The following is a 57,671-nucleotide window of genomic DNA, read 5'->3' as shown; positions in this document are numbered from 1 at the left end:
AAGATAAAGAACAAGCGAAACAGCTGATATGCGCTGACGACTGACAAATCGGCTCGCGCGACAGCCGCGGTGACTCCCATTTCCGCGATTCCCCCGGGAGATGTGCTTAGAAAGGCTGTCGTCAGATCGATGGGAGTGACCCACCACAGCAGCAAAGCGCAGCCCAAACAGCATAAAACGACGATCACATTACTGGCCGCCGTATATATGCCCAGCCGGCGCATGTCTTTTAGAAAGTCCGGCTTCATCTGCAGCCCAAGGTGGATGCCGATGCTGAGCTGGGTAAGCAGCACCGCCGTATCCGGCACCCGGGGAGGCGTGGCGCCGCACAGCACAACAATGGAGGTGGCGAGCAAGGGCCCGGTCAATGAGCTTCCCGGGAGCCTGATCCTCTTGCCGACAAAGAAACCTGCGGCCGCCACCACGGCAAATAATAAAAACGAAAAAAGAGAAGCCGATCCCTCACCGGGAAAACTGTAATGGTTTCCGGATCCGCCTGAGCCGGTCAACGTATGCAGCGCAATAAACGGCACAATAAACGTTACGGTAAGAACACGGATCGTCTGCATCAGCACAACAGTGGTCAGGTCGATTTGCTTGGATTCGCCGCTGAGGGCGATAATATGGTTCAATCCGCCGGGCATGCAGCCAAATACCGCGTTCATCGGGCTTAAATTCAACTTGCGGTAGAGCAAATAGCCTGTCACAAAAGCAACCGATAAGATGAATACCGTTGAAGCGGCCATATAAGGGAGTTGGGCCGCCATTTGGCGCAAATTTACACTGTAAAATGAAGATCCCAGCATAAAACCGAGTATGGCGAGCGCAATGTGGCGAAAGGATGAAGGCCAGGCCAAAGTCCGGCGAATTCCAAGCCGCGAAACCATCACAGACGTAAGTGCACCGAGCATCCAAGGCAGAGGCATATGCAGCAAAGAAAACAATACCGCGCCAATGGCGCCAATCAGTCCGGTTTCCAAGACAGATATAAGGCCCTTTTGCATCTTTCTCATCGCAGTACCCTTTCGCCTTAGCAGTTTAGTCTATTAGTAGTTGATCAGGTAATCTTTTTGGCAGAAATCAATAATTCCGTGATCGGCCGAAGATCCTCAATGTCCTCCAAATGGTTAACCGCAGCGACGATGCCGTCAATTTGCGATGGCGGCAGAACGCCGTCCGCGCAGCCTCTGAATTTGCCGACCCGCTCAACATCACTGAGCGGAGACAGCGGATCTCCTTTGGCAATATCGACGCGATGCTTGTAGATTTCGCCCGCTGCGGTTTCCACCTCTACCTCGCAAGGCCACAATTTTGGAAACAGCGCGTCCATTTCTTCAGACCGTTCAACGGTCACCTTGCGGTGCAGCTCCAGTATTTCCGTGTCGCGAAACACTTGTTCGGAAAAATCAGCGGATACAATCGGCCGTTTCGACCGTAAAGCGACTGCAACAACATAAGCGAAGCTGAAAGCAGCCAGCCGCGGATTGAGCGGTTCGGAAAAACCGCATTGTTTGACGGCAACGTCATACGTGCGTATCACAACGCGCTTGATTTGCTCAACAGGGACATTCTGTTTCTGTTGAATATGAAGCGCGGCTTCAATCGCTCCATGTGTCGTGCGGCAGCATGGGTACGGCTTGTAGGCAACGTTCAGGATTTCATAAGCATCGGGAGATTCCAAACCGTGCAGAAGTTCTTGCTGCCAATCTGACGTTTTGTAAGGAGCAAAAGCTTTGAAAAATCCGCCGTCCTCCGCCTCCAGAATGTAGCGCGAGCCGGTAAAGCCGGTTTGCGCCAATACAGCGGAAATGAGCCCTCCCTGCGCGGCTTTTCCGGCATGGAGCGGTTTGCTCATCGACCCGTCCGATGTGAATGCCCATATTCCGGCAGCTTGGGTTCCCGCCGAACCGAGGGCGCTCATGATCCGTTCCGCATCCAGACCCAGAATCGAGGCTGCCGCCGCTGCGGCGCCAAAGATGCCGCATGTGGCTGTCGCATGCCATCCCTTAAGCCTGTGCTCGCCCGCCCCGAGCGCTTTCCCCAGCCGAAGGGTAACCTCATACCCGGCCGCAATGGAAGCGATAAGCTGTTTTCCGCTGATTTTTCCGTGAAGCCATGCGGCCCCAAGAGCAGCAGGAATAATCACTGCTCCGGGGTGGGTTTTGGACTGCTTGTGCGAATCGTCAAATTCCGTGGCATGAGCCATCAGGGCGTGCAGCAGCACACTGTTCTGCAGGGAAGTCCGCTCATCTGTTCCGAAAATCCTGGAGCTGCCTTCGCCAAGCAGGTTCATGGCCGTAAAAGCCTTTTGGAATTCTTCGCCCTTGCTTCCCTCCAGAATACAGCCGAGCGTATCCAGAAAACATTCTTTTACCTTCTTGACCACATCGTCGGGAAGCTCTTCATAACGGGTATTCCCGACGAACGCAGCCAGTCGTCCAGTGGGATGGTTCATGTAAAAATCCCTCCGGTCACAGGCCTAGTTCCCCGCCAGTTTTTTGCCGATCTCGGCAAATTCTTTTTCCACGAACGGATGACTTTCGCTGCTGGGCCGAAAATCGTTGGTCAATCCGTTGGCATCGAGGTAATTCACCCACTCTTTATCTTGCGATAAGGCCTTGAACAATTCATCATATTTGGCAATGATCTCTTTCGGCGTGCCCTTTTTCACATAGAAGCCGCGCCAATGAGACGATTCCAGTTCGGGAAATCCTAATTCGGTGAACGTAGGCGTGTCCGGAATTTCATCCATCTTTTCAGCGCTAGAAACAGCGATAATCTTCAATTGGCCGGCTTTTACATATTCGAGTACTTGGCCGACATTCGTAAGCGCTGCCTGGATATGTCCGCCGAGAAGCTGTGTCACCGCTTCAGAACCTCCGGCATAAGGTATCCATTCAAAGGAGTAGCCTGCGGCTTTCGCCAGATCCGAGGCAAAAATCTGGTGGGCCGAGTTGGCGCCGAATCCGCCAATGGCGAATTTTTCGCTGTTTTTAGCGGATTGGACGAAATTTTCAAACGTATCGAGACCGGTACCCGGACGGACGACCAAGGCGTAAGGATCCCCTTGGTTTATGGAAATGAAGTGGAAGTCATTCAGGTTAAAATCGTTTTTCAAGTCGGTGTTCAAACTGATCATTTGGCTCCGCGTGTTGACGCCGATCGTATATCCGTCAGCCGGTTTGGAAAGGATGGTCTGCATGGCGGAAGCTCCGTCGCCGCCCGTGATATTCTCGACGACAACCGATTTTCCCAGTTGATTTCCCAGGAATTTGGCGGCCTGACGCCCCATCACATCCACGCCGGAACCGGCTTTGGACCAGACGATAATCGAAATCGGCTTTTCCGGCCATTTATCCGCTTTTTCACCGGCGCCTGCGGCTCCCCCCTGAGTTGTATTACTGCTTCCCGCATCACTTGTGTTATTACCGCCGCCGGCGCAAGCCGCCGTAAACAGCGCAATGATTACAAAAATGAATGACCATTTTAACCACTTTGTCTTCATAGTATAGAAACTCCTTCCGTCGAAAAGTGAGTATTTTGGGGTTTTTCCATCGTCCGTATGCTGTGATTACCGAGCAGTCCAAAAACCTCCGATACAGCGGACAGCCCGATGAGCGGAGGGATAAATGGAATGCCGTTGAAAAGGGCTGCATGCTGTAGGTCATCCGCTGCATCCCAGGCAGTCAAATACTAAACGGCCGGATCGGGGCGCTCAAGGCCGAAGTGATCCCGCAGGGTGACGCCGGTATACTCCTTACGGAAGATACCTCTTCTTTGCAGTTCCGGCACGACCAATTCAACAAACTCGTTTAAACCGCCCGGCAAATAGGGGCACATGATGTTAAACCCGTCGCACGCTTCTTTTTCCAACCATTCTTCAAAGTTGTCGGCGATTTGTGCAGGCGTTCCGACGAGCACACGGTGTGAGCGGCTTGCTCCGAAGCGTTTACCCAGCTGCGCCAGCGTCAGCCCTTCTTCTTTTGCCAGCTGCGCAACAATTTTCTGGCGGCTTTGGTTACCCCGCATCGTATCCAGTTCCGGAAGCGGCTTGTCCAAATCAAATTGCGACAAGTCCTGATTCATACTGTCGGAAAGCAGGGAAAGCCCGGCAAGCGGATGAACCAATTCTCTCAGCAGCTCTTCTTTTCTTTTCGCTTCCGCCTCGGTTTCACCTATGATCGGCATAACGCCCGGCATGATTTTAACCGATCCCGGCTCCCGGTTGAATTTGGCCAGCCTCCCGTTAATGTCTTTATAAAATTCGCGCGCTCCTTCCAGCGCAGGCTGCGCCGTAAAGATAACTTCGGCCCAGCGGGCGGCAAAATCCCTGCCGCGTTCGGAAGAACCGGCCTGCACCAAAACCGGACGGCCTTGCGGAGCGCGAGGCACATTCAACGGACCTTTTACCTGGAAAAATTCCCCTTTATGATTCACATAACGCACTTTCTCCGGATTACCATAGACGCCCTCTTCCCTGTTGATCACCAAAGCGCCGTCTTCCCAGCTGTCCCACAGCTTGGTCACGACTTCGATAAATTCCTGGGCGCGTTCGTACCGGGTGGCATGGTCAAAATGAGCATCTCTTCCGAAATTCCTCGCTTCACCGTCATTGGTGGAGGTCACAACATTCCATGCCGCTCTTCCTTTGCTTAAATGATCAATCGTGGCATAAGCTCTGGCGACGGCAAACGGCTCGTTATAGCTGGTCGATGCCGTGGCGACGAGGCCGATGCGGCTGGTAACCGCAGAAAGCGCAGTGATCAGCGCAACAGGATCGAGCCGGAAAGAGGCAAAATAACGGATCGAATTATTGAAATTATTGCCGAAACGGTCAGGAATGGCCAATCTGTCCGCAAAAAAAATAAGATCAAATTTTCCTTTCTCGGCGATCCCGGCCACTTTTTTGTAATACTCCAAATCCAGCAGACTGCTAATTTCGTTGTCAGGGTACCGCCATCCTCCGGCATGATGGCCTACCGCATACAAAAACGCTCCCAAATGCAACGTTTTGTCACTTTTCTTCATCAATTTTCCACCTCTTTAGTTGTTGCCATATCTTTCGTTGTTTTGGGAAGAAAAAATGGATCAATGAGCTTCCCGTTGTCGAGTCAGCATTCTGAAAATATATATTAAACTCATTAATCCAATGTGTCAAGTTGGATTAATAGGAATAGTAGGAACATGCTTCGTGTCCAACCCAAAGCCCTTTTTCCAAGAGTGAAGTATGAAATACCCATTAAAAAAAATGCAAAAAGGGCTTCTTTTTAACTTTTTGGCTATGTTTAATTTTAATGTTGATTTTTCGACCAAAGGAAAACCGCCCCACTAAAAGGGCGGTAAATGACTGTATGAAATCGAGTGAAAATACGCCTCTATTTATCACTGACGAATTCTTTTCCGTTCCACACGAAGCTTTGTTTCACGTCTTTTCCGATGCTGTTGTCATAATACGAGCATGAGAAACCCAATTTGGTTTTCGTTAACTTTGTGGAGTAACGCCCAGTACCGCTCACGAATATGTCGGGATACCCTTTGATCGGCAAATCTTTTATTCGTCCAGTCTGATCAAGGGTAAACAGTTTAAATACATCTCCGTTACTCGAAGCATATTGACCAATCGTAAAATCGATATTCCCATCCCCATTGTAATCATCAAATTCGATGTTAAAGAATGAGTTAAACACAATATCGCCATTGCTAAAGCCGTTTAAATCGAAGGCACTTGTCACTTCGCCGCTTTCATTTGAAAGTTGAATTTGAAATTCACCCACCCAATTCCGACCCATAAACGGACTTGGAGTCCAATCTTCAAAATACTTTCCGCTTATAAGTACCACACTCAAGTATTCATGCTTATTTGTATACTGAAAAAGGTCGTTCCTGGATAATGTGAGTGGTCCCGTTATCTGAATTGTGTTAGATGTGGGTGTAGGCGAGGACAATTCAACTGTTGATTTATCTGTTGTGGTTGATCCTGTGGATTCGGTGATTATAGGAGTCGGGGGCTTCATACTGGTTGTTGACGCCTCTGAGCACGCACTCAATAGGAACATGGATACCATTGCAATAAATAACTTCTTCATACTTACAGTACGCTCCCTTAAACGAGTAATCTCTGAAATTTCTCAATAATTCAAGTACATATGAGTTAGACGTAAAAAAAAGAAATTTGTTCTTCTATCCTACAAGTTCAACAAGAAAAAGCTGTACGTCGAAGTTTGGTGTTGGTTTCCATCACAGTAAACAGGCAAGAATTGACCAACATTTGTTTTTTGTTTGACGCTGTATTTTCATATTCCTTACTGTCAAGGTAACGAAACCAAGCCAAATAATTCTGCAAATACTTTGTTGCAACGCCATTAAAGCGATCCATCCATCTTTTTAGACGGCTGTGGTAGCTGTTAACGTTTTGGATATGGTACACGCCTTTAACACGTTGTTTTCCATCCGACTTGAAACGGTAATGATCCAACCCTTTTGAATTCGCATAAGAGCTAAATGCCCTCCACGAGTCGGTACAAAGTACGTTTGAATCAGATAAGTAATCACCAATTGCCTCATCCAACTTGGTTGTCCGAATCCGCCCTCGCCCAAGAACCCCAGAATAAGTCATTTTCTGACGATCACGGGCAACCAGTACACAAATTTGGTCGTTACTGATGCCACGATATTTGGCTTTGCCACCACGTTTACGTGGCTTGCGTTCGGCGATGTTCCGTTTACCTTTTTCAGAGAACAAGAAATAAGTCTCGTCCATTTCGACGATACCCTGGAAAGCCTCGGTTGGAATTTGCTTCAAAGCGGAAAGGATTTTATGTCGCCAGTAGAACAAGGTAACATGCGTAACCTCTTCGTGCAGTATTTCAGCACACTTACGAAGGGGAAAGCCTTCAATCATGCATTCAATGAATCGAACCCAAAGATGAGGTCTGCGTGTGCGTTGGAGAGGTGTGTTCGTAAGGTCGTTAAAAGTTTGACGACAGGACTTACAACGGTAACGTTGACGTTTAACCTCTCCAGTGTGTTTTCACAACGTACTTCCCGAACCGCACTACAGAGTGATTTTTACAATGCGGACAAACAAGCCCATCTTTATGCTTCTGCTCTTGAATTTCGTCTATCGCCCGTATAGGAGTCGCTATCCTTTTGGTTCGGGACTGCAAAAAGTAGATAAGCTCTCGCTTTCCGCTATCGTCCAAGGCATCGGCAAGCCTTTTTAGTTCTTTCAAATCCATTTGGTAAATCATCTCCGAGACAATGATATTACCTTAATTATAGAACAAATGTTCGCAATTATCAAATATCAACAACATGATTTAACATAGCCAATTTTTTTAAAAAACACTTGAGAATTTGAAGATCCCAAGTGTTTTTCTCACATCAAAGGAGTAATTAACGGTCTATAAAGATTTAATCATGCCTCCGTCTTCCGCTTTTATCCGATCCAGCTCGGCTGTTCGATCCGTCATAATGCGTCCGGGAGCCACCGTATTGACTAAGATCCCATCCCCGGCAAGCTCTGTGGCCAAGCTTTTGGCAAGAGCATGGACCCCTGCACGAATCGTATGGACAGAATCATATTTGGAAGTACCAAAACCGATTTTTCCTTTTAATCCGAGATCCATAAGATCAACGTCCTCTCCTCTTCGTTTTAACCGATGATAAAACCTGCATCCTCTTGGCGCAATCCGGCTGCATGTCACCTCCCCGATTCCGAAAATGTGCCCGACAGCTGAGCTTCTTTATAATATTTCTCCGCGCCGGGGTGAACCGGAATCGGGAGGTTTTGCCTCGCCTTCCCAATATCAATGGAATGGGCCGCCTGATGAGCCCTTTGTAAATAAGTCAAGCTTTCAAACAACTCTCTGGTCAGCTTATACACGAGCTCTTCATCCAGCTCTTTTCTTACGAGCATCACATTCAGCGTGGCCGCCGTAGGAATGGAGACGTCGTTCCGGTATGTGCCCGCAGGAATTTCCGTCATCTGAAAGAACGGGTACGTTTCCTTCAGTTTCCTTACTTCCTCCATCGGGATAGGAACGATCGTGACCGGTTTCGATTTGGCCAGCTCGGTGACCGACGGATTAGGCAGCCCGGAAGTAAAGAAGGCGGCATCAATGGTTTGATTTTTTAATTGCTCCACCGCTTCGGTATAGGACAAATATTCGGGCTGAATATCCTGATACGTAATGCCGAGGGCCTCAAGCAGCATGCGCGCATTCACCTCCACCCCGCTCTCGGGAGCGCCCACGCCGACCCGTTTGCCTTTTAAATCGGAGACGGTATGAATGGGACTGCCATGCAGCGTAATGATTTGCACACAATTCAAATACAGCCCTGCCATGGCCTGTAAATCTTTCATTTCTTTGATTCCCCCGGTTCCGCTGTAAGCGAAAGTAACCGCGTCCGACATGGCAAAAGCCATATCCGCCTTTCCCGCTTCCATCAGTCCCATGTTCTCCACCGAGCCGCCCGTCGTTATGACAGACGCATTGATCCCGAGCTTCTCTTCATACCTTTTGGCTAAAGCGCTCCCAATCGTAAAGTAAGGGCCGGAAGCATTGCCTGTCGCAATGGTCACGATGGTTTCGTCAGAATGGCTCCGGTCCGGTTGATTGCCCGAAGACTGAATCGTATGATAGACAAATAGAGAAAGCCCCGTAACCATAAGCGCAAGAACCCATAAAAATCTTTGCCGCATAATGAATTCCCCGCTTTCTCCGGCTAATCCTTGGAGGGCAAAAACTTGGATAATTTATCCCTGAGCCCTCTTTCGCTGATATCCAAAGATTCAGCCGTTTTTTTGCGATGCCCGTTGCAAATTTGCAGCTTATGCAAAATAAACTCCCGTTCGGCCTGCTCTAACGTCAGTCTTGAGGGAATGAAGATCCCATCCCCTCCCTGCTGGCCGCCGTCTTTTCTCTCATAAGCCTTCTCCTGCAAATAAACAGGAAGATCGTGAATTTTAAGCAAGCTGTCATTGGCCAAGGCGACTGCATATTCAATGATATTGGACAGTTCCCTCACATTTCCCGGAAAAGAATGGCGGTACAGCACATCCATGGCCGAGGAATGAAAGCGGACATCGGTTTTGCCCATTTTCACACCGTAGATTTGAAGAAAATGATGGATCAGCAGCGGCAAATCTTCCATTCTTTCGCGCAGCGGCGGCACATGGACAGGGATGACATTCAAACGGTAATACAAGTCCTCGCGGAAGGCGCCTTTGCTGACCTCCTCGGCCAAGTTCCGATTGGTCGCCGCAATGATTCGGACATCAACGGGCTTGCGCCGGTGGGAACCGATCGGGACGACTTCCCGCTCCTGAATGACTCTGAGCAATTTGGCCTGCAGGTGAAGGGGCAGCTCTCCGATTTCATCGAGAAAAATCGTACCGCCATGCGTTTGCTCGAACACCCCCTCCTTTCGTTGAAACGCCCCTGTGAAGGCTCCCTTCTCATGCCCGAACAGTTCGCTTTCGAGCAGGGTTTCCGGTATAGCCGCGCAGTTCAAAGCGGAGAAAGGATATTTATGCCGCGCTCCTTCTGAATGGCATACTTTGGCCACCATCTCTTTGCCCGTCCCGCTTTCTCCTGTGATCAGCAGGTTCGAGTCAATGTTTTTCACTTTAGCGATGAGTTGAAACAAGCTTCTCATTGCGGAGCTTTTGCCGATAATGCCGCAATAGCTGTATTCCGGCCGCAATACCTCGCGAAGGCGCCTAACTTCTTGTTTCAAATCGTTGATGTGCAGCGATTTTTCAATTAAAATGCGGACCTCATCCAAATTAATCGGCTTGGTCAAATAATGGTAAGCGCCCAGCTTCATCGCTTTCACCGACGTTTCGATCGTTCCGAACGCCGTCATGACAATAATGGAAGTTTTCGGGGAAATTTCGAGCAGCTTAGGAATCAGCGACAAGCCGTCAACCCCTTCGATCCGCATATCGAGCAGCACGACATCGATATTTTCTTTTCCTATCATAACCAGGCCTTCATCGGGTGAAGTCGTCGTAAACACTTGATACTGGTCTTCCAACGCAAACATCAGGGAGGTACAAATGGCTGGTTCATCATCAATGATCAAGACGGAATTCATTAAAATTCACCCCCGGGAAATTTTAATGTAAAGGTCGTCCCCTTGCCGGGAACGGATTGAACATCGATATCACCGCCATGCTCGGACAGGATATTGTAGCAAATATATAAACCCAGACCTACTCCGTTCCTTTTGGTTGTATGAAAGGGCTGGAACAGCCTGGACATTTCATCGTCCGGGATCCCCGCTCCCGTATCGATAATCCGAATGCTCGTACAGCCATCCTCCGTTTCGGCTTCGAACGTAATCGCTTTCACATTGCTCTCCGATATGGCGTCGATGGCATTCGTAATCAGATTAATGAACACTTGCTTCATCTGCTGCTTATCAAAATAAAGCGATATGCCCGGAACCACCGCGTTGATCCATTGAATCGGCTGAGAGGCGTATTGAATTTCAAACGGCTTCATAACGGAAGACAGAAACTCATGCAAATCCACCCGCTCTTTCACGGGAACCTTACTTCGCGTATAATCCAGCAGATCCTCCACCACATGGTTCAACCGGCGGAGTTCGGCCGGTACATGCTTCATAAACTCCTGCCTGTAGCGAAGATCATCGATTTTATAAGGAAGCAGCTCGATAAACACCTTCATGGACGTCAAAGGATTTCGCAGCTCGTGAGCGATTCCGGCAATAAGTTGACCTAAAGACCGGAGCTTTTCCTGAAGGACCAGTTTATTTTGCAGGTTTTTTTCCTGCGTTCGATCCTGCATGCTGATGATCCATCCAAGCTTTCCGTCCAAATCGTTGCGGAGCACGGCCGCGTAATAATGGACCAGCTTCTCGTCCGAACCCTCCTGAATCAACACGAATTCCCCCTCGTGGCCCTTTTCGTCCAGAGGCAGATCGAGAATCCGCTCGATTTCCCTGAATAAAGAAGAACCGGAAATGCAGGTATTCACAGGATCGGTCTTCAAATTCCATATTTCCATCGCACGCTTGTTGGCCAGCCGGATGATTTTATCCTTATTGATGGAGAAAATGCCGTTATCGATGGTATCGAGAATTTGCTGTTGAAAGGTCAAATAGTTTCTGAGCCTTTTGGTATGTCGTCCGATTTCCCTTTTTAACCTTTTGTTCATCATATAAATAAACAACATGAACATGGATACCGCAATCGAAACCGATCCCAGGAGCCAGGCGATTTGTCTCCAAAGGGTATCCTGCGGGAATAAGGGCGGAAACCAATGATTATACATCCGGCGGTATTCCCCGTTTTGCTGCACCAGCTTGATTCCTTCATTTAACCGGCGGACCAGCTCGTAATTTCCTTTGCGTACGGCGAAAGCGTATTCATAAGAATGAATCGAATTGACTCTCACATCATAATCCGAATAGAGGTCATGCTTGGTAAAATAATGCCGAATCACTTCATAATTTCCGACAAACGCATCGGCCCTTTGATGTTTTAAAATTTCCAGCGCTTTCGTTTGACTGGAGGCGATATTCATTCTGACGTTGCGGATGTCCTCCAATATGTCATAGGCGCTGCTCCCGCGCTGGACGGCAACTGTTTTCCCTTTGAGTCCCGACAAATTGTAGATTTCCTTATTTTCTTTGGGCACGACCAACGCGTCGGATAACGAAAGGTAGGATTCTGAAAAATCGACTAACTCGTTATGAGCGGCGCTGTATTTCATGCCCAATACCAGATCGATGTTTCCCTGATCGAGCGGTTCGGGATTGCTCGTTTCGATGGCGACATATCTCAGTCCCAGGCCCGCATGCCTAGCAATTGTCCCTATTAGCTCAACACTAAATCCGGAAGGCCTTCCATTCTCGTCCAGGTAGGAGAACGGCGGATGATCACGCTCGAATCCGACCCTCAATACATGTTGCTGGAAAGGCAGATCCGTTTGCGCCGCCCATCCTGAAATCACAGGAAACCATACCAGAATCAGTGTACAAAGTATAATCTTTCTCATTTTCGGGCACCTTTTCCAAGAATACAACTCTTATATAAAAAGATAGCATTTTAAAAAGGCGCGGAAAAGAGCCATCTTTTCCCTTCAAATCAGAGGCTTCACTCCATTATAGGCAGAAACTGCCGCTTCTCGATAGGAAATACGGCAAAAAATGCCGCCCCCCCTGTGGGTAAACGGTGAATTCAGCAGAAAAATCATTGGCATGAAATTTGCTCATTTACCTTACTGAAAGAATAAAAAAATTTTTTATAAAGCTTTGTAAGGAGGGTCGGTCAAGATTTGCGAAAGCGCTTTTACAAGTGTCAAATCCAGAAAGTCATGTACCCAAATTGAAAAACCGGGAGGAACGTGTTATGAAAAAATGGCTTGGCATTGGACTCATTTTTGTTTTGACAGCGCTTGCAGGATGTGGTGTTCCTACTCCGAATTCCTCAAAAGATGCAAACCAGGCAAATCCGCCATCAGCGGCTCCTGCACCAGCTTCCAATAAAGAAATTACGGTTGCGGCCAACGGAGGAAAAATTGAAAAAGCGATCCGCGACGTCATTGCACCGAAATTCAGAGAAGAGACCGGTATTAAAGTCAATTTCCTCTCCGCCTTGTCGGGCGAGATTCTGTCCAAAGTGGAGCTGCAAAAAAATGCGCCGCAATTGGATGTGGCGGTGTATGTCCCCCTTGACGTGCAGCGTGCCGTAGAGAAAGATTTGGTCGAGACGCTTGACGAAGCGACCGTTCCCAACATGAAGCTGCTCGATTCCCGGTTCGTCGCGGTAGACAACAAGGGCGTCCCGGCTTTCGGCCTGGTGATTGCGCCCGCATACAATACGAAGACGTTCGAGCAAAACGGCATTGCTCCGATCACCTCCTGGAACGATTTAATACGCGCCGAATACAAGGGAAAAACCGCTTATTCCGATATCGCCAACGATTGGAGCTTCACCACACTGTATAATCTGGCCTTCGCCAACGGCGGCAGCCTGGATAATATGGAGCCGGGACTGGAAAAGGCGAAAGAACTGGCTCGCTATTCGGATACATTCTATAAAAACTCGACGCAGATGATGCCTGCCATGCAGCAGGGGGCTGCCGATGTCACCGTGATGGGCAGCTATGCCATTGCTGATCTAGCCGAATCCGGCGTGCCGTTAAAAATGGTCATTCCTAAAGAGGGGGCGCCTCTTCAGGCATTTAACGCGACGGTTGTCAAAAACGCGCCGCACAAGGCGGAAGCCATTCAATTTTTGAATTATCTGATATCCGAAGAATCGCAAAAGCTTATTTCCGAAAGCGGCTTTTACCCGGTATTGCAAGGAATGGAGATTCCTGAAAAATTCCAGGCATCGATCGGCATCAAAGGCACGGACAAAGTGTATCGTCCGGATGTCAAAAAGCTTTCCGAAATCCGCGCTGCCTGGATGGACAGATGGACGAAGGAAGTCACTCCCGAGCTCGGGAAAAGCGTAAAAAAATAAGCAATAACGGAGGTAAACTATGCAGCAAGTGATGAACGACGTTGAAATTCGCGGTGCCTATAAAAAATTCGGCACCAATGTGGTATTGGGCGGCGTCGATCTCGATGTCAAGCAGGGTGAATTGCTCACCCTGCTTGGCCCCTCGGGCTGCGGCAAAACAACAACGCTCAATTTGATCGCCGGCTTCATCGATGCCGATCAGGGCGAACTGTATATTAAAGGAAAGCGGATGAACGGCGTTCCGCCTTATAAGCGTGACCTGGGCATGGTGTTCCAGGGGTACTCCCTGTTTCCGCATATGACGGTTTACGAAAATTTGGAGTTTGGTCTGAAGCTGCATAAAGTAGACAAAACGGAAAGCGGCAGCCGCATTAAGAACGCACTGGAGATTGTGAAAATGACGGGGCTCGAGCAGCGTTATCCGAGGGAGCTTTCCGGAGGCCAGCGGCAGCGCGTAGCGATCGCGCGGGCGCTGGTTGTCCAGCCTAAGCTGCTGCTGCTTGACGAGCCGTTAAGCAATCTGGACGCGAAATTACGCCAGGAGCTGCGGATGGAAATCAAGCGTCTGCAGAAGGAGGTAGGCGTAACAACGATTTTCGTCACGCACGATCAGGAAGAAGCCTTGTCGATGTCGGACCGGATCGTCATCATGGATCGGGGAAAAGTCGAACAGGTGGGAACGCCCACTGAAATTTACGCGAACCCCAGAAGCGAATTCGTGTTCAATTTTATTGGTAAATCCAATAGTATGCACGGTTCTATTGTCCATATCGATGCGAATAACATTACGGTACAGCGGGAAAATGGAGAACAAATGCTTGTGGAAGCCGGGAATGTGATGGGAGCAGACCGTTTATGCTCCATCGGGGATCAAGTCAAGCTCTATATCCGGCCGGAGAAAGTAGCCATCGGTCCGGTCTCCGATGCCGATTACGATCTGCATACCGTGCGTATCACGCAAATGAATTATTTGGGGTCTTCCTGGGAAATATTCACATCATTTCAAGGAGATTCTTTACAGGTGCAATGCAGCGATATTGATCCCGCCTGGACGATTGGAAGCGAGGTGAAGATCGGATGGAAACCATCGGACGTCATGCTAATCAAGCAGTAGACGCCGGCGCTCAGCCTTCTTCCCCGCCCGATCTGCCGAAAAGACGCAGAAGACATGCAAGACTGGTGTCCGGATGGCTGATGCTGGCTCCGCTCTTGCTCTTCATCATTGGATTTTTCGTCGTACCTATGCTTTATATCTTTTATTTAAGTTTTATTGAGGTGGACGAAGCGTCAGGTCATGCAGCGTACGGCATTCAAAACTATATTAAATTTTTCACCGACCCGTATTATATGAATTCGCTTTGGCTTACGATCAAAGTCAGCGTATACACGGTGATCGTCTCGCTTGTTCTCGGTTATCCGGTAGCCTTAACGATGTCCAAATGCTCGCCGGGCGTAAGAGGATTGCTGGCTTTGCTCGTAGCCTCGCCGCTGCTAGTCAGTATTGTGGTGAGAAATTTCGGCTGGTTTTTGCTGCTTATGCCTAACGGAACGATAAACCAAATCCTGACCTCCCTGCGTATCGTTGATTCCCCTCTGAAGCTGTTGTTTTCAGAGATTGGGGTCGTCATCGGGATGTCCAACGCCTATTTGCCGTTCATGATTCTGGCCATTGCGACCAGCTTGTACAATATCGATCCGTCGCTGGAAAAAGCGAGCTCCATTCTGGGCGCCAATCCATTTCGCACCTTTCTGTCGGTCACGCTGCCGCTCAGCCTCCCGGGCATCGTTTCCGGAGTAGCGCTTGTATTCAGCATGTCGATGAGCTCTTATGTGACGCCGGCCCTCATGGGGGGGCCCAACGTGCCGATGATGCCTGTGGTGGTCTATGATCAGATTCTACATTTGCTGCGCTGGACTTACGGATCAGCCATCTCCTACGTGCTGCTTGGCATCACGCTGATCATGGTGACCGTGTTTACGCGGATGTTTGAAAAAGGACGATTCAGGGAGGCGTTCCGTTGATGAAAATAACCGGAAAAGTCCGTATGCTGATTACTGTGCTGGTCATCGTCTATATCCTTCTCCCGCTTCTGGTCATCATTCCGGCCTCCTTCACCCGCGCAAGCTTCCCAAGCTTTCCGCCGCAAGGATTTTCATTCCAGTGGTACGTGATGCTGCTCGACCGGCCCGAATTTATTGAGGCGTTCCTGAACAGCACCAAGTTCGCGCTCTTGGCCTCGCTGATCTCGGTCATGCTCGGTACGCTGGCCGCTCTCGCATTGGCGAAGTATGATATGCCCGGCAAAACGTATCTGGTATCGCTGCTGACGGCTCCTCTGACGGTCCCGCAGCTTGTTTTAGGCGTCGCGTTGTTAATTTATTTTACCCCGATGCTTCTCGCGGGTACGTCAACCGGCTTTTTGATCGCACACATCATTATTTGCGTGCCTTATGTCGTCCGCTTCGTCATCACCGGGCTGAGCGGATTCGACTATACACTGGAAAGAGCGGCCATGATCCTGGGCGCCAAGCCCATCACCGTATTCTGGAAGGTCACCCTGCCTTTGATTCGGCCGGCCATTTTATCGGGAGCGCTATTTTCTTTTCTCACTTCTTTTGATAATGTTACAGTATCCCTGTTTATGGTATCGCCGGGTATGCGAACACTTCCGCTGGAAGTCTTCTCCCAGATGCAGGATGCTTACAGCCCGCTTATCGCATCCGTGTCCGGTATTGTTATTTTTATCTCGGCAGCGCTGATCCTCGTCCTGGAGAAAATCCATGGGGTAGGGAGAATGATCGGAAAATCCCATTCATGAGGCGGAGGGGACTCATTCATGATTCCGATAAACACTTTGTTTATCGCAGGACACGCCAAGCTGCCCACAGGCATGGCCGCCAAAAATGTATATGACTCGCTCACCATCACAGCGGAGATCGACAAAAAATACGGCGTTATTCTGGAAGCCTCCTGCACGTTGGCCACAGAGCATGGACGAGATTATGTCAGTAGCCTGTTAAGAGGCTTCAGTCTTCAAGACGGCATAGAAGAACCGATCAGAGTCCTTCAGCATCATTATCACGGCAGGGCCGCCAACGCTCTGGCCGCCGCCTTGAAAGACCTGCATTTGCAGTACGAACATCTCAAGGGAAAAACCTAGCATGCTTCGTGTCCAACCCAAAGCCCTTTCTCCAATGGTGAAGTAAAGGAATTACCCATTGGAAAAAGGGCTTCTTTTAAGAATTATACTTCCGAGAAAATTCCGCGCTGACGCATCAGCTCCCGGTACAGCTCAGGATGCTTCTCGAAAGGCGCCCTTCCATGCATCCAAAATCCATTGTTCAGCATAATGAGCTGTCCTACAGGCAGAGGCATGGCAATGGTAGCGGGACTATTCTCCAAAGAGTCGGAAAACTCCTGCAGATAGACGGCTTGATCAATCGTTTCGGGATAAACGAATTGATCGATAAAGCAGACACAAATGCCGTTGTTTTGTTTGAAGAAGGTTTTTCGCTTCACCGTTATACTGGTATTTTTGCTTGGCGGCGATTTATAAGTGAAAGGATAAGACCCCAGCGGATGGCTGCTGAACTTCTCCAGCTCTTCCCAATCGTCCAGGTGCAGAATTCTGGATTCTCCTCCCACCGCATTGCGCTCCTCAAATTTCATCATCAGCAGCCAATCGGTGGCTTCTTCCACAAACGTCCCGTCGGTATGAAGAGTGAACAGACGGTAAGCCTGACGCAAATATGAATCGCTGTTGTCCGTATCCTTGACGGTGAACCGGGCGTAATAGGTGCCGGTCATGGCGTCAAAATTGGGGGTTCCAACCAAGTGGCTGACAGCGGTGCCGAATTTAACATAATCTTCCGGATCGACGGTTTGCCCCTGAACGCCGATGGTGAACCCGCCGGACTGGCGGTCATGCAGAATATGGCGTATAGCCTGCCCGAGCGATGCGCCGAACAATTCCTCCAGCCTTGCGGCCAATATAAACCGCTTATACGGCACGTACTCCAGCGCTTGCGTGCCCACATCCCGAAACGAGGAGAAAAACGTTTGCAAAAGTCCGTTATCCAATTCAATATGATACAGCCGCGAATGATCCGGATGGGGTACGATTTCAAACCCCGGATGTTTCTGTACAAAAGTCCTGTCCCGATGGCTTACCCACATACTCATAAAACCAAATCCCTCCTATAGGTTTGATATGATGCGGGCACCGCCTTATCGATGTGCTAAAAAACGCAAAAAGCCAGCAGATCATTCAACGACGAATGATCGTGCTGGCTTAAACCTGCTTCCATTCTCTGTGGATCAGAGTTCAACAAGTTTCTCAGCGTTTATATTCCATGATAAGGGTGGTGCTGCCGCTTTTCATTCACGGATCTTGCAAGGGCTGGCAAGCAAGACGCGAATGATCACATGTGATTATATTCATCATATGCTACAATGGCTTCCCGTGTCAATTCCTGGATTCAAAATAGATGCCGCCGCAAGCATGAGGGCTGTGGAATTCCCTCTTTTACCTGACCGCAGCGCTCATTTTTCTTCTTCCCCAGCTTAAAGACATGGCCAAGCTGATGATCAGAATGACTGCCCCGAACAAATAAGGGAAATTGACATGAACATCAAACAGGATGCCGGCCACGGCCGGACCGAAAATATTGCCGATGCTCATATACGCATTGTTCATGCCCGCAACATATCCCTGTTCGTCCCCCGCCATTTTGGAAAGCAGCGTATTGATCGCAGGACGCAGGATGGACGTGAAGGAAAAAAACAAAGTCGTAAGCACAAGGATGTACCAGAAGTTCCCGGACAGCAGCATCAGCACCATAGTCAACGCGGACAAAAAGAACGTCAAGTTGATCAATGTCTTTTCGCCGAAACGGTTAATCAGCCTTCCGATGAGCACCGCCTGCACCACTGCGCCGATCAAGGCTCCTACGGTAATGAGTACCGCGATATCGCGGGAGGTGTAGCTGTACTTATGATCCACGAACAGCGGGAAGACCGCTTCAAAATTGGCAAGGCCGAACGTCAGCGTGAAAATAAGCACCAGCAGGATCAAATACGGCGCTTTGAACGATTTGCCGAACTGCCGCCAGATGTTCTCTTTCCTTTCCGTCGAGAGTCTGGCCGCCTGCCGCTGCTCGACCGACCGGGTCTCCTTAAGCAGGCTCAAGGAAAGCAGCATCGCGAAGCCGCCTACCGCCGCAGATACATAGAATGGTGCGCGAATGCCAAGCTCGGCAAAAAAACCGCCGATCCCGGGACCGATGACAAAGCCCAGCGACATCGCGGCGCCCAGCATCCCAAGACCTTTGCCCCGGCTCTCTTCGCTGGTAATGTCGGCTACATACGCCAGCATAGCGGGAATCATGGCCGCGGCCCCAATGCCTCCGATCAAACGCGAAACGTACAGCTGCCACATCTCGTGAGCAACAGCGAATAAAAAATTGGAAAAACTGAAAAGCGCGAGTCCCGACACAATCATCAGCTTTCGGCCATACTTATCCGACCATTCCCCCGCAATGGGTGAAAACAAAAACTGGGTCAATCCCATGGCGGCAACCAGATAGCCCGCCGCCTTGCCTCCGGCGTCAAAGGCCTTCAAAAAATCCGGCAATACGGGAATGATTAATCCTATCCCAAGCATAGCGATAAACATGTTGATCATCAGCATGATCAAAGCTGCGTTATTATTTTGTTTCATTTTTACTCTCCTTACTACCTATCCAAATAACTGTAACAGCAGGTACGAATTCCATCCCATCCTACAGAATAATTGACGGATTAACTAAAAGTCAATTTGTAAGATTAAACATCTCCTGAACGCTTCGCCGCATGAAGCTGCCTTGACAGTTCAGCAAAGCTCCATCTATGATATAGAAAATTTCATGCGGCGCAAGGTCCGGCATTCTTTATACTGATAATAAAGGAGATACAACTCATGGCTCAACGAAGATTACTGACCGATCAAGACTTCCAGGAGGCGATGGATCGGCAGGTCGCTGTACGTGTTTTTCAGAATGACCATATTGTAGATTCGGGCGGAATCATCATTCGTTTTACCGATACGTCCATTGTGACCCAGTCCGGCGTCAGCGATGTAACCTATCATCAGCGGAATGCATGTGAATTTTTTGAGATGAAAAAGCGGTAAATAAAAAGCAGGTCACCCATGTCAGACGAACGGTGACCTGTTTTTGTTGCAATCTTTTGTAATTTGTTTTAATGATTATCCTTGCAAAGCTTGTTTCACGGTTTCTTTCAGAGGAGTCTCCGATCCGATCAGCTTCCGGAGATCGTCAGACGTTCTGGACGTTTCGCCCTGGGAAACCGCATGATAGATACCGGCAAACAGTGCGGCAACGGGTTCAGGAAAACCGGCACCCTGGAGTATATTTTTCTCCTCCTCAAAGGATACGGACTGATGCACGATTTTCTTACCGGCCACTTCGGAGACGATTTGAGCCAGCTCATCATAGCTCCACGTTTGATTCGACACCAGATTATACGTTTTGTTCTCATGACCTTCCCCTGCAAGAACCTCCGCCGCAGCCAGGGCCAAATCACCGCGGGTTACCGTATTCAGTCTTCCGCTTCCCGTATTCGTAACGATGGCCCCTTGCTCCAGGGATGCGCCCAAGCCCGGGTTCACGAACACTTCCGTATATAAAGAGTTGCGCAGGAATGTATAAGGAATTTTCGTCGTACGAATCATATACTCTGTAGCCAGGTGTACATGAGCCAGAGGGATATTGGATTCCTCGGCAAAAGCAAAACCGGTATAGGCGATATATTTTACGCCTGCATCTCTGGCCGCTTTTACGACATTCGCATGCTGAACGATGCGCAGCGTGTCATCCGAATCGGGGCTGGAAATAAAGAGCAGCTTATCGGCGCCGGCAAACGCTTTTTGAAGAGATTCCGGTTGCGAATAATCCCCATGGCGAACTTCTACTCCCAGATTAGCGAGAGCGGAGGCTTTCTCCACATTACGGACAACAGCAACAATTTGATTGGCAGGTACCTTTTTGAGCAGGTGCTGAATCACCAGACCTCCAAGCTCACCTGTAGCGCCGGTAATAAAAATAGACATGAGACATTCCTTCCCTTCTTTGGATTATAGTTTAAGGGTGAATTTATTATAACCGATTCGGTTACAACGAATGCAAAAAAATAGAGAACAAGATCGGTTACAGCACATATTAAAAACCCTCACATCGAGTCCTTTCAGACAGACAGTTAACGGCGGCAGTTGAACTTGTCAAAAGCCTTTTTTCTCGCTAAGTTCCGTCACCAGCTGCTTTAACGTCACTTGAGCCAATCGCTGTTCCATGGCATTCTGGGCCTCTATCATATTCTTTCGCAGAACCGATTCGATATTGGCTCCAACCGGACAAACCGGGTTAGGATGCTCGTGGAAATTGAACAGACCGCCCTTCTCGGCGACTTCAACCGCTTTATAGACATCAAGTAAAGTGATTTCATCCAGCTCTTTGCGCAGATAAGTTCCGCCGGTTCCGGCCTTTACGTAAACCAAGCCGGCATTCTTGAGCTGTCCGATGATTCTTCGGATAATGACCGGATTCGTATTTACGCTTGCGGCGATGAAATCCGACGTGCACGGCGATGAGCTCAGCGATACGAGCGACAAGATGTGGACCGCGATCGAAAAGCGGCTGCTGATTTTTTTCATATGTTTCACCCTCTTGTTGTAACCATTATAGTTCCAGCGCAAAAGAATGTCAACAGCCTACACCCTGCGTTTGCTTGTGTTCTACATTTTACGCCGCTCTTAGTTTAATTCCAATTCCATTTTGTCCGATAAATCATCGGGATTTATGCTTAATGGAGCATGCCGGTCTTCAAGGTTCAGCATGACTCTAACCTGGATGGTATAGCGTCCTTTGGGAACACGTTTCCCTTGGTTGTCTTTGAGATCCCATACTTCTGTGAATGAGAGCGTATCGGCTTTCTTCAATGAACTGACGATCAGCGCTTGAGTGAAGGCTTTATTGACGGACCATCTGTATATTTCCTCATTGGCCTCGTTATATACATAAATATCATACTTTTGGCCGGAGCTGTAAGATATTTGCAGGTCCTTACCGGAGGTGTTGCGGACAGAAAAGCTGAACTTCATGCGATCGCCTTCCTGTTTTGCTTCCAGTGTCGTATCAAAATAGCCTGTAACGGACTTGGCAGGTTCTTTTTCCTGTTTTTCCTCTTTTTCCAACTCCTCCGTTCCTCCCGGATGCACCTCTGCCGTTTTGGAGGGACTGGATTCAGCGGAAAAGTTGTTTTGCTGCCCAACATGGGAACAAGCCATAAGTACGGCCGGTATGACGATGAAACACAGTACAGATTTCATTCTGCCTTTTCGCATAAACCGTTCACCTCCATGTTTAGACGTAATGAGATTTATAATTGTTGCAATGGGGCGGAATCGAACGGGTTGAAATTGTAATCGAATTGAAATCTTATTATCATCATTCTTTAATATAAGTAGCCTATACTTATTAGTGACCCCCCTTTTTTTATATATAACCCTTAGACCCGTGGCCCGTAGCTTGCGGGTCTCTTTTTTTTGACCCCGGTGATCCGCTGTGCTTGATCCCTTTGTTATGCCCAGCTTCCCATATTCCACCGGCTTTTCTCCACCAGCATCTTGTTGTCCGAGACAATCTCTTTTAAATTCTTACCTTCGTTTATACTGGCCGTTCAAGCGAAAAAATGTCCCCCAGCTTGCTGTAGCTGCTGCCGGCAAGCCGGCTTACCGGCTTAAGCCCTTCCGGATCGATCTGCCCGTTCCGAACCAGCTCATCGGCAATGTGAAAAAATACGACGCGGCCAATCAACAAATCGCAGGCGGGCCTCTCTTCGGATCCGCCGAGAGGAATGGACCGTTCAAGCACGCACTCCATGCGGATTTTCGCTTCAGCTACACCAGGCACCGCTATTTTCTCACTTGGGACAGGTGAAAGCCCGGCTAATTGAACTTCACTCTCCTCCGGCCCCAAACTGGCGGCGGTTTGATTAATTTTTTCGATATAGGATTCGTCGCTGATATGAACGACAAAAGCGCCCGTATCCTGCGCATTCCTGGCCGTATCTTTAAGCAGACCCTGATTGCGCTGCACCGATACGGATACCATCGGAGGATTCGATGTAACGATATTAAAATAACTGAACGGGGCAGCGTTCAACACCCCCTTCTTGGAAAGGGTGGTCACAAACGCAACGGGTCTGGGTATAATGCTCCCGATCATTAACTTATAGTTATCCCTATCGCTCTGGCTGAGCGGATCGATCGATATCACGTTCATTCTCCTTTCGGCATCATGGTCCCGTTCATTATTGCTTTACTAAATATGGACTGAACCAATCCGCGGCCGCTTGCACTTCCGAGCTCGTCAGCTGATGGCCCCGGTTTTCCCAATGTACGGTAACGCTTGCACCGGCTCCTTCCAGCAGGTGCTGCAGCTCTTCGGTTTCCTGCGGAGCACAGATCGGATCGTTCCTGCCTGCCCCGATAAAGACCGGTGTGCCCGTCAGATCCGGCAGCTCTGCGCCGCGGCGCGGCACCATCGGATGATGCAGAACGGCTCCTTTTAAGGAATCCTTGTGATGAAACAAGAGGCTTCCCGCGATATTGGCCCCATTGGAATATCCGATGGCCACCATATTGCGGCGATCCAGCCCGTATTCATCCGCAGCCTGGTCCAGAAAATCATTCAGCTCCTTCGTCCTGAACAACAGATCCTCCTCGTCAAATACGCCCTCCGCAAGTCGTCTGAAAAACCTCGGCATGCCGTTTTCAAGCACATTGCCTCTTACGCTCAGTACGGATGCAGCCGGTGCAATGATCTGAGCCAGCGGCAGCAAATCGTTTTCGGTTCCGCCCGTTCCGTGTAAAAGGACAAGCGTCGGCAATGAGGGGTCCGTTCCTTTTTGAAAAATATGCTTCATGGTTTATCCTCCCCCAAAACACGAATTTGAATAGGCGGCAGCCCCTGTTCGATGGCGGCGCGATGCGGTTCATACCATTCGGGAAGCATCAGCTTTTCGCCTAAGGCGTCAACCGGCTCATCCAGCGCAAACCCTGGCGGATCCGTAGCGATTTCAAAGAGAATTCCCCCTTCTTCGCGGAAATAAATCGCATTGAAATACTGCCGGTCTACAACAGGAGTCGGCTGAAACCCGTTCTGAAGAAGCCGGTTTCTCCACAATTGGTGGTCCTCATCATCCTTCGCACGCCATGCAATATGATGAACGGTACCGGCCCCGCCAATACCTGAACCTACGGGCGCAGCATTGATGTCGATCACGTTGCCCAGATCGCCTATGGCTTTAAAGCGGACAAAGCCGTTTTCTTGACCTATCTTTTCAAGGCCCATCACCTGCTGCAGCACATTCATGGTTTTATCAGGCGCGTTACTGTAAAGCACGGCGCCTCCGAAGCCTTTGATGGCTTTGTCCGGCGTTACGCCTCCGAACGCCCACTGACTCCGGGGACCCTCCTCCCGCTCGACGATCTCCAGTTGCAGGCCGTCTTTATCCTTAAATTGGAGGTACTCTTCAGAAAACCTCTCTGTCCGGGTAAACGGGATGTTAAATTGCTGCAGTCGCTCTTCCCAGAAGGCGAGCGCGCCCTGCGGCACGACAAACGTGGTGAATCCGACCTGACCTCCTCCAATCCTCCCGCGCCGTGCACCAGCCCACGGGAAGAACGTGATCGCGGTGCCCGGGCTGCCTACCTCGTTGCCGAAATACAAATGATATACTTCCGGTGCGTCAAAGTTGATCGTCTTTTTGACGAGCCTAAGGCCAAGCACCCCGGCATAAAAGTCAACGTTGTCCTGTGCGTCTGTAACAAAAGCGGTAATGTGATGGATCCCCATGGTTTGTTGATGCATGTGATTTCACTCTCCTGTTTGGTTAATGGTGACTCTGTAGAACAAAAACGGCTATTCTATCTTCTGGGCTTCCAACCCCAGTTTTTTTAACAGCACAATGGCGTCTGCTTTTTCCTCCGGTGTGAGTCCCCCCATGATGGACTCGATCACGTCGGCATGGTCCGGAAAAATCGCACGAATAAAATCGGTTCCCGCATCGGTGATAACGGCATACGTCACTCTGCGATCCTCGGAACAAGGAACCCTTTTCAGGTATCCTTTCTTTTCCAGCTTATCGATATTGTAGGTAATGCTTCCGCTGGTCACCAAAATTTTATCACCGATCTGCTGAAGCGGGATTTTCCCCTTGTGATACAGCAGTTCCAGCACGGTAAATTCCGTCGCGGAGAGACCGTATTTTTTCATATCTCTCATTGCGCGATCCATAATCACTTTATACGCTTTGGAAAGCACAACCAGCAATTTTAGCGAAAGCTCCCGGTTATTCGCCAGTTTGGACTCGTTCCCATTTGTCATCTTTCTTCATCCTCAAAATATTAAATTTAAAAGTCTTTAATTTAAGATAAATATACGCTTCATTTAACGTATTGTCAACATGCATGGATTAAAAACGACAGCATTGCCTCACAGCGGAGGTTGTCCATGGCAAGGGATCATGTGAACATAGGCTGTAAACCTCTTTCGGACCATTTTCATCCTTCCCGGCTTAGGATATAATGAGGGAATTAGAGAAAACAGGGGTGGAGATCCATGTACAAAATGCTTGCCATTGATATCGACGATACGCTGATTAATGATAAGAAACAAATTACGGAGGGAACCAAACAAGCGCTGTCCGCCGCTGTATCCCAAGGGGTGATCGTCACGCTGGCCACCGGCCGCATGTATGCTTCCGCCAAGCAGCTGGCAGCTGAGCTCTCGCTGAATGTGCCGCTGATTACCTATATGGGATCGTTGGTCAAGAACGCGCTCGACGGCCAGGTATTGTACGAACGTACCGTGCCTTTGGACGCCGCCCGGGCCATCTTTGAGTTCTGCCGTGACCGCGGCCTGCACCTGCAAACTTATGTGGATGATGTGTTATACGTGCAAGAAAGCAACGAGAAAGCCGAGGCGTACGCGGCACTATCGAAAATTCCGTATACGGTATACCCTGATTTCGAAAAGCTTGTCCTCATGCCGTCGGCCAAACTTCTGATTATCGACGACTCGGAGGTACTGGACCGGATTGCCCCTTCATTGCGCGAGCTTGCAGGCGGCAGCGTGCACATGACGAAGTCAAAGCCGCATTTTCTGGAAATCGTCCATGCCGAAGGGACCAAGGGGCACGCGTTATCTCATTTGGCGCAGCATTTCGGCCTGGAGCTATCCCAGGTCATCGCGATCGGGGACAGCTGGAACGACCGCGAGATGCTGGAGGTAGCCGGGCTCGGCGTAGCGATGGGGAATGCCGTCGATGCTCTGAAGGAAATTGCCGATTACGTCACATTGAGCAATAATGATGACGGAATCAAGCATGTTGTGGAGAAGTTCATCCTGCAAACCGCGTAAAGGATAAACAGGGTATCCATATAGATTGCCATACCGCCGCAAAACGAGACGAAGCTCTTATGGAGGCTGAACGCCTATCCCATTACACGCTTCCCTCAGCCTGCAGAAATCACCGTGCCATCATCGGCCGCATGTTCAATAAGCGCATGTGCTTCCTGCATATGGCTTTGGCTTTTAGCGGCATAAACAAGGAAGGCCCGTATTTAAAAACAAGAAGCAGTTGTCATTGCGGCAATCTGCTTTTTTTGTATTTAGGGTTGTTTGAAACCGAACCGAACCATTTCATGTAACGGCCAGAGCCATCTCTACCCTGCTCTCCCGCGTCCGGCAGCGGTACTGTCACGCTGGACGCGCTCGGGCAAATTGCAGCGATCCAAGTTGGCGGTGACACGCTGATCCCGCGGACTCTGATCCCGTACGCCGAAATTCGCGGTATCCGTCCGTTCAAGTAATCCAGGCGCAGCCTGAAGCCGGTTGTACCGGAACTGCTGTTATGACGGCCGCAGCTAAGTCCATCCTGCGCCTCCTACAACACGGGAGCCTCCCGGTATAGGCCCGAGCGGATAAAAAGGTGCAAGCATCTCCCTTTTTCTTAGTCACCTTTAAGTAACAATAACATATATTGGTACTGTCAATAGGCATTCGTACATAACGTCTGCCTACTTCACTGAAAAGGAGATGTACAGATGGTTTATTTCGGTGCTTATTATGATCCGTATCGGAGCGCAACTCCCGGCGGGTTCCCGGGCGGACAGCCGGGCGGATTCCCCGGGGGACAGCCGGGTGGATTCCCGGGCGGATTCCCGGGCGGACAGCCGGGTGGATTCCCGGGCGGATTCCCGGGCGGACAGCCGGGTGGATTCCCGGGCGGATTCCCGGGCGGACAGCCGGGTGGATTCCCGGGCGGATTCCCAGGCGGACAGCCGGGCCGGATTCCCGGGCGGACAGCCGGGTGGATTCCCGGGCGGATTCCCGGGCGGACAGCCGGGTGGATTCCCGGGCGGATTCCCGGGCGGACAGCCGGGTGGATTCCCGGGCGGATTCCCCGGGGGACAGCCGGGTGGATTCCCGGGCGGATTCCCGGGCGGACAGCCGGGTGGATTCCCGGGCGGATTCCCGGGCGGACAGCCGGGTGGATTCCCGGGCGGATTCCCGGGCGGACAGCCGGGTGGATTCCCGGGCGGATTCCCAGGCGGACAGCCGGGCGGATTCCCGGGCGGACAGCCGGGTGGATTCCCGGGCGGATTCCCAGGCGGACAGCCGGGCGGATTCCCGGGCGGACAGCCGGGTGGATTCCCGGGCGGATTCCCAGGCGGACAGCCGGGCGGATTCCCGGGCGGACAGCCGGGTGGATTCCCGGGCGGATTCCCAGGCGGACAGCCGGGCGGATTCCCGGGCGGACAGCCGGGTGGATTCCCGGGCGGATTCCCAGGCGGACAGCCGGGCGGATTCCCGGGCGGACAGCCGGGTGGATTCCCGGGCGGATTCCCGGGCGGACAGCCGGGCGGATTCCCGGGCGGACAGCCGGGTGGATTCCCGGGCGGATTCCCAGGCGGACAGCCGGGCGGATTCCCGGGCGGACAGCCGGGTGGATTCCCGGGCGGATTCCCAGGCGGGTTCCCAGGCGGGTTCCCGGGCGGGGTCTCGCCTTACGGAGTCGGCCAACCGGGGGCCCCTCAAACGGGCGCGCCTCAAACGCCTCCGCCACCCTTCACTCCGCAAAAGCAGTCGGCACAATTGTTTGCCGTTGATCCGGGCGGTATCCGGAATTGCCTATTCCGGTTTGTGTATATCTGGCAAACCAACGGAGATCAGTACTGGATCTACCTTACGTTTGTCGGACGCAACTCCATAGCCGGATTCCGTTGGTTCGGCCGGGGAAATTTCGGACACTGGGTTTACTTCGGTCTCGATTTGCGCCGCATCGAATCATTCTTTTGCCACAGATAATCAGCAGGCCCTGTGTCGTACACGGGGCTCTTTTTTTGCAAAACTAGCCTCCCGTTTGCTCTGCCAAAGCTGCAATAATAAACAGAAACACCGACCGCAGCGATGACGCCGAACTGGGAAAGCAGGTTGCTGTATATCCAAGCGCCGGAATTTAAGCGGAATTAAGGGAAAACTAAACATTTGTTCGTCCAGTTCACGCGCCACGACAGCTATCCCGACGGCTCCGGAGATCATACCCACTAGATTGAATAGTCCCATGCCCGAGATTTCGCTGCTAATCAGAAGCGATTGTTAAATAAAGAAGAAGCCTTTTAAAAGTTTATCTGCAAATCCAAACGATAGTGAAAAGCATCGACAAGTTCTAATGCATCTCTACAAAAATCATAGGGGCGGACAGCAGATGCTTCGATTTTCATTTCATAATTCGCGCGTCCGTCAAATCGAATGGACATATTTCTTCACCGGATATATGCATCTGGAAGTTGGTAGTCGATTGTCTGAACTTGTGTGTAGAAGACTGGAACAAATTTTGCTGTAGAAGAATGCTGCAGAAGAAGGACTGTTTTTAGTACGAGGTATTTCCCCAAGTGCTATCCCAAAAGCCATGATTGTCCACTCTCCGCTTTGGCCGTTCGTTCGATCTTTAAGAAAAAAAGCTGCCAGCTCCACTTTAACAGTGGTTCTGGAAGCTTTTTCGCATAAAATCCGGCTTATTCCACTTTACTCTTTCGGACCGCCCCGGACATTCCAGTCGGCTAACCGCTTGATTCATCGACGCTGTAATCAAACCGGTCCGCTGCAAGCAAGACCGCCGTTTTTCCCGGAACACAAAATCCAAAGCCGGCGAGGGATCCCCCCGAGCAAGATAAGCCCGAATAACGCCTCCAACAGTCCTAACGGAAAGTCAACCGTTACCCCAAGTCAGCGCCCAGCCCAAGATCCGGATTATTTCTTTCTGCACATGAAATAAATGTCAGGCAGCGGAGCATGGGATCAGCGGGCAGCGATATAATCCGGACGAGGCTTTTGACCGGAGAACGGATCGACGATCCGGTTCTCCGTGCTGTTGTACACCAGAAACACGTTGCTGCGCGGCATCGGTGAGATGTTGCTGCTTGAGCCATGCATCAGGTTGCAATCGAACAGCAGAATCGAACCTGCTTTGCCGACCGGAGCCTCAATGCCGCCTTGGCGGACAAGCTCAGTCAGGCTGGTCTGGTCGGGCACGCCGTATTCCTGGCGCCGGAGAGAGCTTCGGTAATGGTCTTCCGGCGTCTCGCCCACGCAGGTCACGAACGTACGATGAGAACCGGGAACGACCATCAGCGGACCGTTAAAGTAGCTGTTGTCTTCAAGCGCTATCGAGCAGCTTAGCGCCCGCATTCTCGGCATACCGTCTTCGACGTGCCATGTCTCGAAGTCCGAATGCCAGTAAAATTCCTTCCCGTTAAAGCCGGGTTTGAAATTAATACGCGACTGATGCACGTAAACATCGCTCCCCAGCAAATAACGAACGATGCCAAGAAGCTTGGAATGCTCGGACAGCTTGCGGAATACCGGGTTATCGCGATGCACCGCAAACACCGATCGTACTTCCCTGCTCTCCGGTTCGCGAATCACCTCGTCTTTATTCGAATGCCGCCCGGCTTCCTGGAGCCTCTTCAGCTCTTTACGCCAGACGTCAACCTCCTCATCCGTAAAAAAGTCCTCAAGGAACAAATACCCGTTCTTCTCGTAAAAATCGGATTGCTCCCTGGCAATCGGGCTCTCCTGCGTCCACTTTGAATATACGACAGGATCCTTACGGCTAATAAATTCGGCCACAGGCTTGATTCTGGAAGGATAAGCGTCCTCTGCATTTTCGTAAGAACGGGGATGTACCGCCGCTATTCCATCTTTTGTACGAGCATTCGATCCATCAAAAGCCACCGTTACCAGCTCCTTTTCTAATCTGTAGTACTCGTCTTTATCCGCGTGCTTCAGCTGCTTCCACAGATGCCGGATACACCCCGTCTTTGTCATGAACCTCGCGTCCCGTTAAAGGAGGATTAAATACACACACCATCCGCATATCCGTCTTCCCCCGAAGGTAGTGTTTTTCATGCCCGTCGAGCGCATAAAGCGTTCCCGGACGGATCGGATACGTTTGGCCGCCAATGACCTCGATTTCTCCTTCGCCTTCAATGCAGTACACGGCTTCCACATGATTTTTATACCAGATCAGCGTTTCCGTTCCCGCCTTAATGATCGTGTCATGCATGGAAAACCCCATGCCGTCCTTTTCAAGCAGCAGCCTGCGGGAATTCCAGGTCGGTGTGTCGACGTCGTCTTGGGTATGCACAACCTGCTCCAAATGTTTTACAATCATATATTTACGCTCCCTTCTCTTGAGACGAAATGCTTGCCGCCAGCTCTTTCATGCTGTCGGAGACCCGCTGCAGCCCTAGATCCAATACTTCATGATCTATCGTCAATGGAGGCATCAGCTTCGCCACTTCGCTGTCCGGTCCGGAGGTTTCCATGATGACTCTGCGCTTGAAAGCCGCTTCGCAGAGCAATCCGGCCTTCTTGGCGTCCGCAAAGGCAATGCCTTGAATGAAGCCTTTGCCCCGCACTTCCCCCTGCAGCTGAGGGTACAGCTTCACCTGTTCTTCCAAAAACGTACGCACCCGTTTCGCCTTGCGTATCACTTCTACCGAAAATGCATCGGTTTCCCAATACGACAAAGCCTCCGTGGCGGCGATAAAGGCCAAATTGTTCCCGCGGAATGTGCCGTTATGCTCTCCCGGAGCCCATACATCCAGCTCAGGCTTGATAAGTGTCAAGGCCATCGGAAGGCCATAGCCGCCGATCGATTTGGATAAACAAACGATATCCGGGCGAATCCCCGCCTCATCGAAACTGAAGAACGTCCCCGTCCGGCCGCAGCCCATCTGAACGTCGTCGATAATGAGCAAAATACCCCGTTGATCACAAAGCTTCTCCAGCCGTTTCAACCATGGAACCGAAGCCACGTTCAGTCCGCCCTCGCCTTGTACCGTCTCCACGATAACGGCCGCCGGAAGAGGAACGCCGCTGCCCGGATCATCCAGCAGCTTCTCCATATAAGCCACTGTATCAGTGTCAGCGCCGAAATAGCCGTCGTACGGCATAAATACTGAATGATTTAAAGCCACGCCGGCCCCCTTGCGCTTAAACTTGTTGCCGGTCACAGACAGCGATCCCAGCGACATGCCGTGGAACGCATTCGTAAAGCAAAGCACCGTTTCACGGCCCGTGACTTTACGGGCGATTTTCATCGCGCTTTCCACTGCATTGGTTCCCGTAGGTCCCGGAAACATGACTTTATATTGCAGGCCTCTCGGCTTCAATATCACTTCTTGAAACCGGATAAGAAAGTCCTCTTTCGCTTTCGTAGCCATGTCCAGACTGTGGGTAATGCCGTCCTCCAACAAATACTGAACCAGCTTTTGTCGAATTCGCTCGTTGTTATGCCCATAATTCAATGCCCCTGCACCGGCGAAAAAATCAATATATTCCCGTCCGGCCACATCCCACAGCTTATCATTGCTCGCTTTCGAAAAAACCGTACGGAAGCTCCTGCAATAGCTCCGCACCTCCGATTCCAGCTCCTCAAAAACGTGCAGGGATGTCATTTCCGCGGTTTCTTTCATCGTTTGCGTCATTCGTCATCCTCCTCCTTTTCGGGTTTAAACGGATACGGGTTTAGGTTGAAGCGGTCCAATGCGATACAAGCTTTCTTCTTCATGAGAACCATGGCCCGGGAAAATCTCGGCCGGATAGCCCTTCCTCGCTATGAAAGCGATATTATACCGTCTTGCCAAACTGCCAAACAACTGCCGGGAAGCCTGATTGGAAGGGCTTATCGTCGCTTCCACGTAATGAACGGGGCGTTCTCCACATTGGGCCAACAGCTTGTCAAGAAGCGTTTTGCCGATTCCCCGGCCGCGATATTCCGAGGCGACCGCAATTTGCCAGACAAATAGCGTATCCTCACGACCAGAGGGACGAAAAGCGGATACGAAGCCCGCCAGCCTCCCGCCCTGCTCCGCCACAAGACAGGTGTCGCGGAAATAATCGCACAGCATGATATAGCAGTAAGCCGAATTGAGGTCCAACGCACCTGCCGAGCGTATCAACTCCCATACCTTGCCCCCGTCCTCTTTGCGGGGCTTTCGGTATCGAATAATTTTTGTATCGGTATGAGACATCCGATCCCTCCTTTGTCATACACTGACCGTTGAACGAAACCTCCTGAGAAAAGCTTGAAGACGTTCACTTTGCGGATGTTCAAACACCTCTTTGGGTGTTCCTTCCTCCACGATCCGGCCGTCGGCGGCAAATACGACGCGGTCGGCCACATCGCGGGCAAACTCCATCTCATGGGTGATGAGGAGCATCGCCATTTCGCCCTCGCTTGCAATTTCTTTGATGACTTCAAGCACCTCGCCTACCAGCTCAGGGTCGAGCGCGGAGGTTACCTCATCAAATACCATCACCTTCGGACGCATAACCAAAGCCCGCGCGATCGCCACACGCTGCTTCTGTCCTCCGGAAAGCTGCGCGGGGTAGGCGTCCAGCTTTTCCTCCAGCCCCACCTTTCGCAGCATGAGCACCGCACGCTCCCGCGCCTCTTCCTTGGCAAGTCCCAGTACACGAATCGGGGCTTCCGTTACATTGCGAAGTACGGTCATATGAGGAAACAGGTTGAAATGCTGAAACACCATCCCGATGCTGCTGCGCATCTGTTGCAGATGCTTCTCATTCGCGCGCACCTGCCTGCCGCCCGACTTCATATGCCAAAGCGATTCGCCGTTGACTTCAATCGTGCCGGAGGTTGGCTCCTCCAACGTCATCAGCAGGCGGCCGAGTGTCGTTTTGCCCGAACCGCTGGGGCCGATGAGGGCGACCTTCTCGCCAGGGGCGATATCCAAATCAATTCCTTTAAGCACCTCGATATCGCCGAAGCTTTTCCGAATGTTCAAGTATCTTACTACAGGATAATCCGTCATTTTGTTTCATCTCCTGTTCCTCGCCTCACGTCAAAGTCCTCTTTGACGATTCAGCCTGATTTCCAGTCTCCTGACCAGCAGAGAGGCCGGAAAACTGATCAGCAGAAACAGTATGCCGACCAGCGTATACGGCTCGAACACGCGGTACGAAACCGAAGCGATATTTTTGGCCGTAAGCAAGAGCTCCACCAGCGTAATCGCAGAAAGGACTGGCGTTTCTTTGAACATCACGATCAAATAATTGCCCATGATCGGCACGATCGGCGGTATGGCTTGGGGCAATACGATGGAAAACCACGTTCTCGGTTTAGAAAAATTCAGCGCAGTCGCCGCTTCCCATTGCCCCTTGGGGACGGCTTCGATGCCGGAACGGTACACTTCGGATAAATAGGTGCTGTAATGAAGCCCCAAGCCAATGATCCCGACGGCAAAAGCCGAAAGCGAAATATTCGCTATCAAGGGTAAGCTGTAATACAGGAAAAACACTTGTACCAGCAATGGCGTATTTCGCACGAATTCCGTCAGGGCCTTTGCCGCCAAAGCCAACGGTTTCCGGCGCGATCTGGCAGCCAGGGCCAGAACCAGGCCGCCTGCGCAGGCTAAGGCAAATCCCCCTGCCGTTGCCGCAACCGTCATCTTTAATGCCCTGAGCAGCTCCGGCAGGATTTGCAGCGTATATTCCCAATTCCACATCGGCTACATCCTCCCCGACGCCGCTTTTCGTTCAGCCCACCGGGTGCATAAGGACACAATATAGGCCAAAACAAAGTAAAACAGAAGCAGCAGCGCAAAAATGTACGGCGTCATCGGGTAGTATTGGTTTCGGAGCAGCATCGCCTGATACGTCATATCGGCGAGCGTAATGAAATATACAAGAGAGGTCGATTTCAGCAGTTCGATCATTAAATTGCCGAATGGGGGCAGCATACGAACAAAAGCTTGGGGAAAAATAATTCTCGTCATCCGATCATAAGATGTCATATTCAGTGCAGTCGCCGCCTCCCACTGCCCTTTGGGAACAGCCAGAATCGCGCTGCGGACGATCTCCGACCCGTATGCGCCGAAATTGAGCCCGACGGCAAGCACGGCCGACGGCAGCTTCGGAAGCTCCACCCCCAGGAACGGCAGTGCAAAATAAAGCCAGAATAACTGCACCAAGAGCGAGGTTCCGCGGAACAGCTCAACGTAAACCGCTGCGGCCGTCCGTACGGTCCGCCATCCGGACAGCCTGCAGAGTCCCGCCGTCACGGCGGCTCCAAAAGCAAGACATCCGGCAAGCACAGCTACCAAGACCGTTACTTTAGCTCCTTCCAGAAGCTGCGGCAGCATACTCATTACGGAAACATCCATGTTATTGACCGCACAGCTTCGCGGCCGTCACGTCGCCCGGAAGCTCATCCTCCGTGAATCCGAATTTCTGCAGGATCGTCAGAAGCTCGCCCGACTCCTTCAGCTTCTTCAATTCTGCATTGAATGCGTCTTTAAACTCCTGGTCATCCTGCCGGAAAGCGGTAGCTCCATATCCTCTGACACTTTTGCCGTCCACGATCGGCTGCTGGAAGTCGGACACCCGTTCCAAATTGCTGTCATTCGCCGTATCCAGCATGGACTGCAGCGATGGCCCCGTCATCGTAATCGCTTCCGCGCGTCCTGCTTGCAGGGCGCTGATGGCGGTTGCCTGATCGGGGACGACCAGTATGCGATCCCTGGGCACGCCGGATGCTTCCAAATACCCGATTTCCACCGCACCGGCCATAACCGCCACACGGGCACTCTTATTCCCGGCAATATCCTTGTAGCTGTATAAAGCCAAAGGATTCCCTTTTTTGACGGCAATCGCTTCTCCGATGCTGTACTCCGGATCGGCAAAAGCGACAGCCGAGCAGCGGTCCGGATGAATGAACATACCCGCAGTAATCAGATCAAACCGTTTGGCCTGCAAGCCGGCGATCAGAGAACCGAATTCGGTGAATTCACCGCGCATTTCGTTAATACCCAAATTTTTCAATACGGTCCGTGCAATCTCTACCGCTTCACCGGTCAGTTCCCCGTCCGCCGTTTGGTAGGCGTAAGGTTTTTCGTTGGCGAATCCTACTGTGACATAACCTTGTTCTTGCGCTCTGGCTAATGTGCCCTCTTTATTGCCTCCGGCGGCAGCCGGTCTGTCTCCCTCAGGAGCTCCGGCATCATTTACAGTTCCGCATCCTGCCACTGCCGCAAACAATAAAAGAATGAGCGGAATGTTCAACCATTGCCTCAAGCTGTCCCACATCCCTCCAAATGTTTTTGATCGCGATCACTTTCAATGCTAACATGATCTCATCTGTGGGTCATGTCGGATATCCCAGCATTATTCCAGATTATACCTCTTCTCCTAGGGTAAGGAAAGCTCACCTGCCCTATACTCCTTATTCCCGGCATATCCTCCCGGATTATACCCAATTCTCCGGTTTACGTCGAAAGTCTTGCTATGTTATGGCATTACCATAATCCGTCCCTTATGTCAAATGACAAAACCCTACAAATAGCACATGAAAAAAGATCCATAAGACCTATACCATTTTTTAAGAAAAGCTCGTAGCTGTGTATGTGACAGAAACAATTTGCCAGGGAGCATCGCCAGAAGCTTTGTTCAGCACAAAGGTAAATGTCTGTTTTTCCGGGCGCTTTCCTGCCGCGTGCACCGTCACCTCTACCGGAAGCTCGAAGCGGGTTTGTCCGCTGACGTCTTTTTCATTGAAATCGCTTATCTTCCGGATGGACTTGATTTGACCTATGGTTTGGATGAAATAGTGCAGCGCCGGATTCTCCCGGTCTGCAAACGATCTACGAAGCAGCTCGGGATCCTGTTGATTAAGGGCTACAAAGAAACTGTCGATCACCCCGTACGGAGATGCTTGCTTGAACGCTTCATCCAAACGGCCCGCCGCTTTGTAGACCATCCACTGATGGTCAGGGTCCACGTTCGCCGATCGATGCGTAGAGCTGCCGAGAAAATGGATGCAGAAGTGGCCGGAAAAGGCGTTATCCGGGATCCCGTCACCTCCGTGGGGCATTCCATGCATGGATGCGGCAAGCGATATCCCGTCGATTTGCACCAGTATGGCTCTTCGTCTCCAGCTCCACTCTCCGCTGTAGATTCGCTTCATTACCCCGGTATCCGCTTTGGTGAGCGGCTGCATGTCCGCATGGCTGCTCCCCGCCCGCCGCTGCGCCCGAAAACGCAAACCCGTTTCGAGATCCACGACCTGAACGACAGATTTCATATAGACCGTTCTCTTGGCGTCTTTCCAGGGAACCAGCCTTCCGTAATGAGCGGTCCGTGCAGCATGAATATAGTCTTTCATCTGCTCCTTTAAGGCAGGCTTCAACAGTAAGGTCTCCTTACGGCTTGTATCATACCAGTCCCCCTGTTCGTCAACCGCATACAGAACATCGCCTCCCGGCCTTTGCAGCCAAATATAGGTATCCGTCGGTATCCGGCGCAGCGGCGTACCAGCTTTCAAGTTCCGAAGCTGTTTCATGAGAGACCTCGAGTGTACGGACAATTCCGTTATCATCTCCGATTCCGAAGATGCCTTGACGATAACCTTGATATAATCTTGCGGACGGGCGGCCGCAGCAGGGGGAACCGGCCGGATCATACCCAAGCTGATCAAAGCCGCAAGACAGACATGCATCAGGTTGCTCATCGCTTCTCCTCCGTTTCTTTGATCAAAAATACAAGCTTTAGCATTTTCCGCTTTCCACCGTTATATTCCTGAGTTCCCAATGAAAAAGTGAAGAGACGGGGCGTCTGTCCATATCCCTTTTCCTTTTTTGTCATAAAATAGAACCATATCTGAGATGGGTAGGTGATGAGCGGGTGCAATATTTGGATATGTTAACCCTTTTGGGTGCAGGAAGCGCGCACCCCGGCGGCTTTGCGGCCACACTGGAACAGCTGCGCCGTTTTCCTCTTCCACCGAAAAGCCGGGTACTCGAAGTCGGCTGCGGCACCGGCAGAACATCCTGCCACTTGGTTAAGCAGGGACACACCGTGACAGGGCTCGACATTCGGCCGGAAATGCTGGCAAAAGCAAGGGTTCGAGCCGAAAATGAAGGCCTGCAGCTTGATTTTGTCGAGGGCAGCATTACGGCTCTTCCGTTTGACGATGATACCTTCGATATCGTGCTGGCGGAATCCGTGACCAATTTTGCCGATATTCCCTCCGCTATCAAAGAATATCACCGCGTGCTGAAGCCCGGCGGCATGCTCTATGATCGCGAGGTTATCATTTCGGAATCTATCCCTGCGGATGTGTTCACGAAACTGACCGCCTTTTTCGGCTTTGGCGGACTGCTTACCGAAGAGGCATGGATCGCTTTGCTTCGGGATCATTTCTCGGATAGCCAGGTGCAGGACCGGTCGGCATTTCAAGAGCATATGGCCGCCGACCAGTCGATTCATCCCGATCTTCATCAAATCATCGATCAGCAGGCCATCCTCGACGCCGCCATCTGGCGTACTTCGCTGGAGCACGATGAGTTGATTCTGGATAATCGGGACTATATAAGCTACGCGCTGTTAATCGCACGCAAATAGGCTAAAGATCGAAAACTATTCAGTCAGGCGGGACCAAGATGAAGAAAATATCTTATATGGAAGCAGCGGAGCGGTTTGTTGCAAACCAATTTCCGTCTTGTGAGGCGGCCATTCTGGCCGGAAGTGTCGTGCAGGGGGGGGCGACCGAAACGTCGGATCTGGATATCGTCATATTGGACGAATCCGGTCCAGGTCCGTTTCGCCGGACATACAAAGCATTCGGTTGGGTGATTGAGGCGTTCGTTCTTACAAAAGAGACATATCGTTATTTCTTCGATCAAGGCATCGAGTGTGCCATTCCGTCGCTGCTTCGAATGTGCGCGGAAGGCGTGCCGATCCGCGGACACGAAACCGTCCTCAGCCTGGCTGAGGAGGCGAGGCGGGACCTGCTCGCCGGTCCTCCCGCCTGGTCCAGACAGGAGTTGGACCAGGCGCGGTACGAAATCGGCGAAGCGCTGCACGATTTGCTCGGCACAGATCATCGCGGCGAGGGCTTGTTTATCGCAGCCAAGCTGGCTGAGGGATTGGCCGCCTTCGCCCTTCGTACCGGAGGACAATGGCTCGGCGACGGAAAATGGATGTACCGCAGCCTGGAACGGTTTAATCCCGATCTGGGCAAGGAACTACTGGAAGCGCTCAACGCATATTACAAGCTCGACCGGAAGGAGCCGCTTGCCGTCCATGCCCTTTCGCTTCTGGAGCCTTACGGCGGGATATTGACGGAGGGCTACAGCGAGGGGGAGATGGAAGGGTTTGGGATCGAGTAGGAGAGGGCGGCTAACCCCCGTCCTCTCACCTATGAAAACATGCAATGGATTTGGTATAGATTAGCTTGGAGCAGACAGTATTTTCGCTAAGTCCTAGATGGAGAGCCATGACTTGCTGATTAACAGCAAACCACTCGGTTATTTGCCGTTTACGCCCTCTGTTCAACATCCCCCATGATACGAGTTCTAGGAGTACGTTAACCGCGTTGCCATCCAAGAAAAAGCATCGGCCGATTTCTTGCGGAACTTTGGCGTAAAACGTGGTATTGACTTCATAGAGATGCGTGGGTTCTTGTTCAGCACAGGTACTTCTAAACAAGCTAGATTGTAATTCTTCCCAATTCGTTAATTACACTATTCATAGTCGGGACACCATACTGATTAGTTGCGATAGGATGTCTATATGACCGATTATGTCCTTTCCCACACTATCAATCGTCCTATGTATGTACATAGTTGCAGTCATATCTGAAAAAAAACGCAAGAATACGAAGATAACAAAAAACAGGTCAATCATGGTGGTATCTGACCATAATCGACCTGTTCAATGTAACGCTATGGCGTTAAATAGGGTATACTTTTTCAGCTATTCTGTGCGTACATCTCAATTCATGCAAACTTCCTACAGGTAGAACAAAGGTTATGTTGGTAATCATGAGGTAAAGTGGTTCATTCGTTTGTGGGTAACCCTCCGTTTTGTCATGTAACTACAATCAAATAACGGAAGGTCTATTCAAATCCAAAATGTCAACGTCTGACTCTTCCAATAAATCTTCTAACGCTTCGCTCCCATGTTTTTGGGCGTATACAAACTCTGTATCAGAAATTGGAATTGCCTGTAACCAAGCTACTTTTTTATCTTCAAAATGTAGGGTTTCAAGGTCCTTATCCCATAAAAATGGACTCACGAACAAAATATGTTTTGTGTTTAATTCTGGGTAATACATTTTTACAATGTTAGGGTAAATTGTTCCCGGTGAACATGAATAATCGGAATTGATAACATTAAAAGCACAAGTACTAATAATATTGCCGAATTGTTCATATTCAGCAGGACTAGCACCAACAAACTCAATTCTTAATGGCTTATCTTCAACACTTAATCCGATATCGTAACTTGATAAACCGATAGTTGAGTAAGATACTTCACCACCGCAAGGGGAGTCAACAGACTGAAGTATAGCTATCTTACTTATGTTATTATCATCCCCATAATTAAACACAGAAGCCTTGCCTCCAAATATATCAGCTATATATTTGGCAATTTGTTTTTTTTCGGGCGTTACACTCATCCCTCGTCATCCTCTCTTAATGGACCTGAATAGCTATCCGTGTCATCCTCTAGTTTATGACTTCTATTTGAACTTGGCAATTCGGGGACATAATGGTCAGGATTATTATGTTCATCTAAAAACTGTTTCCTAGAAATTCCTCTCTCAGCCGCACTAATTTAATGTTTTCTAAACTCGTATCCCGGTTTATAACCCATACCCCACGGTTCTTCTTTGTTCATTACTTTTCTAGTGAGTGGTTCTCTTACTTTACCATCACTATCTTTGGCATTATCCCAAACTTTGCCCTAAAGATGACGCCCATGCTGGGCGTACAAATATAAACAGCGGATCGGGAACCCCGATCCGCTGTTTGCACTTCTATTACAAACTGTTATTGGCGAATACAGGCAATACGATTTCGACCGTTGTTCCTTTTCCTACCTCGCTCGAAATAGATACATGACCGCCGTGTCTTTCAATGATTTGAAAGCTGACCATCATCCCAAGGCCTGTGCCGTGCTCCTTGGTCGTAAAAAACGGATGGCCGATCCGCTCCAATTGATCGGCAGGTATGCCGCTGCCTTGATCAATCACACGCACGACAATCCGGTCCTCTTCCAGCTTGTTCGCCCGAACCGTAATGATACCGCCATGCGGCATCGCCTCTACCGCATTTTTCATCACGTTGATGAATACCTGTTTAAGCTGATTCTCATCGCCGTCAATGAAGGGAAGGCTCTGTTCGCATTCCTTGACGATTTCGATACTGTTCATAATCGCTTGAGACTCGACCAATGTCGTGACGTGCTCCAGCAAACGGTGAATGTCTACCGGCAGGTATTGAACCGCCCGAGGCTTGGCCAGAATCAGCATTTCACCCAATATCTGTTCAATCCGGTTGATTTCCGATGAGATGATGTCGTAGTACTGCTGCTTATCCGCTGCTCCCGATTTCAGAAGCTGGATAAAGCCTTTGACGGCGGTCAGCGGATTACGAAGTTCGTGGGCAATTCCCGCGGCCAGCTGTCCGACGAGCGACAGCTTCTCCGAATTTTGCAGCAATTCCTGCGCCTTGCGGGCTTCGCTAATATCTTTTGCAATAATGCGCACGGCATAATGCCCTTCATACCAGGTAGGAACCGCCGAAAACTCCACCTCAACCGGCTCTCCCTGCACGGTAATAAACTTGCCTTTAAACGTGGTAACGAAATCATCGTTACTTAACGTTTCGGTCAGACTGGATGCCGCCTGAAGCACGTCCGGATCAATGAAATCGTGGACCGGTTTGTTCAGCAGCTCGCCCCTGTTGGCGGCTCCCAACAGCCGGACAGCCATTTCGTTCACACAGACCCACTTGCCGTCCTGCTGAATAAGGAGCGCTTCCGGCATCTCTTCAATAAGCCTCCTGTATTTCTCCTCGCTTTTCAGCAGCTCTTCCTCAGCCTGTTTTCTAGTAGTAATATCCCGTCCGACCGTCATAATATTACTGATCTGTCCATTTTCATCCTTGATTAATTTAACCGAATTTTCCATCCATATGTAATTTCCTTTTTTATGTAAGACTCGGCATATATGTATACAATCATCTGTATAACCATCCATGTGCTTACTCTGTATCTGCTGAAAATCCTCTGGATGAATCAATTCGGCAGAATTTCTCCCGATCAATTCCTCCTCATGGTATCCCAGCAGGCGGTGTATAGCCGGAGAGGTATAAAGAATGATACCTTCCGGATCACAATACGAAATAATATCATGCGAATGGACCGCGATCAGCTCGTAAAGCTGCGGACATTTTTGTTCCTGCACCGGAATAATCGGACTTGTCCCCAGTGCTGTATCATTCCCCTGCCGTTCATCATGATTCCGGGAATCCCCCCCGGGCTGGGTCAGGTATAAAATGAACCAGGCCTCCGTACCCGTTTCCTCGCTTACGTATTTGGAAGCCGTTATTCTTAAAGGCACCGCATAGCCTTCCCGGTGGCGCCAGTCGAATTCCATCTGACGGGAGGTGCTTTCACTTGAAAGCAGGTTCAGTTCATCCCAAAACTTCCTCTTGTTTTCCAAGCTGTCGGGGTGGCACAAATCATCGATCATTTGTCCGACAAATTCCGACTCCGAATAACCCAAAATCTGGCATAACGCCTTGTTAGCTGCCAATAAACGGCCGGAAGCGGCTGCCAAAGCCATACCTGCCGGGGAATGATGGAAACTAAGGAGAAACAAGGGGTGATTAATAAGATTGTCTATAGCCATTCCATGCCTCCTGCAATTTTTCCAGCCACTGGTATTATTAAAGAAAACATTCTATGTACAGGCCGGTTTATCCTTCTATTCTAATGCAAAAAATTCATCTTTTGGCTGACAATGAGTGAGCCCTTTCGTTGAAAAACAACGGCGGCGCACAAGCAAGAAGGTAACGGCAGGTTCTTCAAGACGCATGCGCATAAGGTAAAGACTACCCGTGTGCAATGATCGCCAAAAAGGTCCTTCGCGCGAAGCAAAGGACCTTTTTGAGGTGATGAGGTTCTTATATCAATAAAGTGAGAGCGCCAATGTGTCTCTCTCGTTAATCGAATGAAGGATCGCTTCACAGCCTACCACTTCAATACTAATCAACGTTTGAAGACATTTCTTCAGTGCATGTCTTCCCGTCTCTAACTTATTGTCCAACGCCGTCTTCAGCAGCTTTAACGTTTTCTTATTCAAGTTGTCGGCGAAAACGGGGATTTGTTTGTTTTCGATCGTGACGAACACTTTCATCCCTAACACCGTCCCTACATATCAGATTTGCTTATTTATTGATAGGATAAATTACGATTATTAAAATAAGCTTAAAATATTATTACAAATTGTCAACATCTTTTTGCATTTTTTTTAAGAAATGATGCTGACTTGAAAAATCGAATATGATTCTCGTGAAGGACAAACCATATATTCGACAAAGTGTGAGGGAAGCCGGAAGAGTGTCCATTTCCCGGGAAATTCGTCGAGCCATTATTTCGGGCTAATGGAATCAGTTATAGGAAAGCTCCCATTCGCGGCTTACAAGGAATTTTCTGCTGCTAAGCCATATATATCCATGTGGCCACCCCTTGGTGCTTATTGCTTTTAATTGTTATTATATTATAATAATTATAATTTTCAATAGATACAAACAAATTAAATAACCCTCCTCTTTGCGGCTGGTGAACATTTCTCCACGGCCCATATAGGGGGGATTTGAACATCACATTACACTCCGTCTTCCCATTTTCTCTTCATCCTCGAAAAATGAATGCTGAATATCCCCTTCAAACGCCAGCGATCGTTGCCGATCATGCGCTCCCTGCCTTTTCACCTCCGGCAACTATGGGATTTCCCTCCCATCCGCAACCGGGATCTGATCATGAATAACGCTTGAACATCAGATTAGCTTCATCCATTCTTCATCAAACCTTCATATGATGATCATGACCGTTTTGCATAACACTGATATTATTGAATATAATTAGATTAAGTCTAATTTTAATTTTAAAGGAGGACGCTATGCAAATCACGATCAACGATGCCATTCGTCATTTACAGGCGGCTAATATTCGTATAACAAAACAAAGAGAGCTCATTTTGGAGCATTTATATTTGAAATTATCTCACCCTACGGCTGAAGAATTGTTCGAGTCGATTTATGCCGCTTATCCGAAGTACGTGAGCATGACGACTATTTACAAAAATCTCCGCACGTTAAAGGGGCTGGGGCTGCTGAAGGATTTTCATACTCATCATGGCGATATTCTGCGGTATGATACGAATACCGAGCCTCATCATCATTTGTATTGCGTTCATTGCAGCAAAATCCAGGACTTTACGGCGGCCCTGCCGGAATTAGCCGAATTCGGAAACGGCTTCCGGCCGGAGAACGCCTATCTTGAAGTATCCGGTATATGCGATTCCTGTGAGCGGCTTCAGCTTCAAGGCCAAAGCTTCAAAGTCGCCATTTGAAGGGGAACGTAATCACGAAACTGAAAAAAGCACTCACCGAAAGGAAAGCCTTCCGGCGGGTGCTTTTTGAACGTTCACTTGCTTATTCCGATTATTTCCAAGGCAGTAGTTTGCGTTCAAGCCACTGAAGTCCCCGATTGAAGAGAAGGCCTAACAAAGACAGGAGCAGAACCCCAACCATCAGCTTCGTCGTAATCATCAAATTCCCGTAATGCAGAATCATCGATCCGATTCCTTGTTGAGCCGCGATCATTTCCGCCGATACCAGAAGCAGTAAGGAGGTACCGGCCGCGAGCTTAAGCCCGGCGAAGATCATCGGCAGGGCCCCGGGAAGAATGACCTTCCGAATGACGTTCAGATGGCTGGAGCCGAACGTAACCGCTGCTTTGATCCATATGGGATCCACGTTCTTGACGCCCGAGAATGTATTGATCACCACGGGAAAAAATACACCAAGGGCAATCATTGTAAACTTGGGCGCTTCCCCGATCCCGAGCCATAGAATAATCAAAGGCAGCAAAGCAATTTTCGGAATCGGATAAATGGAATACACCACAGGCGAAAGTACAGCGTCTGCCCAGCGCGAAAAGCCCAGAATGAGCCCGATCAGAATGCCGCTGACCGCGCCAATGCCATACCCGACGATAATCCGGGACAAGCTGGCCAGGATGTTCTCATGCAGCTCACCGCTGGACAGCATCTCCCAGCCGTCCGATAAAATCAGCGTCGGAGCAGGCAGGAACAATGGCGGCACAAGCCCCAGCCGGCAAATGATCTCCCACAGAAGCAGGAGACCGACAATACCGAGCACGGACGCATAAGCCGGTATTTTCTGCTCCAGGAAGGATACGCGGTTGCGAATCACATGCCGCTGCAGTCCTTGTGCCGAAGCATGGGCAGTCCTTTCCGGTATCGATTCATTTGATGCTTGACTCATGCCCTAACCCTCCTTCAGCGCTTCCTGTGCATCATGCCGGATCAGCTGCCAGATTTCATTTGCGTACCGCTCGAAGGCCGCGCGATGCTCTTCCCGGTCTCTTCCCGTCTTGGGAAGATCGATATGAATCACTTCCTTGATTTGTCCCGGATGACGGGAAAGCACGATCACCCGGTCAGCCAAATAGACCGCCTCTTGAATATTGTGCGTGACATATAAAGTGCTTAATCGGGTACGGTTCCAGATGGAAAGCAGCTCCTCCTGCATCAGCGTACGCGTCTGCGCATCCAACGCGGAGAACGGTTCGTCCATCAGCAGCAAATCCGGTTCGACGGCAAGCGCCCTGGCAATGCCCGCGCGTTGACGCATCCCGCCCGACAGCTGTTTGGGATAAGCCGATTCAAATCCCGTGAGCCCGACCATATCGATATAATATTTGCCTTTTTCCTGCTGCTCCTGCTTGCTCGCACCCTGCTCTTCCAGACCGAACACCACATTCTCGTAAACCGTCCTCCAGGGAAAAAGCGCAATTTCCTGAAAAACGATGCCGAGCCGGGGAGGTTTGTCCGAAGATAAACCCTCAAAATATACCTCTCCTCCCGAAGGAGACAGCAACCCGCCGACAATATTGAGAAGTGTAGACTTCCCGCATCCGCTGGGACCGACCAATACCACAAACTCTTGCTCTTCAATCGTAAAGTTGATATTTCTAAGAGCGGTAACCTCTCGCTTCTTCGAGTCGATAAACCGTTTCTCCACGTTGTCCACTACGATTCTCATGGCATTATTTCTCCAGCTTGCTGAGCGCTTCGTCCAGCAGAGCAGTATTAACAATCTCTTGGGTGTCGATGGCTTTGTCGATCAGCTTCTCTTTGGCATACCATTCTACCTGCGTTTTGATGTCTTCGGCCAAAAGCTTCCCGTCACGATCGATATAAGGAAGTCCTTGCTTCACGACTTCTTCGGGTTGGTCCGTGTATTTGGCAACGATCTTAACCACTTCGTCATAATTGGCTCCCGGTACGAGCTTGCCGTCTTTTTTGGTCAGCACTGCATCGTAGTAATAGCGTGTAGCTTTGGCATACGCCTTCAAAAAGCGTACGGCCGCATCCTGGTTGCCCGCCAGCTTGGGTGAGAAGAAGATACCGGAGGTTTGATACTCGATTTCGTCTCCTACCTGAGCGATGACTTTACCGTAACCTTCCTTCACTACAGCGGTGATGTTCGGCTCATTCAGCATAACCGCATCCACCTGCTTGCTCTTGAGCGACTCCATCAAGCCTTTAATACTGTTCAAAGGCACCAATTGAACATCCTTCAGCGTCAGTCCGTGCTTTTCAAGCAGGCGTCCGGCCATGTAATGATAGGTTGATCCGGTTTGTGTAATACCGATTTTCTTTCCTTTCAATTCCTCAATCGCTTTGACCGGAGAATCGGATGGAACCATCAGGGCTGTAGAAGAATAGCCTTCCTGCTCTCTGCCTTTGTCGGCAACAATCACGAGCTTTTGCCCGCCGGCTACCATGTTGTACAAGCTTGCCGTAATTCCGGTTGCCCCCACATCCACGCTTCCTCCTGCAGTGGCTACAGCAATCGGCTGCGCCGCATCGAACCATTTGGCTTTCGCGTCGATATTTTCCTCTTGAAAGAATCCTTTCTCAAGCCCGATAAATAATGGCGCGGAACTGGCCAGCTTGAGCATGCCGATTTCTACCGATACCGCTTCCGTTTGCGTTTTGGGGGATTCTGTTGCGTTCCCCGGTGCTGCTTCCTTATTCCCGCAGCCTGCAAGAGCAGTGGTGATGAACAGCACTGCAGTCAATGCGAAGAGTGATGCTTTTTTCATTCTGTTAACCCTCCAGTTTTTCTAGTTGATTTTGTGGCAAATCTTAAATGCATTCGACACGTATTTGCAATATTCCTTCAAAGCTTCTAAATTTATGGCATGACCGGGTCGAATGGTATGTGCTAATGTAAATCAAAGTCATGAAATCAACAGCCGGCTTTTCCTCCTTCAAGTCTTGTGCTGCGGCATGTCAATACCTCCGCATAAGAAATAGACCGCTCCGCCCAAGGACCCGGTCTACGGTCTGCAGCTCTTATGATAACACTGCACAGTCTGGTACTTCAAGCCAGATCGCAATCCTCCTTCATTTTTTGTCGATAACCCGGAACGATGCGGTTGCCATCGAGCACAAAATGTTATTTTCGTTCTTTAGCGTTGCCTGGGTGGTAATCGTTCTGGCTGACATATGAACGATTTCCGCCACCGCCGTCACTTTGCCCTTGCCTGCCGGCGCGGTAAAATGCATATTCAAGCCCGAAGTGACGACATCGCTGTCCGGACGGGCGGTCATCGCTGCAAGACCCATCGCGGTATCGAGCAGCGACGTATGCACGCCTCCGTGAAGAATGCCGATGAAATTCAGATGGTGCTCTTTCACATCCAGCGTGACGATGGCCCTATGTTCGTTCCATTCCACCAATTCACAGCCCAGATAGCCCCAAAAGGTATGCTGAGCCTCCTCCAGCATGCGTTCGATTTTTTTTTGAATTTGTTCAGTATTCACAGTATCTCTCCATTCGGCGGCCAGACGTTCCTGCCCCAGTGTTCGAGCTCCTTTGCTTTCAAGGACTCTTCTTCCTTCCGGACAATATAAGTTTACACCGTTTCACCGCGGAAGGGGATCGGCACGCCCAAGGCGGCGGCTTCTTCCCTATCCGATGCATAAACGGCGCCTCCTCGATTTCCCGGGGAACCTATTGAAGCCTCCGGCAATTGTTCTATCTCTCATACGGTCCTTGATATCATAATACCCTTTCTCGTCCATTCGCGCCATATCCGCCGCATATATCCAACCATCTTCCGGCATACGGCACGCGGCCGGGATCCTTCAGATGGTTCCATCGGATTAGCGCACGAATTTCTCCGACTCCAACACTCTGGCGGCGATTTGCCGCTTTAGCCCCACCGTATTGACCGGCGTACGGCGGGCCAGCTTCTTTAATACGGAAAGCTGAGTGCGCAGCACGTCTCCGGTCTCTACAGCCGACAGTGTCTCTTTGGCAAGCGACTCTATCCTTTCGAACGCCTCATGCACGAAGACCCTTGTCATATCGATGGCGCATGCCGTTTTGTCTTCGCCCTGTTTTGCGATCCGTTGTCGGGTACGAAGGAGTGAGCTTTCCATAGCATAGATCTGAATCATCATATCCGCCAGATGGCTGAGCGCTTCCTGTTCCTGCTCAAGCTGCGTCTGATATTTCTGGACGGCGGCTCCGCCCGTCATCAGAAATATCTTTTTGGCCATGGAAACCAGGTGCGTTTCTTCCTCTAATATGCCCTCAAACCGCTGCCCCGAAACGAGCTGAAGCAGATCCGACTGAAGCGCCTGCACTTTCTGGATGAGCGGCAGCTCGCCCTTCATGGCGCGTCTCATCAGCGTGCCGGGGATGAGCAAACGATTGATTTCATTCGTCCCTTCAAAGATGCGGTTGATCCGCGAATCACGGTATATGCGCTCGATTTTGTATTCCTGGATAAAACCGTAGCCGCCGTGAATCTGCACGCCTTCATCCGCTACGAACTGGAGGGTTTCCGAACCAAACACCTTATTGATGGAGTACTCCAGCGCATACTCGGCTATCGCCTTGGCGGACTGGACTCCCGCTTCCGGACTGCCGTGATCGATATCGCTGAGCCCCGCATCCATCAAGCCCGCCGTACGGTAGACCATGCTTTCAAGCGCATAAGTACGAACATTCATTTCGGCCAGCTTCTTGCCGATGAGCGGAAAGGCGGAGATTGGTTTGCCGAATTGCTTGCGTGCATTGGCATATTTGGCGGATATTTCGATTGCATCCTTCGAGGCGCCGAGACAGCCCGCGGCCAGCTTGAAACGGCCGATGTTCAGTATATTGAAGGCGATTAAATGGCCTTTGCCCGCCTCCCACAGCAGGTTTTCCACGGGAACCTTTACATCTTCAAGGATGAGCGCGCAGGTGGAGGACCCTTTGATGCCCATCTTCTTTTCCTCCGGACCGATGCTTACGCCTTCCATCTTCCGCTCCACTATGAAGGTGCTGAAGTCCTTTCCGTCCACCTTCGCATAAACGATGAAAATATCCGCGAAGCCCGCGTTGGTGATAAATTGCTTCATCCCGTTAAGGACGTAATAGCGGCCGTCCTCCGATAGACGCGCCGTCGTTTTCGCGCCAAGCGCATCCGAGCCCGATGAAGGCTCGGTCAGGCAGTAGGCCGCGATGAGCCTGCCGCTGGCCAGATCGGGCAAATATTTCTTTTTCTGCTCCGGCGTGCCGAAATAAACGATCGGGAGAGTGCCGATGCCGACATGGGCACCGACGGACAGTGCGAAAGAAGAGGCTTTGGACAACCGCTCACTGATCAGTGTCGTGCTGACTTTGTCGAGTCCGAGTCCGCCCAGCGCTTCCGGCACATCCGCGCCCAGAAGTCCGAGCTCGCCGCTCTTTTTCAGCAGCTTCAAGGTCAGCTCGTAGTTCAGCTTCTCGATTTCCTCATCGACCGGAAGCACTTCGCCTTCCACGAAATCTGCCGTCGTCTCCGCAATCATACGCTGCTCCGCCGTCAGTTCATCCGGTGTAACGATGGCTTGACAGTCCAGGTCTTCCAAGACAAAACCGCCGCCTATCACTTTGTCCGCCATATCCATCTCTCCTCCATCGTATGATATTTCAACCCGCTATTTCGGGTATACTTCAAACACACCGGCCGCCCCCATGCCGCCGCCGATGCACATCGACACCACACCATAACCTCCGCCGCGGCGACGCAGCTCGTAGATCAGGCCTGCCGTCAGCTTCGTACCCGTGCAGCCGAGCGGATGACCGAGAGCAATCGCGCCTCCGTTGACATTCACCAGGCTCTCATCCAGCTGAAGCTCCCGGATAATATGCACACATTGAGAAGCGAACGCTTCATTGATTTCAAAGAGCCGGATATCCTCCAGGCCGAGACCCGCGCGCTCAAGTGCCATGGGGATCGCCTCTACCGGTCCGACGCCCATGATTTCAGGGTTTACCCCCGCCAGGGCGAACGAGCGAAAGGCAGCGAGCGGCGAAAGTCCCAGCTTCTCCGCTTTCTCCCGGCTCATCACGAGTACGGCCGCTGCACCGTCGCTCATCTGCGAGGCGTTGCCCGCGGTAACGGAGCCGCCCGCTTTGAACACCGGCTTCAGCTTGGCCAGTCCCTCCAGCGTCGTATCCGGACGAATCCCTTCGTCCATATCCAGTACAACCGGCTTCTCCCAAGGCTTGCCGTTATCGCCAAAGCCTCTGAGCGACGTGTGAACCGGAACGATCTCTTCCTTGAAGGCTCCGGACCGGACGGCCGCTGCCGCTTTGCGGTGGCTCGACATCGCGAACCGGTCCTGAACCTCGCGGGAAATGCCGAAGCGGTCTGCCACATTCTCCGCCGTGTGGCCCATGCCGATATAGGCCTGCGGCATCTCCTGCACGAGCTTCGGATGCGGCGACAGCTTGAAGCCGGTCATCGGCACGCGGCTCATGCTTTCCACGCCGCCTGCGATGATGATATCGGCGCCGCCCGCGATAATGCGCTCGGCTGCAAAAGCGATCGACTGCAGGCCCGACGAACAGAACCGGTTGATCGTCAAGGCCGGCACCGTCGAAGGGAATCCGGCGTACAGCGACATGATACGGGCGAAATTCAAGCCCTGCTCCCCTTCGGGCATCGCGCATCCGATGATGATGTCCTCTACATCCTCTTTCTTCACGCCCGGCACCCGGTCAACGACAGCCTGAAGCACCGTTCTCCCCAAATCCTCCGCACGGGTATGGGCCAAGCTGCCTTTTTTTGCCCGGCCTACCGGGGTGCGGACAGCGGAAACAATGACGGCTTCTCTCATGAGCGTTCACCTCTCTTCGATTCGCTTAGTTGCGCAACGGCTTGCCTTTGGAAAGCATATGCTGCATACGCTGCTGCGTTTTCGGTTCGCCGCAAAGGCTGAGGAACGCTTCGCGCTCCAGATCCAGCATGTATTGTTCGGTCACCATGGTTCCCGCAGGAACGTCCCCGCCGGCAAGCACATGAGCCAGCTTGCCGGCAATAAGCAGATCGTGGTCGCTGATATACCCGCTTTGCCGCATGGTATATGCTCCGAGCTGCATAACCGCCTTTCCGTCTGCGCCGACCACCCGGATTTTTTCTTTCGGCGGCAGTACATACCCCTCATGCACGAGCCGAAGTGCCGATTGCTTGGCTTCATGGATCAAGCGCTCCTGATTTGCGACGATCCTGTCTGAGGCACGAAGGTAACCGATTTTCCGGGCATCGTGGGCGCTTGTCGACACCTTGGCCGTGCCGATATTCATGAACAGCTCGTTGATGTGCGGCTGCAAATCCGCCTCCGGATTTGGATTCGCCCGGCTTAGCCGCAGCGCCAGCTCCTTGCAGCCCCCTCCCGCGGGAATCAATCCAACCCCTGTTTCCACCAGACCGTAATAGGTCTCCGCGTATGCGCACACCTCGTCAGCCGGCAGACAAGCCTCGACGCCGCCTCCCAAGGTCATGTGGTGAGGAGCGGCAACAACGGGTTTTTCAAAACCTTTGAGCTGCATCATCGTATTCTGGAAAATTCGGATAATGCTGTCGATCTCCTCCCACTCTTCGTTCTGCGCTTCCATCAGCAGCAGCATAATATTGGCGCCGACGCAGAAATTGCGGCCTTGGTTTGCGATGATCAGCGCGTCGTAATTTTGGCGCACCTCTTCCACACTTTGCTGAATCATAAACAGAATATCGGCGCCGATCGCGTTGTTGGGCGAATGGAATTCCAGGCACGCCACGCCGTCGCCCACATCAATCAAGCTGGCGCCGCTGTTGGCGCGGATGATCTTGTTCTGCTCCTTCAAGCTGCGCAGCGAAATGTTCTCGGCAGGCTGATCGGCCGCTTTATATTCCCCTTTGTATACGTAAAATGATTTCCCGTTGGCATGCTGATAGAACGATTCCTTCCCGGATGCAATCCATTCCTTGACCCATACCGGTATGCGCTCCCCCTCCTTCTCCATTCGTTCGACGGATTTTACGAGCCCGATCGCATCCCACGTTTCAAACGGCCCCAGCTCCCAATGAAAGCCCCATTTCATCGCCTTGTCGATATCCGCAATCGAATCGGCGATTTCCCCGACTTTGTCCGCCGAATAAAGCAGCGTTTTCTTCAAAATGTCCCAGGCAAGCCCGGAATAGCGATCCTTGGCGCCGAGCAGCGCCTTCGTCTTTTCCTTGGCTCCTTTGGCCGTTTTGGCCGCCTCAAGCGAGGGGGATGCCGGCTTCCTGCTCTTGCCGTAAGCCATCGCGCCCAAATCAAGGGACAAAATTTCACTGCCCTGCTCTCCCTTGACCTTCTTATAAAAGCCCTGACCGGCCTTCTCGCCGATCCACCCGAAAGACACCATGTCCTTTAGCACCTGCGGCACTTGAAAAGCCTGTTTTTCCGGACCGCCGTCCAATTTTTCATAGACATTATTCGCTACATGCACAAAGGTGTCCAATCCCACAAGATCCAGCGTCCGAAAGGTGGCGCTTTTCGGCCGGCCCATGGCCGGGCCTGTGACGGCGTCTACTTCGTCAACGGTATAGCCTTTGTCGATCATCGTTTGCAGCGTGACCAATAAACCGTAGGTTCCGATTCGATTGGCGATAAAATTCGGCGTATCTTTGGCTACCACCACGCCTTTGCCAAGTCTTTTCCCGCAAAATTCCGTCAATCGGGCCACAATATCCGGATCGGTCGTTTCACCCGGAATGATTTCCAGCAGCTTCATATAGCGCGGAGGATTGAAGAAGTGCGTGCCGAGAACGTGCCGTTTAAACGCTTCGCTCCGGCCTGCTGTCATCCCGTCGATGGAAATGCCCGACGTATTGGAACTCACAATGATCCCCGGCTTCCAATGATTTTCGATTTTGGCCAGCAGCTCCCGCTTTATATGCAGGTTTTCCACGACCGCTTCGATGACCCAATCGACGTCCCGAATTTTACCGAGATCGTCCTCCAGGTTCCCCGGCGTAATCCGGCTGAGGAAGGCGTCGTCATACAGCGGCGACGGTTTGAGTCTGGTCAGTCCGGAAAGCGCGTTTGCCGCCAGGCGGTTGCGGACGGCCGGATGCTCCAGCGTCCATCCTTTGGCTTCTTCATCCGGCGTCAATGCTGCCGGAACGATGTCCAGCAGCAGGCTGGGAATGCCCGCATTGGCGAGATGGGCGGCAATGCCCGCTCCCATGACGCCTGAGCCGATCACGGCAGCTCTATTGATGTTTGTTGCCATGCGCCTCTTACCTCCTGTACCTGTTATTGTTCTTGGACTTTGGCATGACCGAATACCGCTCTGTAACCCCTTACATCTATTGTTATTCCATTTATACAAGAACCATTGACAACGGTTAGCGGATTTCATAAGATGGAATCAGAAAATGAATGAGTATTCATTCATAATGTATTTCAATCTTATCACCGGGGTGCGAAGATGACAAGTAAAAAAATAAACAATAAATTCCATTTGATCCTGGACGCTGCTGTCAAAATCTTCGCCGAAAACGGCTATCATGGATCGCAAGTGTCGAAAATTGCCCGCGAAGCCGGCGTCGCTGACGGAACCATTTATTTATATTTCAAAAACAAGGAGGATATTCTCGTGTCGCTTTTTCGGGAACGGCTGGGCGAGTTGGTGGGCAAGTTCAAGGAAAGCGTCGAAGCGTCGTCCACGGCCGATGAAGCGCTCCGCAAAATATGCGAAATTCATTACACCGAGCTGGAGCAAAACACGGACCTCGCTTACGTTACCCAAATTGAATTGCGGCAAAGTTCATTGGAGCTGCGCAAAGCCATAGGTCAAGCAGTCAAACCATATATTCAATTAATAGAAGCCGTACTGGTCAAAGGCATGGAAGAAGGAACCTTCCGCCAAGGGCTGGATGTCAAATTAACGCGGCTGCTGATCTTCGGAGCCATGGATGAAGCCGTCACCTCCTGGCTGATCTCAGGACGCAAATATTCGCTGAGCAAGCAGATCGAACCGACCGTCGAGTTTTTCCTTAAGGCCCTTAAGCCTTGACCTTCTTCTGCCATTTACCTTGGAAAGGGGAAATCCGGATGAATGTGTATGTGATGCTGAAGCAGACGTTTGATACGGAGGAAAAGATCGTCATTGCCAATGGAAAGATCTCGGAAGAAGGCGTCAAATTCGTCATGAATCCTTACGACGAATATGCTGTGGAAGAGGCAATCCGCATAAAGGAGCGGTTCGGGGGACGCATTGTTGTCGTTTCCGTCGGGCCCCAACGCGCTTCCGAGGCGCTGAGGACCGCGCTTGCCATGGGCGCGGACGAAGCCGTCCTGATTTCGGACGACCGCATTTCCCAGGACGAATATGTGGTATCGGAAGTTCTCGCCGCATATTTCGCGGATAAGACGTATGATGTGATTCTCGGCGGCCATTTTTCCATCGATAACGGCGCAGGTCAGGTGGCCGTGCGTTTGGCGGAGCTGCTGCATCTTCCTCACGTATCCTCCGTTATCAAGCTGGAGCTTTCCGCCGGAACCGCCAAAGCAGAGCGCGATGCCGAAGGCAATGTGGAGCTGCTGGAGGTATCTCTTCCGGCCCTGTTCACCGCCCAGCAGGGGCTCAACGAACCACGATACCCGTCCCTGCCCGGCATCATGAAGGCAAAGAGGAAGCCGTTTCAACAGCTGACGCTTGATGATCTGTCCGTAACACCAGAGGCTCTTATACCCAAAACGTCGTTAATCGGGCTGTTTCTTCCTCCGGCAAGACAGGCCGGACAAATATTGCAGGGCGAAATGCCTGAACAGGCAGCCAGGCTTGTCGAACTGCTTCGCACGCAATCCAAGGTCATTTAGACGGCCTGTGAAGGAGGAAATATTCATGAGCAGAACGTATGCGATCATTGCCGAACATCGTGACGGAAAGCTACGTCAGGTCACTCTGGAAGCACTTCAAGCAGCGCAAATCGCGTTACCGGAAGGGGGCCGTATTACGGCCATTATCATGGGAAGCCAAGTGGATTCTCTGGCCGATGAGCTCGCCGCCTATCCCTTTGCAGACATTCATCTGATCGAGCATGACAGCCTTCGGCATTACCATCCGGAGGCTTATCTTGCTGCGCTTGCCGGCGTTCTTGATACGATTCGTCCGGACGCCGTGTTCATAGGACATACGGCTGTCGGGCGCGACCTTGCCCCTGCCATCGCTGCGAAGCTGAAAGCCGGCCAGCTGTCGGATGTCATTGCGGCCGAGTCGTCCGGCGAAGGGATCCTATTCACCCGGCCCGTATATGCAGGGAAAGCCTTTGAGAAAAAAAGGTTTACCGATTTCCCATGGGCTGTCACCATAAGGCCTAACAATTTTCCCGCAGTCCCGACAGCCGGCGGAGCGAAAGCCCCCATCGTGAAAACCGCTTACTCCCCTCCCCCGACCCTTCGATCCGTGGTGAAAGACGTTGTCCTCAAGACGTCAGGCAAGGTAGATCTGACAGAGGCGAAAATTGTCGTATCCGGCGGCCGCGGGGTCAAGAGCGCGGATGGCTTCAAGCCTCTCGAAGAGCTGGCGGAGGTATTAAATGGGGCCGTCGGCGCATCGCGTGGCGCATGCGACGCCGGATATTGCGATTACGCCTTGCAAATCGGCCAAACCGGCAAAGTCGTGACGCCGGAAATTTACATCGCCTGCGGCATCAGCGGCGCCATCCAGCATCTGGCCGGCATGAGCCAATCGCGCATCATCATCGCCATCAATAAGGATCCGGAAGCCCCTATTTTTAAAATGGCCGATTACGGCATTATCGGAGATTTGTTCGAGGTTGTTCCCCTGCTCACCCGGGAATTCAGGAAAGTACTGGAATAACGAACACAAAGCCCGTCAGGCGTTTAGCCGGCGGGCTTCTCGTTTCGGACATTAAGGACCCAGCAGTTTTTGAAGTCCTAAAGTCGTCCAAGGGATATAGGTGATAATCATAAGAATAAGACATGAAATAATTAAGAACGGAATTAAGCTTCGCGTAAGCCTCTCGACTGAAACGTTCGCAACCGCTGAGGTCACAAACAGGATGGATCCGACCGGAGGGCTGATCAGCCCTAAAGTTAAGTTAATGACCATGATCACACCCAGGTGGATAGGATCAACCCCATAATGAACGGCTATAGGTAAAAGAATTGGAGTTAACAGGATCAAAGCCGGCACTCCCTCCAGAACGGTACCTATGAGCAGCAGCAGCAGATTGACCAATAACAAAAAGACGAACTGGTTATCCGCTACGGCCAGGAAAGCATCGGTAATCAGCTGGGGAATTTGATTGAAATTCAAGACCCAACCGAAAATATCGGACATCGCCAATAAAAAGGTGACAGTCGAGGTGGTGATAATGGTTCGCACCAGAATGCCCGGCAAATGCTTCCATTTCAACTCCTTATAAACAAAACCACCGACCAGAAATGCAACCAGAACCGCAACCGCCGCCGATTCCGTTGCTGTAAAGATCCCCGTAGTAATCCCAACCATAATGAGCACCGGAATGCTCAAGGCAGGCAGCACATAAACGGTACCTTTCAGCACCTGGGACCAACTGGATCGATCGGATCTCGGAAAATTTCGTTTTTTGGCAATCGTGTAAATATATAATCCAAAGCCCAGACCAAAAATAATACCGGGCAGAATCCCTGCCAAAAACAAGCTGCCGATCGATACGCCCGCCGTTACTCCGTATATAATGAACGGCATGCTGGGGGGAATGAGCGGAGCTACAACCGATGCGGATGCGGTAAGCGCACTGCTGAAATCCCGGCTGTACCCTTCCTTTTCCATTACCGGAACCACCGTTTTGCTCATCACCGCCGTTTGTGCGGTGGATGATCCGATAATCGTGGCGAGAAACATGTTGGCTACGACATTAACATAAGCAAGCCCACCGCGAAAATGTCCGAATATGACTTTGGCAAATTCAAGCAAACGGTTGGTAATCCCGCCTTGATTCATAAATTCGCCTAATAGAATAAACATCGGGATCGCTACAAGGCCGAAATTTTGCAATCCGTTAAACAGCTTGGACGGCATAGACTGTAAAATAGTGAGATTGCCCGTCGTTAACACGTAGATCAGTGTCGTAAGACCCAGCACGATCGCAATCGGCACCCCAATAAACATTAATGCAAAAAAACCGATCGCTGTAGTCATTTAGCATCCCCCCTTGCCCTAAAAATATATGCCGACACTAATTTGTTGATATGATCGATAGTAAATACAATAATGCACAGCATAGATATAGGGACGACGGAATACAAAATCCACAAATTGATGGGAATCGTGGCTGAAAGTTGATTGACCACACTGGGACTCTTAACCCACAGGATAGAGTAGTAGCCAATCACCGCTGCAAACAGTAAGGTGCATAAATGAATAAAGATGTCCGTAATCAGCCTGAACTTGGGGGAAAGACGGTCAATGAGGAAGGTGACCGCCGCCATATCGGCACGTTTAACCCCTAAGCTCGCGCCTAAAAAAGTAATCCAACAAAATAGGTACAATGATAACTCATCGGCCCAGAAAATCGGATGGTTTAACACATATCGAAACATAACCGCAACGATCATGTTAAACGTTAATACGACTCCTATGGCTACACTGACCCAAATCAGTAACCTGTCAATGATGTTAGCTATAGTAGAGATGATATTTGGTTTGGGTTGAATTTGTTGGATTTCTTCCATAGAACAGATACCTACTCTTTCGAAATCTCTTTAGCTTTTTCTAGGAACTTGCCGATTTCCGGAGCCTTTGCAATCCACTTATCCTGAACCGCCTTGATGTATGGTTCAAATTCCGCTTTGTTGGTTAATTGATGCGTAGTCAGTCCAAATTTTGTGCTGGCGTTTGCGAGCAAATCTGCCTCATTCTTTTCCACATATTCAACATTGTATTTCATGGCTACATCAACCGCATTTTCTATCAGCTTTTTATCTTCATCGGACAATCCGTTCCATCTGTCTTTGTTGATCAGAATGCCGCCTGCCCAATACATATGTTTGCTCGGCGTCATGTTCTTGGCAATCTCCGTCAATTTCTCGGAAATGACCGACTCCGTATCGATA

Annotated in this window: 53 protein-coding genes and 3 pseudogenes (2 of these 56 cut by a window edge); 14 read left to right on the top strand and 42 right to left on the bottom strand. The window is 50.7% G+C overall.

Going from position 1 to position 57,671, the window contains the following annotated elements:
* The 10 genes and pseudogenes from NR121_RS06155 to NR121_RS06110 form a co-directional block, all read right to left on the bottom strand.
* Positions 1-1,013 carry the 5' portion of an AbrB family transcriptional regulator gene (locus NR121_RS06155; RefSeq protein ID WP_074728728.1) on the bottom strand. It extends 97 nt beyond the left edge of the window, so the window shows 1,013 of its 1,110 coding nt (coding positions 1-1,013); the start codon lies at positions 1,011-1,013; the stop codon falls past the left edge of the window.
* A gap of 44 nt (positions 1,014-1,057) precedes the next feature.
* Entirely contained in the window at positions 1,058-2,455 is a 1,398-nt protein-coding gene (locus NR121_RS06150; protein WP_074728730.1) for an MmgE/PrpD family protein, read from the bottom strand.
* Positions 2,456-2,479: 24 nt separating this feature from the next.
* Positions 2,480-3,505, bottom strand: coding sequence for a tripartite tricarboxylate transporter substrate binding protein (locus tag NR121_RS06145; RefSeq protein WP_062409713.1), 1,026 nt, complete (start codon positions 3,503-3,505; stop codon positions 2,480-2,482).
* A 188-nt stretch (positions 3,506-3,693) separates the two neighbouring features.
* A complete protein-coding gene (locus NR121_RS06140; RefSeq protein WP_054818485.1) occupies positions 3,694-5,028 on the bottom strand; it encodes an LLM class flavin-dependent oxidoreductase in 1,335 nt (444 codons plus the stop codon).
* A 347-nt stretch (positions 5,029-5,375) separates the two neighbouring features.
* Positions 5,376-6,086, bottom strand: coding sequence for a membrane lipoprotein lipid attachment site-containing protein (locus tag NR121_RS06135; RefSeq protein ID WP_062409715.1), 711 nt, complete (start codon positions 6,084-6,086; stop codon positions 5,376-5,378).
* A gap of 107 nt (positions 6,087-6,193) precedes the next feature.
* Positions 6,194-7,238: pseudogene (locus NR121_RS06130) on the bottom strand (IS1595 family transposase).
* Positions 7,239-7,418: 180 nt separating this feature from the next.
* Positions 7,419-7,628, bottom strand: a pseudogene (locus NR121_RS06125) (SDR family oxidoreductase); the annotation flags it as partial.
* A 74-nt stretch (positions 7,629-7,702) separates the two neighbouring features.
* Positions 7,703-8,704, bottom strand: a complete 1,002-nt coding sequence (locus tag NR121_RS06120; protein WP_062409717.1) for a TAXI family TRAP transporter solute-binding subunit — start codon at positions 8,702-8,704, stop codon at positions 7,703-7,705.
* 23 nt (positions 8,705-8,727) lie between these two features.
* A complete protein-coding gene (locus NR121_RS06115) occupies positions 8,728-10,101 on the bottom strand; it encodes a sigma-54-dependent transcriptional regulator (RefSeq protein WP_062409718.1) in 1,374 nt (457 codons plus the stop codon).
* Positions 10,101-12,029, bottom strand: a complete 1,929-nt coding sequence (locus NR121_RS06110; protein ID WP_062409719.1) for a transporter substrate-binding domain-containing protein — start codon at positions 12,027-12,029, stop codon at positions 10,101-10,103. The genes NR121_RS06115 and NR121_RS06110 overlap by 1 nt, the downstream gene beginning before the upstream one ends.
* A 353-nt stretch (positions 12,030-12,382) precedes the next feature.
* Here NR121_RS06110 and NR121_RS06105 point away from each other — a divergent pair, with 353 nt between their 5' ends.
* The 5 genes from NR121_RS06105 (at position 12,383) to NR121_RS06085 (ending at position 16,662) form a co-directional block, all read left to right on the top strand.
* Positions 12,383-13,501 carry an ABC transporter substrate-binding protein gene (locus tag NR121_RS06105; protein ID WP_062409720.1) on the top strand — a complete coding sequence of 373 codons (1,119 nt, stop codon included), beginning with the start codon at positions 12,383-12,385 and terminating at the stop codon, positions 13,499-13,501.
* 19 nt (positions 13,502-13,520) lie between these two features.
* Positions 13,521-14,615 carry an ABC transporter ATP-binding protein gene (locus NR121_RS06100; protein WP_054818479.1) on the top strand — a complete coding sequence of 365 codons (1,095 nt, stop codon included), beginning with the start codon at positions 13,521-13,523 and terminating at the stop codon, positions 14,613-14,615.
* 80 nt (positions 14,616-14,695) lie between these two features.
* On the top strand, positions 14,696-15,523 hold the full coding sequence (locus NR121_RS06095) for an ABC transporter permease (RefSeq protein WP_235594361.1): 828 nt from the start codon (positions 14,696-14,698) through the stop codon (positions 15,521-15,523).
* The gene (locus tag NR121_RS06090; protein WP_062409721.1) at positions 15,523-16,320 is read left to right on the top strand and encodes an ABC transporter permease; all 798 of its coding nucleotides are present in this window, start codon (positions 15,523-15,525) and stop codon (positions 16,318-16,320) included. The genes NR121_RS06095 and NR121_RS06090 overlap by 1 nt, the downstream gene beginning before the upstream one ends.
* Before the next feature lie 18 nt (positions 16,321-16,338).
* Positions 16,339-16,662, top strand: a complete 324-nt coding sequence (locus NR121_RS06085; protein ID WP_256830912.1) for a DUF3870 domain-containing protein — start codon at positions 16,339-16,341, stop codon at positions 16,660-16,662.
* 83 nt (positions 16,663-16,745) lie between these two features.
* On the opposite strand, the gene glaH is transcribed toward NR121_RS06085, so the two are convergent.
* Together glaH and NR121_RS06075 are read right to left on the bottom strand one after the other, a co-directional pair.
* Positions 16,746-17,684: a glutarate dioxygenase GlaH gene (gene glaH / locus NR121_RS06080; RefSeq protein WP_062409722.1), complete on the bottom strand. Its 939-nt coding sequence runs from the start codon at positions 17,682-17,684 to the stop codon at positions 16,746-16,748.
* Positions 17,685-18,027: 343 nt separating this feature from the next.
* Complete coding sequence (locus tag NR121_RS06075; RefSeq protein ID WP_256830909.1) at positions 18,028-19,221, bottom strand: MFS transporter; 1,194 nt, start codon at positions 19,219-19,221, stop codon at positions 18,028-18,030.
* Positions 19,222-19,458: 237 nt separating this feature from the next.
* Here NR121_RS06075 and NR121_RS06070 point away from each other — a divergent pair, with 237 nt between their 5' ends.
* Positions 19,459-19,671, top strand: a complete 213-nt coding sequence (locus tag NR121_RS06070; RefSeq protein ID WP_062409724.1) for a hypothetical protein — start codon at positions 19,459-19,461, stop codon at positions 19,669-19,671.
* Positions 19,672-19,746: 75 nt separating this feature from the next.
* Here NR121_RS06070 and NR121_RS06065 read toward each other — a convergent pair whose 3' ends face one another.
* The 7 genes from NR121_RS06065 to NR121_RS06035 form a co-directional block, all read right to left on the bottom strand.
* Positions 19,747-20,610 (bottom strand): SDR family oxidoreductase, encoded by an 864-nt coding sequence (locus tag NR121_RS06065; RefSeq protein ID WP_054818477.1) that lies wholly within the window; start codon positions 20,608-20,610, stop codon positions 19,747-19,749.
* 168 nt (positions 20,611-20,778) lie between these two features.
* Entirely contained in the window at positions 20,779-21,210 is a 432-nt protein-coding gene (locus NR121_RS06060; protein ID WP_054818476.1) for an Rrf2 family transcriptional regulator, read from the bottom strand.
* A 99-nt stretch (positions 21,211-21,309) separates the two neighbouring features.
* Positions 21,310-21,900 carry a BsuPI-related putative proteinase inhibitor gene (locus NR121_RS06055; protein ID WP_256830908.1) on the bottom strand — a complete coding sequence of 197 codons (591 nt, stop codon included), beginning with the start codon at positions 21,898-21,900 and terminating at the stop codon, positions 21,310-21,312.
* A 322-nt stretch (positions 21,901-22,222) separates the two neighbouring features.
* Complete coding sequence (locus tag NR121_RS06050) at positions 22,223-22,834, bottom strand: flavin reductase family protein (protein WP_062409727.1); 612 nt, start codon at positions 22,832-22,834, stop codon at positions 22,223-22,225.
* A gap of 34 nt (positions 22,835-22,868) precedes the next feature.
* On the bottom strand, positions 22,869-23,483 hold the full coding sequence (locus tag NR121_RS06045; protein WP_054818474.1) for an alpha/beta hydrolase: 615 nt from the start codon (positions 23,481-23,483) through the stop codon (positions 22,869-22,871).
* Entirely contained in the window at positions 23,480-24,430 is a 951-nt protein-coding gene (locus NR121_RS06040) for a ring-cleaving dioxygenase (RefSeq protein ID WP_256830906.1), read from the bottom strand. Before NR121_RS06040 ends, NR121_RS06045 begins: the two co-directional genes overlap by 4 nt.
* Positions 24,431-24,481: 51 nt before the next feature.
* The gene (locus NR121_RS06035) at positions 24,482-24,946 is read right to left on the bottom strand and encodes a MarR family winged helix-turn-helix transcriptional regulator (RefSeq protein WP_256830904.1); all 465 of its coding nucleotides are present in this window, start codon (positions 24,944-24,946) and stop codon (positions 24,482-24,484) included.
* A 234-nt stretch (positions 24,947-25,180) separates the two neighbouring features.
* On the opposite strand from NR121_RS06035, the gene NR121_RS06030 reads away from it, so the two are divergent.
* Positions 25,181-25,981: a Cof-type HAD-IIB family hydrolase gene (locus NR121_RS06030; protein ID WP_062409731.1), complete on the top strand. Its 801-nt coding sequence runs from the start codon at positions 25,181-25,183 to the stop codon at positions 25,979-25,981.
* 699 nt (positions 25,982-26,680) lie between these two features.
* Positions 26,681-27,931: a hypothetical protein gene (locus NR121_RS25170; RefSeq protein WP_306277216.1), complete on the top strand. Its 1,251-nt coding sequence runs from the start codon at positions 26,681-26,683 to the stop codon at positions 27,929-27,931.
* Positions 27,932-28,924: 993 nt separating this feature from the next.
* Here NR121_RS25170 and thpD read toward each other — a convergent pair.
* The 9 genes from thpD to NR121_RS05975 all read right to left on the bottom strand — a co-directional run bounded on the left by thpD (position 28,925) and on the right by NR121_RS05975 (position 36,656).
* Complete coding sequence (thpD, locus tag NR121_RS06015) at positions 28,925-29,953, bottom strand: ectoine hydroxylase (RefSeq protein ID WP_137670353.1); 1,029 nt, start codon at positions 29,951-29,953, stop codon at positions 28,925-28,927.
* Complete coding sequence (locus tag NR121_RS06010; RefSeq protein WP_054817566.1) at positions 29,898-30,299, bottom strand: ectoine synthase; 402 nt, start codon at positions 30,297-30,299, stop codon at positions 29,898-29,900. The genes thpD and NR121_RS06010 overlap by 56 nt, the downstream gene beginning before the upstream one ends.
* Positions 30,300-30,303: 4 nt before the next feature.
* Positions 30,304-31,617: a diaminobutyrate--2-oxoglutarate transaminase gene (gene ectB / locus NR121_RS06005; RefSeq protein ID WP_249929593.1), complete on the bottom strand. Its 1,314-nt coding sequence runs from the start codon at positions 31,615-31,617 to the stop codon at positions 30,304-30,306.
* Positions 31,618-31,641: 24 nt separating this feature from the next.
* Entirely contained in the window at positions 31,642-32,163 is a 522-nt protein-coding gene (ectA, locus tag NR121_RS06000) for a diaminobutyrate acetyltransferase (RefSeq protein ID WP_074728752.1), read from the bottom strand.
* 15 nt (positions 32,164-32,178) lie between these two features.
* The gene (gene ehuA / locus NR121_RS05995) at positions 32,179-32,964 is read right to left on the bottom strand and encodes an ectoine/hydroxyectoine ABC transporter ATP-binding protein EhuA (RefSeq protein ID WP_137670354.1); all 786 of its coding nucleotides are present in this window, start codon (positions 32,962-32,964) and stop codon (positions 32,179-32,181) included.
* Positions 32,965-32,994: 30 nt separating this feature from the next.
* A complete protein-coding gene (ehuD, locus tag NR121_RS05990; RefSeq protein ID WP_054817565.1) occupies positions 32,995-33,657 on the bottom strand; it encodes an ectoine/hydroxyectoine ABC transporter permease subunit EhuD in 663 nt (220 codons plus the stop codon).
* Between the two features lie 3 nt (positions 33,658-33,660).
* Positions 33,661-34,314, bottom strand: a complete 654-nt coding sequence (ehuC, locus tag NR121_RS05985) for an ectoine/hydroxyectoine ABC transporter permease subunit EhuC (RefSeq protein WP_062409736.1) — start codon at positions 34,312-34,314, stop codon at positions 33,661-33,663.
* 1 nt (position 34,315) lies between these two features.
* Entirely contained in the window at positions 34,316-35,176 is an 861-nt protein-coding gene (ehuB, locus tag NR121_RS05980) for an ectoine/hydroxyectoine ABC transporter substrate-binding protein EhuB (RefSeq protein ID WP_373864975.1), read from the bottom strand.
* Between the two features lie 352 nt (positions 35,177-35,528).
* A complete protein-coding gene (locus tag NR121_RS05975) occupies positions 35,529-36,656 on the bottom strand; it encodes a hypothetical protein (RefSeq protein ID WP_054817564.1) in 1,128 nt (375 codons plus the stop codon).
* A gap of 173 nt (positions 36,657-36,829) precedes the next feature.
* Between NR121_RS05975 and NR121_RS05970 the strand changes: the two genes are divergently transcribed.
* Entirely contained in the window at positions 36,830-37,549 is a 720-nt protein-coding gene (locus NR121_RS05970; RefSeq protein ID WP_054817563.1) for a class I SAM-dependent methyltransferase, read from the top strand.
* Positions 37,550-37,587: 38 nt separating this feature from the next.
* The gene (locus tag NR121_RS05965) at positions 37,588-38,316 is read left to right on the top strand and encodes a nucleotidyltransferase domain-containing protein (RefSeq protein ID WP_062409739.1); all 729 of its coding nucleotides are present in this window, start codon (positions 37,588-37,590) and stop codon (positions 38,314-38,316) included.
* 713 nt (positions 38,317-39,029) lie between these two features.
* Here the strand turns inward: NR121_RS05965 and NR121_RS05960 are convergent.
* The 4 genes and pseudogenes from NR121_RS05960 to NR121_RS05945 form a co-directional block, all read right to left on the bottom strand.
* The gene (locus NR121_RS05960) at positions 39,030-39,608 is read right to left on the bottom strand and encodes a suppressor of fused domain protein (RefSeq protein WP_054817562.1); all 579 of its coding nucleotides are present in this window, start codon (positions 39,606-39,608) and stop codon (positions 39,030-39,032) included.
* Positions 39,605-39,892, bottom strand: a pseudogene (locus tag NR121_RS05955) (GH-E family nuclease); the annotation flags it as partial. The gene NR121_RS05960 and the pseudogene NR121_RS05955, both read right to left, overlap by 4 nt.
* Positions 39,893-39,971: 79 nt before the next feature.
* Complete coding sequence (locus NR121_RS05950) at positions 39,972-41,846, bottom strand: PAS domain S-box protein (protein WP_062409740.1); 1,875 nt, start codon at positions 41,844-41,846, stop codon at positions 39,972-39,974.
* 279 nt (positions 41,847-42,125) lie between these two features.
* Entirely contained in the window at positions 42,126-42,353 is a 228-nt protein-coding gene (locus NR121_RS05945) for a hypothetical protein (RefSeq protein ID WP_054817559.1), read from the bottom strand.
* A 765-nt stretch (positions 42,354-43,118) separates the two neighbouring features.
* Between NR121_RS05945 and NR121_RS05940 the strand changes: the two genes are divergently transcribed.
* A complete protein-coding gene (locus tag NR121_RS05940; protein WP_054817558.1) occupies positions 43,119-43,571 on the top strand; it encodes a Fur family transcriptional regulator in 453 nt (150 codons plus the stop codon).
* 91 nt (positions 43,572-43,662) lie between these two features.
* On the opposite strand, the gene NR121_RS05935 is transcribed toward NR121_RS05940, so the two are convergent.
* From NR121_RS05935 to NR121_RS05905, 7 genes are all read right to left on the bottom strand, one after another.
* Positions 43,663-44,508 carry an ABC transporter permease gene (locus tag NR121_RS05935; RefSeq protein WP_082660869.1) on the bottom strand — a complete coding sequence of 282 codons (846 nt, stop codon included), beginning with the start codon at positions 44,506-44,508 and terminating at the stop codon, positions 43,663-43,665.
* A 3-nt stretch (positions 44,509-44,511) separates the two neighbouring features.
* A complete protein-coding gene (locus tag NR121_RS05930; RefSeq protein ID WP_054817557.1) occupies positions 44,512-45,288 on the bottom strand; it encodes an ABC transporter ATP-binding protein in 777 nt (258 codons plus the stop codon).
* A 4-nt stretch (positions 45,289-45,292) separates the two neighbouring features.
* A complete protein-coding gene (locus NR121_RS05925; RefSeq protein ID WP_074728506.1) occupies positions 45,293-46,354 on the bottom strand; it encodes an ABC transporter substrate-binding protein in 1,062 nt (353 codons plus the stop codon).
* A 304-nt stretch (positions 46,355-46,658) separates the two neighbouring features.
* Positions 46,659-47,078 carry a PaaI family thioesterase gene (locus tag NR121_RS05920; RefSeq protein WP_249929595.1) on the bottom strand — a complete coding sequence of 140 codons (420 nt, stop codon included), beginning with the start codon at positions 47,076-47,078 and terminating at the stop codon, positions 46,659-46,661.
* A 342-nt stretch (positions 47,079-47,420) separates the two neighbouring features.
* The gene (locus tag NR121_RS05915; RefSeq protein WP_083351299.1) at positions 47,421-49,193 is read right to left on the bottom strand and encodes an acyl-CoA dehydrogenase family protein; all 1,773 of its coding nucleotides are present in this window, start codon (positions 49,191-49,193) and stop codon (positions 47,421-47,423) included.
* Between the two features lie 36 nt (positions 49,194-49,229).
* Positions 49,230-50,414: an acetyl-CoA C-acyltransferase gene (locus NR121_RS05910; protein WP_054817554.1), complete on the bottom strand. Its 1,185-nt coding sequence runs from the start codon at positions 50,412-50,414 to the stop codon at positions 49,230-49,232.
* Between the two features lie 25 nt (positions 50,415-50,439).
* Positions 50,440-52,836, bottom strand: coding sequence for a 3-hydroxyacyl-CoA dehydrogenase/enoyl-CoA hydratase family protein (locus NR121_RS05905; RefSeq protein WP_074728510.1), 2,397 nt, complete (start codon positions 52,834-52,836; stop codon positions 50,440-50,442).
* Positions 52,837-53,034: 198 nt separating this feature from the next.
* Between NR121_RS05905 and NR121_RS05900 the strand changes: the two genes are divergently transcribed.
* From NR121_RS05900 to NR121_RS05890, 3 genes are read left to right on the top strand one after another with little or no spacing between them, the layout of a single operon-like run.
* Complete coding sequence (locus NR121_RS05900; protein WP_074728513.1) at positions 53,035-53,622, top strand: fatty acid metabolism transcriptional regulator FadR; 588 nt, start codon at positions 53,035-53,037, stop codon at positions 53,620-53,622.
* A gap of 38 nt (positions 53,623-53,660) precedes the next feature.
* Complete coding sequence (locus NR121_RS05895; protein WP_054817553.1) at positions 53,661-54,428, top strand: electron transfer flavoprotein subunit beta/FixA family protein; 768 nt, start codon at positions 53,661-53,663, stop codon at positions 54,426-54,428.
* A gap of 25 nt (positions 54,429-54,453) precedes the next feature.
* On the top strand, positions 54,454-55,431 hold the full coding sequence (locus NR121_RS05890) for an electron transfer flavoprotein subunit alpha/FixB family protein (protein WP_054817552.1): 978 nt from the start codon (positions 54,454-54,456) through the stop codon (positions 55,429-55,431).
* Positions 55,432-55,482: 51 nt separating this feature from the next.
* Here NR121_RS05890 and NR121_RS05885 read toward each other — a convergent pair whose 3' ends face one another.
* The 3 genes in view from NR121_RS05885 to NR121_RS05875 are tightly spaced (at most 11 nt apart) and all read right to left on the bottom strand, a layout consistent with a single transcriptional unit that may run on beyond the window.
* Positions 55,483-56,757, bottom strand: coding sequence for a TRAP transporter large permease (locus tag NR121_RS05885; RefSeq protein WP_074728517.1), 1,275 nt, complete (start codon positions 56,755-56,757; stop codon positions 55,483-55,485).
* Positions 56,754-57,290, bottom strand: coding sequence for a TRAP transporter small permease (locus tag NR121_RS05880; RefSeq protein ID WP_074728519.1), 537 nt, complete (start codon positions 57,288-57,290; stop codon positions 56,754-56,756). Before NR121_RS05880 ends, NR121_RS05885 begins: the two co-directional genes overlap by 4 nt.
* Before the next feature lie 11 nt (positions 57,291-57,301).
* On the bottom strand, positions 57,302-57,671 hold the end of the coding sequence (locus NR121_RS05875; RefSeq protein ID WP_256830896.1) for a TRAP transporter substrate-binding protein. 680 nt of this gene lie beyond the right edge of the window; 370 of the gene's 1,050 nt are visible here — the last part of the coding sequence; its start codon lies beyond the right edge, outside the window; the stop codon is at positions 57,302-57,304.

The sequence above is a fragment of the Paenibacillus sp. Pae15 genome, from assembly GCF_024519685.1.
GTDB lineage: Bacteria > Bacillota > Bacilli > Paenibacillales > NBRC-103111 > Paenibacillus_G > Paenibacillus_G naphthalenovorans.
The sequence above is the reverse complement of the archived record's forward strand: the minus strand, read 5'-3'. Positions and strand labels throughout refer to the sequence as shown.

Excerpts from the sequence above, each read along its gene's own strand:
- NR121_RS06035 (WP_256830904.1), bottom strand. The coding sequence starts at position 24,946 with ATGACAAATGGGAACGAGTCCAAACTGGCGAATAACCGGGAGCTTTCG.
- NR121_RS05910 (WP_054817554.1), bottom strand. The coding sequence starts at position 50,414 with ATGAGAGAAGCCGTCATTGTTTCCGCTGTCCGCACCCCGGTAGGCCGG.
- NR121_RS05950 (WP_062409740.1), bottom strand. The coding sequence starts at position 41,846 with ATGGCTATAGACAATCTTATTAATCACCCCTTGTTTCTCCTTAGTTTC.
- NR121_RS06040 (WP_256830906.1), bottom strand. The coding sequence starts at position 24,430 with ATGCATCAACAAACCATGGGGATCCATCACATTACCGCTTTTGTTACA.
- NR121_RS05890 (WP_054817552.1), top strand. The coding sequence starts at position 54,454 with ATGAGCAGAACGTATGCGATCATTGCCGAACATCGTGACGGAAAGCTA.
- NR121_RS06070 (WP_062409724.1), top strand. The coding sequence starts at position 19,459 with ATGGCTCAACGAAGATTACTGACCGATCAAGACTTCCAGGAGGCGATG.
- NR121_RS05885 (WP_074728517.1), bottom strand. The coding sequence starts at position 56,757 with ATGACTACAGCGATCGGTTTTTTTGCATTAATGTTTATTGGGGTGCCG.
- NR121_RS06095 (WP_235594361.1), top strand. The coding sequence starts at position 14,696 with ATGCTGGCTCCGCTCTTGCTCTTCATCATTGGATTTTTCGTCGTACCT.
- NR121_RS05905 (WP_074728510.1), bottom strand. The coding sequence starts at position 52,836 with ATGGCAACAAACATCAATAGAGCTGCCGTGATCGGCTCAGGCGTCATG.
- NR121_RS05960 (WP_054817562.1), bottom strand. The coding sequence starts at position 39,608 with ATGAGTGTAACGCCCGAAAAAAAACAAATTGCCAAATATATAGCTGAT.
- NR121_RS06085 (WP_256830912.1), top strand. The coding sequence starts at position 16,339 with ATGATTCCGATAAACACTTTGTTTATCGCAGGACACGCCAAGCTGCCC.
- NR121_RS06030 (WP_062409731.1), top strand. The coding sequence starts at position 25,181 with ATGTACAAAATGCTTGCCATTGATATCGACGATACGCTGATTAATGAT.
- NR121_RS05945 (WP_054817559.1), bottom strand. The coding sequence starts at position 42,353 with ATGAAAGTGTTCGTCACGATCGAAAACAAACAAATCCCCGTTTTCGCC.
- NR121_RS05930 (WP_054817557.1), bottom strand. The coding sequence starts at position 45,288 with ATGAGAATCGTAGTGGACAACGTGGAGAAACGGTTTATCGACTCGAAG.
- NR121_RS05975 (WP_054817564.1), bottom strand. The coding sequence starts at position 36,656 with ATGAGCAACCTGATGCATGTCTGTCTTGCGGCTTTGATCAGCTTGGGT.
- NR121_RS05925 (WP_074728506.1), bottom strand. The coding sequence starts at position 46,354 with ATGAAAAAAGCATCACTCTTCGCATTGACTGCAGTGCTGTTCATCACC.
- NR121_RS06065 (WP_054818477.1), bottom strand. The coding sequence starts at position 20,610 with ATGTCTATTTTTATTACCGGCGCTACAGGTGAGCTTGGAGGTCTGGTG.
- NR121_RS06110 (WP_062409719.1), bottom strand. The coding sequence starts at position 12,029 with ATGAGAAAGATTATACTTTGTACACTGATTCTGGTATGGTTTCCTGTG.
- ehuC (WP_062409736.1), bottom strand. The coding sequence starts at position 34,314 with ATGGATGTTTCCGTAATGAGTATGCTGCCGCAGCTTCTGGAAGGAGCT.
- NR121_RS06055 (WP_256830908.1), bottom strand. The coding sequence starts at position 21,900 with ATGCGAAAAGGCAGAATGAAATCTGTACTGTGTTTCATCGTCATACCG.
- ectA (WP_074728752.1), bottom strand. The coding sequence starts at position 32,163 with ATGTCTCATACCGATACAAAAATTATTCGATACCGAAAGCCCCGCAAA.
- NR121_RS06060 (WP_054818476.1), bottom strand. The coding sequence starts at position 21,210 with ATGAAAAAAATCAGCAGCCGCTTTTCGATCGCGGTCCACATCTTGTCG.
- NR121_RS06115 (WP_062409718.1), bottom strand. The coding sequence starts at position 10,101 with ATGAATTCCGTCTTGATCATTGATGATGAACCAGCCATTTGTACCTCC.
- NR121_RS05915 (WP_083351299.1), bottom strand. The coding sequence starts at position 49,193 with ATGGCGGACAAAGTGATAGGCGGCGGTTTTGTCTTGGAAGACCTGGAC.
- NR121_RS06150 (WP_074728730.1), bottom strand. The coding sequence starts at position 2,455 with ATGAACCATCCCACTGGACGACTGGCTGCGTTCGTCGGGAATACCCGT.
- NR121_RS06045 (WP_054818474.1), bottom strand. The coding sequence starts at position 23,483 with ATGAAGCATATTTTTCAAAAAGGAACGGACCCCTCATTGCCGACGCTT.
- NR121_RS05940 (WP_054817558.1), top strand. The coding sequence starts at position 43,119 with ATGCAAATCACGATCAACGATGCCATTCGTCATTTACAGGCGGCTAAT.
- NR121_RS06140 (WP_054818485.1), bottom strand. The coding sequence starts at position 5,028 with ATGAAGAAAAGTGACAAAACGTTGCATTTGGGAGCGTTTTTGTATGCG.
- NR121_RS06090 (WP_062409721.1), top strand. The coding sequence starts at position 15,523 with ATGAAAATAACCGGAAAAGTCCGTATGCTGATTACTGTGCTGGTCATC.
- NR121_RS05880 (WP_074728519.1), bottom strand. The coding sequence starts at position 57,290 with ATGGAAGAAATCCAACAAATTCAACCCAAACCAAATATCATCTCTACT.
- NR121_RS06010 (WP_054817566.1), bottom strand. The coding sequence starts at position 30,299 with ATGATTGTAAAACATTTGGAGCAGGTTGTGCATACCCAAGACGACGTC.
- NR121_RS05935 (WP_082660869.1), bottom strand. The coding sequence starts at position 44,508 with ATGAGTCAAGCATCAAATGAATCGATACCGGAAAGGACTGCCCATGCT.
- NR121_RS06100 (WP_054818479.1), top strand. The coding sequence starts at position 13,521 with ATGCAGCAAGTGATGAACGACGTTGAAATTCGCGGTGCCTATAAAAAA.
- NR121_RS06075 (WP_256830909.1), bottom strand. The coding sequence starts at position 19,221 with ATGAAACAAAATAATAACGCAGCTTTGATCATGCTGATGATCAACATG.
- NR121_RS05895 (WP_054817553.1), top strand. The coding sequence starts at position 53,661 with ATGAATGTGTATGTGATGCTGAAGCAGACGTTTGATACGGAGGAAAAG.
- NR121_RS06135 (WP_062409715.1), bottom strand. The coding sequence starts at position 6,086 with ATGAAGAAGTTATTTATTGCAATGGTATCCATGTTCCTATTGAGTGCG.
- NR121_RS06120 (WP_062409717.1), bottom strand. The coding sequence starts at position 8,704 with ATGCGGCAAAGATTTTTATGGGTTCTTGCGCTTATGGTTACGGGGCTT.
- NR121_RS06145 (WP_062409713.1), bottom strand. The coding sequence starts at position 3,505 with ATGAAGACAAAGTGGTTAAAATGGTCATTCATTTTTGTAATCATTGCG.
- ectB (WP_249929593.1), bottom strand. The coding sequence starts at position 31,617 with ATGACGCAAACGATGAAAGAAACCGCGGAAATGACATCCCTGCACGTT.
- NR121_RS06105 (WP_062409720.1), top strand. The coding sequence starts at position 12,383 with ATGAAAAAATGGCTTGGCATTGGACTCATTTTTGTTTTGACAGCGCTT.
- glaH (WP_062409722.1), bottom strand. The coding sequence starts at position 17,684 with ATGAGTATGTGGGTAAGCCATCGGGACAGGACTTTTGTACAGAAACAT.
- ehuD (WP_054817565.1), bottom strand. The coding sequence starts at position 33,657 with ATGTGGAATTGGGAATATACGCTGCAAATCCTGCCGGAGCTGCTCAGG.
- ehuA (WP_137670354.1), bottom strand. The coding sequence starts at position 32,964 with ATGACGGATTATCCTGTAGTAAGATACTTGAACATTCGGAAAAGCTTC.
- NR121_RS05965 (WP_062409739.1), top strand. The coding sequence starts at position 37,588 with ATGAAGAAAATATCTTATATGGAAGCAGCGGAGCGGTTTGTTGCAAAC.
- NR121_RS05900 (WP_074728513.1), top strand. The coding sequence starts at position 53,035 with ATGACAAGTAAAAAAATAAACAATAAATTCCATTTGATCCTGGACGCT.
- thpD (WP_137670353.1), bottom strand. The coding sequence starts at position 29,953 with ATGACAAAGACGGGGTGTATCCGGCATCTGTGGAAGCAGCTGAAGCAC.